Here is a 57,671-nt window from a genome sequence, read left to right as displayed (position 1 = left end):
GACCGGGTCTGCTCGGCCCAGCCGTTGACGTGCTGCTCGGCGGCGCGGCGCAGCTCGGTGAGCTCGTCCTCCAGCTGGCGGCGGCGCGCGGTGAGCTCGGCCTCCAGCCGGGCGGTGCGCTCGGCGGCCTCGGCCATGATCCGCTGGGTGGCGGCCTGGGAGTCGCGCAGCTGGCGCTCGGCGTCGAGGCGCATCTGCTGGGCCTGCATCTCGGCGGTCCGGAGCATCTGCTCGGCCTGGCCGGAGACGGCGTCGAAGGCGCGCGGCTGGGCGAGCATGCGCCGGGATTCGTGCAGCTTGGCCCGGAGCACCTCCACCTGGTAGGCGAGGTCCTCGGCATGCTCGACTGCCTTGTCCCGCTCCTTCCGAGTCCGACCCATCTCGGCCTCGAACTGGGAGAGGTGATCGTCAACCTCGTAGCGGTCGTTGCCCCGCACTCCGCGGTCCCATCCATCTCCTGGTCGCGTCCTCGACCGGGCCGGTCCAGGGCTCCCGTGTCCGGGGTACCGGTCCGACTGGTCCTTGCATCCGCGGCCACCGGACGATCCGCTGCCAAGCCGGAGCCGTCCGCCGCGGTCGTCGGAGTCCTGGTCGCGGGAGCGCGGACGTGCCGCGTTCCCTCGTCCGGGTGGACTCCTGGGCGAACTCTTGCCTGTGGAGAATGGTGACAGATCCGTCTTGCGACTGTTCAGCCGTGCCCGCGTACTGGACTCCCCTGCGACGGGCCGACCACCGGAGGGCGGACAGGCCTGTCATCGGCCGTGCCCGTCGCCTCCGTCCCCCGGAGTCGTCGCGCACCTGGGCATTGTAGTGGGCCCGCACCGCGGGGGAATGGCCGCGTGGGGGTTTTCCGGCCGTCGGACCAGGTTACTGACGGGTCGGTAGAGCCGAATTCCGGTGTGCCGCCCGGGAGCGGGCGGCACCGGGGGTGGTTCCGAGGTCGTTTCAGTGTTCTTCGTGCTCGCCGGGCTGGGCCGAGGTGACCAGCTCGGTCAGGACGCCGCCGCAGTCCTTGGGGTGCAGGAAGGTGATCCGCGAGCCCATCGAGCCGATCCGCGGCTCCTCGTACAGGACCCGGATGCCCTTGCCGCGGATGGACTCGGCGTCGGCGTCGACGTCGGCGGTGCCGAAGGCGATGTGGTGCACGCCCTCGCCGTTCTTCTCCAGCCACTTCGCGACGGTGGAGTCCGGGCGGGTGGGCTCCAGCAGCTGGAGGTACGAGGCGCCGCCGTCGTCCGTCCCGTTGATCCGGAGCATGGCCTCGCGGACCCCCTGCTCCTCGTTGACCTCGCTGTGGAACACCTCGAAGCCGTAGGTGGCGCGGTAGAACTCGACCGTCTTGTCGAGGTCTCGGCAGGCGATGCCGATGTGGTCGATACGGGTCAGCACGGCGACCTCCAGGGCGGTGGACGGAAAGTGGCACCCAGTGCAGCGTATGGCCCCGAGGCGGCGCCAGTGCCGGACGTGCGAGCCTGCTCACACGCCGGGAAGTGTCCCGACGTTCACCCGGACCGCGTTGACACGGTGTTGACTGGACGGTGCCAGTGCGCTCGATCACACCGTCGCTCCGGTGACGGGCGGAAAACGGGTCAGTACCCTGAGCGCATCCTCACCACCTGGCCACGACGTGCGAAGGGGCCCGTCCCATGACCAACACCACCTCTGTGATCGTTGCCGGTGCGCGGACCCCGATGGGTCGCCTGCTCGGTTCCCTCAAGGGCTTCTCCGGTGCCGACCTCGGCGGCTTCGCGATCAAGGGCGCGCTGGAGCGGGCCGGCATCACGGGTGAGCAGGTTCAGTACGTGATCATGGGCCAGGTGCTGCAGGCCGGCGCCGGCCAGATCCCGGCCCGCCAGGCGGCCGTCAAGGCCGGCATCCCGATGAACGTCCCGGCGCTGACCATCAACAAGGTCTGCCTCTCCGGCCTGGACGCGATCGCCCTGGCCGACCAGCTGATCCGGGCCGGCGAGTTCGACATCGTGGTGGCCGGCGGCCAGGAGTCCATGACCAACGCCCCCCACCTGCTGCCGAAGTCCCGCGAGGGCTACAAGTACGGCGCGGTCGAGGTGCTCGACGCGATGGCCCACGACGGTCTGACCGACGCCTACGAGAACATCCCGATGGGCGAGTCCACCGAGAAGCACAACACCCGCCTGGGGATCCCGCGCGAGGTGCAGGACGAGATCGCCGCAGCCTCCCACCAGCGGGCCGCCAAGGCGCAGGCCGACGGCGTCTTCGAGGCCGAGATCGTCCCGGTCGCCATCCCGCAGCGCAAGGGCGAGCCGGTGCTGTTCAGCCAGGACGAGGGCATCCGCGCCGACACCACCGTGGAGGGCCTGGCCAAGCTGCGCCCGGCCTTCACCAAGGACGGCACGATCACCGCCGGCACCTCCTCGCAGATCTCCGACGGCGCCGCCGCCGTGGTCGTGATGAGCAAGGCCAAGGCCGAGGAGCTGGGCCTGACCTGGATCGCCGAGATCGGCGCCCACGGCAACGTGGCCGGCCCGGACAACTCGCTGCAGTCGCAGCCGTCCAACGCGATCAAGCACGCGCTGGGCAAGGAGGGCCTGGAGGTCTCCGACCTCGACCTGATCGAGATCAACGAGGCCTTCGCGGCCGTCGCCCACCAGTCGATGAAGGACCTCGGGGTCTCCGCCGACATCGTCAACGTCAACGGTGGCGCGATCGCGCTCGGCCACCCGATCGGGATGTCCGGCGCCCGCGTGGTGCTGACCCTGGCGCTGGAGCTGCAGCGCCGCGGCGGTGGGGTCGGCGCGGCCGCGCTGTGCGGCGGCGGCGGCCAGGGCGACGCGCTGATCGTCCGCGTGCCCAAGGCCTGACCGACTCCGACGTGACCTCGGGGCTGCGGACCGCCACAAGTGGTCCGCAGCCCTTCGGCATCTGCATCTGCAAGGAGATCCCGATGATCGATGTCGCCACGCTGGTCGAGCAGGCCCGGGAGGGCCGGCCGCGGGCGGTCGCCCGGCTGATCACGCTGGTCGAGAACGCCGCCCCGCAGCTGCGGGAGGCGATGGCCGCGCTCGCGCCGTACACCGGGCAGGCCTACACGGTGGGCCTGACCGGCTCGCCCGGGGTCGGCAAGTCCACCTCCACCTCGGCGCTGGTCTCCGCCTACCGGCGGCTCGGCAAGCGGGTCGGGGTGCTCGCCGTCGACCCGTCCTCGCCGTTCTCCGGCGGGGCGCTGCTGGGCGACCGGGTCCGGATGCAGGACCACGCGACCGACCCCGAGGTGTTCATCCGCTCGATGGCCACCCGCGGGCACCTGGGCGGGCTGTCCTGGGCGGCGCCGCAGGCGCTGCGGGTGCTGGACGCGGCGGGCTGCGAGGTGATCCTGGTCGAGACCGTCGGCGTGGGCCAGTCCGAGGTGGAGGTCGCCGCCCAGGCCGACACCGCCGTGGTGCTGCTGGCGCCCGGGATGGGCGACGGGATCCAGGCGGCCAAGGCGGGCATCCTGGAGATCGGCGACGTCTTCGTGGTCAACAAGGCCGACCGGGACGGCGCCGACGCCACCGCCCGGGAGCTCAACCACATGCTGGGCCTCGGCGAGGCCCGCGGGGCGGGGGACTGGCGCCCGCCGATCGTCAAGACCGTCGCGGCCCGCGGCGAGGGCGTGGACGAGGTGGTCGAGGCGCTGGAGAAGCACCGCGCCTGGCTGGAGGAGACCGGCGAACTGGCGGCGCGCCGACGCCGTCGGGCCGCCCAGGAGATCGAGGCGATCGCGCTGGCCGAGCTGCGCGCCCGGATCGGCGACCTCTCCGGCGACCGCCACCTGGCCGGCCTGGCCGAGCGGGTGGCCACCGGCGGGCTGGACCCGTACGGCGCGGCCGACGAGCTGGTGGCGGGCCTGACCACGGGCTGAGCGTTGCGCGCGGGGCCCGGGCCGCTGGACGGTTTCCAGCGGTCCGGGCCCTTGCTGCTGCCCGCGGTGCGGCTACGAGCGGCCGCGCAGGCCGCGGAGGTGTTCGGCGACCGGGGCCAGGGCCTCGTAGATGGCGTCGAGCTGCTCCGGGGTGAAGCGGTCGATGAAGTGGGCCCGGACGCTGCGCACGTGGTCCGGGGCGACCCGCTGCATGGTCTCCCAGCCCTGCTCGGTGAGGTGGGCGTAGAGGCCGCGGCGGTCGCCGGGGCACTCCTGGCGCAGGACCAGGCCCGCGTTCTCCATCCGGGTGATCTGGTGGGAGAGCCGGCTCTTGGACTGCAGGGTGGCGGTCGCGAGGTCCGTCATCCGCATCCGGTGGTCCGGGGCCTCGGAGAGCACGACCAGGATCTCGTAGTCGTTGATCGCCAGGTTGTGGGGCTGGAGTTCGCGGCTGAGCTGGTAGTCCAGCAGTTTGGCGACCTCCAGATGGGCGCGCCACATCCGCTGCTCCCGGGCGGTCAGCCAGGGGGTCTCCTCCCCGGGCTGCGGCGGTGGGTTGTCCGCGGAGTCCAGCGTGTGCGTATCCATGGGATCCAGCATAGCCGTTTTAGTTCAATCTTGTACAAGTTTACAGGCCGAAACGCCGACCGAGCTCGCCCAGGTTACCGAGGCCGGGTGCGTCGGGGTGGTCGCCGCCGTGGCCCGGCTGGTTCGGCACCCCGCCGCCCGGGACCCCGGCCTCGGCGTCCACCCGGCCGACCGACCGCTCGGCCATCAGCGTCTCGCTGGACTGCACCAGCACCTGACCTGCGCCGATGAACTCGAACTGGTGCTCCTCGCCGGAGGCGCCGCCGATGCCGGTCAGCCGCCGTAGGCCGCCGACCACCCCGTGCAGGTAGTCGTGGTCGTAGTGGTGGCACGGCGCCGGGCAGTCCGCCCAGCCGACCAGGGCCTGCGGGTCCACCCGGACCGGCGGCTCCACGAAGTGCACCGGCCCGTTGGAGGCGGCGACGAACCGGCCGGTGCCGATGAGGGTCAGGAAGCCCGGGATGATCGACTGCTTGAGCCGCAGCGCCGGGTCGAAGGCGAGCAGGTTGCCGGAGCGGACGGTCAGATTGCCGTCGTCCAGGTCGTAGGAGTTCAGGTCGAAGGCGCGGTCGGCCAGCAGCAGCCGGCCGTGCCCCTGGGCCACCACCCAGTCCGACGCGTGCAGCGGCGAGTTGAAGTGCTGGCCGAGCACCCGGTCGACCATCCCGGCGCCGACGCCGCGGAAGGAGATGTCGCCGTAGTAGGCGACCATCTTTCCCTTCTGCAGGAAGTACGAGCCGTTCAGCTGGACGGCGAAGGCATACGGGTTGACGTTGTCGTCGACCGGCAGGGTGTAGGCGTCGTACACCACCGGGCCGGTGCCGCCGTGGGCGGTCGGCAGCGGGGCCTGCGGGCCGCCGAACTGCTCCTGGGCGTACGGCGGTCGGGGCTGCTGCGGAGAGGGCCGGGGCTGCGGCTGGTAGGACGGCGGCGGCGGGGGAGGCGGTGGCGGGTAGTCCGACGACCGGCCGTAGGACGGCGGCACCGTGAAGCCCGGCTGGGTCGGCTGGTCGTGCGGCGACTGCCCGTACGGCGGCTGCGGCGGGTGGGACATCAGAGCTTCTCCTCGCTCGCCTGGACGTACACCGCGCCCTGCCCGGACAGCTCCAGCTGGAACGCCTCGCCCGAGCCGCGGCCGATCATCTCGCGCCAACCGATCGCCGTGGAGAGCTTGTTGCGCACCTCGCCGCGGTGCGCCACGTACGCCTGCGGGTCGACGTGCACCGACTGGCCGGGGGTGATCGGCAGCTCGAAGACGCCGCCGTGGGCCATCACCGCGACCGAGCCGTGGCCCTCCAGCCGGGTGGTGAACAGGCCCTGGCCGCTGACCTGGCCGCGGACCATGCCCATCACCCCGCCCTGCGAGCCGAGGAACACGGTGGACTGGCGCAGGGTGCCCTCGAAGGCGAGCAGCCGGTCCGCCTCGACGAACAGGGTGTCGCCGGCCAGGTCGATCACGTGCACGTGGTGGCCGCCGTGGCCGAACATCACCCGGCCCTGGCCCTCGACCGTCATCAGCGGGGTGTCCTCGTTGGCGACCCGCCGGCCGATCATCGACATCACCCCGCCCTGGCCGCCGGTGATGTTCGGGGTGAAGCGGACGTCGCCGGTGTACCCGAGCATCGCCCCGCGCTGGCTGAACAGCGGCCGGCCGGGCACCACCTGGGCCTCGACCATCTTGCCGTTGATCCGGGTGAAGCCCATCAGACGTCACCCCCGACGGTGACCTTCTCCGAGGGCTGGACGTACACCAGGCCCTCGCCGGTGAACTCGACCTGCACGGCCTCGCCGCCGCCCTCGCCGATCACCGTGGTCCAGCCCGCGCCCGACTTGACGCTGCGGTGCAGGTTGCCGGTGTGCGCGACGTACGCGCCCGGGTCGACCCGCAGCGGCATGTCCTTGCCGACCCGCAGGACGACGGCCGGCCCGTTGGAGGTGACGGCCGCCCAGCCGTGCCCCTCCACCTTGGTGGTGAAGAAGCCGTTGCCCGAGGAGACGCCGTTCAGCCCGGTGAAGCTGGTGCCGGTGTGCAGGCCGGCCTCGGTGCAGAGCAGGTTGTCCGCCTCGACGTAGAGCGTCTCCCCGTCGAGGCGGACCAGGTTGATCTCGGTGGCCCGGTCGGCGAAGTAGCAGGTGCCCTGCCCCTTCACCTCCATGACCGTCATCCGCTCGCCGGTCAGCCTGCGGGCGACCACGCCCCGCAGCCCGTCCCCGCCGCCGGTCAGCTTCTTGAAGGTCATCTGGCCGGTGTACGCGACCATCGAGCCGTGCCGGGCCTTGACGGCGTCCCCGCCCAACTCGACGGCGAGTACGCGCGATCCCTGGAGTCTGAACTGTGCCACGGCCGCAATCTAGCCGCCGCGGCCGTGGCGGGGGAGAGGGCGTGGACGAACTGCTACCGGTTCGGGACAAACGGGTCAGTGCCGCGCGTGCGCCCCGTGGGCGGGGCGCGGGACGGTCCCGGCCGCCTCCTCGACCTCCAGCAGCGAGGCCGAGTGGCGCTCCGCCTCGAAGGCGACCACGCCGCCGCGCAGGCCGAACAGCCGCTTGGAGAGCATGATCCAGAGCACCGCGGCGATGTTCAGGGCCAGCGTGCAGATCTTCACCGCGCTGACGTGCTCGTGCAGCTCGTAGCCCTCCAGTGGGAGGAAGGCGGCGGTGGCGACCACCGTCAGGTACTCGGCCCAGCGCTTGTTCAGCCAGAGGCCGACCGCCTCGACGATCTCGATCAGCGCGTAGGCGATCAGTGCGCCCGCGACGATCAGCAGGGTCTTCTTCTGATAGCCGAAGGTCTTGCGGATCGTCTCGACGACCGGGGCGTTGTTGATGTCCCAGTGGAAGTGGTCGGCGACCGGCTTGAAGACCGTGAGGTCCTCGTCGAAGATCCGCTGCACGGCCTCCTGGCTGTTGGAGAACTTCCAGACGCCCCAGGCGATCAGGATGATGATCACGCCGCGCAGTACCCGTTCGACGGCCAGGAAGCGCAGGATGAAGAGGTCCCGCAGCGCCTTGCCGCGCGGCACCAGCGGGGCGTCCGCCGCCGGGCCGGAGCCGTGCGGGGCGCCGAGCGCGAAGTCGCCGCAGCGCAGGCAGCGCCAGGCGTCGCCGACGGCGGTGGCGGCGTGCAGCCGGGCGGCCAGTTCGGGCTCGGTCGGCGCGTAGGTGGTGTGGCCGCGCTTGGCGCAGGTCCTGCGGTCCCAGTCACGCTTGAACATGTGGTGGCTACCCCCGTGTGTGTTGCCCCGTGTGTGCTGCCGCGGCGCCCGGTTCGGTGGGCGCGCGGGCAGCAGGATAGGGGGTACGGGCGACGCCCTGCTGCGTCCGGCGGCGTTCCGGCACGCCGTTGTGACATCCGGCACGGTGGCCACCCCCGGCCCGGGACTCGGACATGTGCTCGGTGATAATGGCCGGAAGGCTTGTGAGTCGCTTCACAAGCGCGCCCACGCCTCCGACCCCCGTATTGAGGTATCCAACGTGAACAGCAGCGCCGTCCACCGCCTGCGCCTGATCTCCGCGCCCGAGGGGATCTCCTTCATCCTGCTGCTGATCTGCTCGGTGCTGAAGCGCACGACGTCCTTCGACGCGGTGCCGGTGATGGGCATGGTCCACGGGATCCTGTTCATCCTGTACGTGGTCTTCTGGATCCAGGCCTGGCAGGCGCAGAAGTGGGACGCCAAGCGCGGCGTGCTGCTGTTCGTGCTCTCGGTGCTGCCCTTCGGCGGCTTCGTCGCCGAGCGGATGCTCGGCCGGGAGGAGCGCGGCGAGCTGCAGCCCGCCACCGCCTGATCCCGCTCCGCGTGGACGGTCGACAGGCTGCCACGGCCTCCTCTCCCAAAGGGCCGCGGCAGCCTGTCGCCGTTTCTTACCGGGAGTGGTCCGGTCGGGGGCCGCCTAGTTGACGTTGACCCCGCTCCAGGCCGCCGCCACCGCCTTGTACTCGGCGCCGTTGGCGCCGTACAGGTCGGCCGCGGCCTTGAGGCTCGCGGTGCGGGCGGCCTTGTAGTTGGTGGTGGAGGTGAAGTAGACGGTCAGCGAGCGGTACCAGATCGCCGCCGCCTTGTCCCGCCCGATGCCGGTCACCTTCGCGCCGTTGGAGGTCGGGCTGTTGTAGTTGTAGCCGTTGATGCTCTTGGCGCCGCTGCCCTCGGAGAGCAGGTAGAAGAAGTGGTTGGCGACCCCGGACGAGTAGTGGACGTCCAGGTTGCCGACACCGGAGTACCAGGAGTCCGCGGACCTGCCGTCCAGCGAGGGCTTGTCCATGTAGCGCAGCGGCTTGCCGTTGCCGAAGATGTTGATCTTCTCGCCGATCCAGTAGTTCGGCGGGTTCGCCGGCAGGTTGGCGTACCACTCGACCATGGTGCCGAAGATGTCGGAGGTGGCCTCGTTGAGGCCGCCGGACTCGCCCGAGTAGTTGAGGCCCGCGGTGGCGGAGGTGACGCCGTGGGTCATCTCGTGGCCCGAGACGTCGATCGCGGTGAGCGGGTTGGTGTTGCCGTTGCCGTCGCCGTAGGTCATGCAGAAGCAGGTGTCGTCCCAGAACGCGTTGACGTAGTTCGAGCCGTAGTGCACCCGGCTGAGCGCGCCCACGCCGTTGTTCTTGATGCCGTTGCGGCCGAAGGTCTTCTTGTAGAAGTCCCAGGTGGCCGAGGCGCCGAACTGGGCGTCCACGGCGGCCGACTGGCGGTTGGAGGTGAGCCCGTTGCCCCAGGTGTTGCTGGTGCTGGTGAACAGCGAGCCGTTGCCCGAGGTGCCGCCCTTGAGGTCGGTGGTGGACTGGCCGCCGCGGGTGGCGTCCTTGAGCGAGTAGGTCGAGCCGCTCTGGGTGGTGGTCAGCGGGACGGTGCCGACGTGGACGCCCTTGCCGCTGCCGGCCGCGGTCTGGAACTCCTCGTGGGTGGAGAGCAGTTCGCCGGTGGCCGCGTCGGTGACCACCTGCTGGCTGCTCGGGGTGCCGTCGGCGCGCTCGCCGCGCACCACCGTGCGGTGGGCCAGCCGCGGGCTGCCGTCGGCGGCCCAGACCACCAGCTCGGTCCGGTCGGTGCCGTCCACCCGGCTGAGCGCGGCCTCGTCGTCGTCGGCGGCCAGGCCGACGGTCGCCCGTACCGCGTCGGTGGCCCGCTCGGCGGCCTCGTCGGCGGACAGCCCGGGGGCCAGGCCGTCCGGCAGGGCGAGCCGGCCGGTGAACGCCCGGTCCACCGAGGCCACCGAGCCGTCGGGGCGCTGGTGCACGACCAGGTCGCCGCCGAGGACGGGGAGTCCGGCGTAGGTGCGCTCGTAGCGCAGGTGCCGGGTGCCGTCGGCGTCCACCACGGCGTCCTTGGCGACGAGCCGCTCCTGCGCGCCCAGGGCCAGGGCCCCGGCGAGCGGGGCGCTCTGTCCGGCGGCCAGAGCGAGCGGCGCGGGCTGCGGCAGGTCGGCCGCCTGGGCGGCGGGCAGGGCGGCGATCTGGATGACGCCGGCCAGCAGAGCGGTGGCGGAGAGTACGGCCGGGAGGGTCAACTTTCGTTTCACGTAGGGCGGTTCCTTCCACGAAACCCGCGGGTGCCTGCGGGTGCGCCGCGTACCGGGGCGCCGGGGGTGGCGCCGTTGGGGCGGTAGGGCGCGGACGTGCGGCTCCCGTACGGCTGCTGACGCCCTGTCGGTCGGGTGGGGGAGAACAGGGGGTCGGACGAGAGCTTGGTCATAAGCATGACAATTCAGGGCAGGGAAGGACAGGGGCGCCTCCGGGATTGGCCAGGAGTCGCCAGCGGCGGTGCGGATGGTTCGGCTGCCGTCCACTGCCCGGAATCCGCGGTTCGTCCCGGCTGGCGGAACTCCGCCAGCCGAGCCGCTTGACAGCGGTACACCGCGGACGGACGCCCGGGGCCTGCCCTCCAACGGGGTCCCGGGCGTCCAGCTCACCTTCCGCCGCAGGTCAGTTGACGTTGACGGCGGTCCAGGTCGCGGCGACGGCGTCGTACTCGGCGCTGTTCGCGCCGTACAGGTCCGACGCCGCGCTGAGGGTGGCCGCGCGGGCGCCCGCGTAGTCGGTCGTCGAGGTGAAGTACACGGTCAGCGCGCGGTACCAGATCTGCGCGGCCTTGTCCCGGCCGATGCCGGCGAGCGAGGAGCCGTCGGCCGTCGGGCTGTTGTAGCTGAACCCGTTGATCGTCTTCGCGCCGCTGCCCTCGGAGAGCAGGTAGAAGAAGTGGTTCGCCACGCCGGAGGAGTAGTGCACGTCCAGGTCGCCGACGTTGGCGTCCCAGTAGTCGGCCGAGCGGCCGTCCTTGCTGGGCTGGTCCAGGTAGCGCAGCGGGCTGCCGTCGCCGCGCAGGTTGATCTTCTCGCCGATCCAGTAGTTCGGCGGGTTGGAGGGCAGGTTGGCGTACCACTCGACCATGGTGCCGAAGATGTCGGAGGTGGCCTCGTTGAGGCCGCCGGACTCGCCCGAGTAGTTGAGGCCCGCGGTGGCGGAGGTGACGCCGTGGGTCATCTCGTGGCCGGAGACGTCGATCGCGGTGAGCGGGTGGGTGTTGCTCGCGCCGTCGCCGTACGTCATGCAGAAGCAGGTGTCGCTCCAGAACGCGTTGACGTAGTTGGTGCCGTAGTGGACCCGGCTGGTGGCGCCGACGCCGTTGTTCTTGATGCCGTTGCGGCCGAAGGTGTTCTTGTAGAAGTCCCAGGTGGCGGCGGCGCCGTACTGGGCGTCGACGGCGGCGGACTCCGGGTTGGAGACCAGGCCGTTGCCGAAGCTGTTGGTCGTGTTGGCGAACAGCGTGCCGGAGCCGGAGGTCCTGTTCTTCAGGTTGTAGGTGGCCTGGCCGCCGCGGGTGGCGTCCTTGAGCTGGTACGAGCTGCCGCTCTGGGTGGTGGTCAGCGGGACGGAGCCGACGAAGACGCCCTTGCCGCTGCCGGAGGCGGTCTGCACCTGCTCGTGGGTGGAGAGCACCTGGCCGGTGGCCGCGTCGGTGACCAGCAGCTGGCTGCTCGGGGTGCCGTCGGAGCGCAGGCCCTCGACGGTGGTCCGGTACGCCAGGCGCGGGCTGCCGTCGGTGGCCCAGACGACCAGCTCGGCCTGGCCGGCCTGGTGCACCTCGGTGAGCGGGGCCTCGTCCTCGTCGACGGTGATGCCGACGGTGGACCGGACGGCACCGGTGGCCTGGGCGGCGGCCTTGTCCGCCGGGATCTGCGGGCTGAGGCTGGGCAGCGCGAGCTTCGCGCCGACGGCCTTGTCCACGGCGGTGGTCGAGCCGTCCGCCTTCTGGTGCACGACCAGGTCGCCGCCGAGGACGGGGAGCCCGGCGAAGGTGCGCTCGTAGCGGAGGTGGCGGGTGCCGTCGGTGTCCACCACGACGTCCTTGGCCACCAGTTGCTCCTGGCCGCCCAGGGCCAGGGCGTGCGCGACCTTGCCGGCCTGGCCGTTGGCCTGGGCGATCAGGTCGGCGTGCTGCGGGGCGTGCGGGGCCGGGCCGGCCTGGGCCGCGCCGGTCTGGACGACACCGGTGAGCAGTGCGGTGGCGGAGAGTACGGCGACTGCGGCGAGCTTTCGCTTCACGGGCGAGTCCTTCCGGGAAACCGCGTGTGGGCGCGGTCGCGCCGCGTCCCGGGGGCCGGGGTCGGCACCTTCGGGGCGGGACGGGCACTGACGTGCGAGGACCCCGAACGGTCGTGCGGCTGCCACCGGTTGGGTGGGGGTGGTGGCGGTCGAACGGGGTTGGCGGAAAGCATGACAATCGAGCAAATCAAATGACAGGTCTTCCTCATGAATTGGCCAAGTCCCGCCAGGGCGAAGCAATGTGAACAGAAGGACAAAAGGGGACCTTTTACCCCGACTTTCAGCGGGTTTCGATCCGAACCGAGGCCTGATACCGGGGCGTTCCGGCGTTCGACGCCAACCCCGTTGCGCCGGGCAGCTGTTGCCCTCCATTCACACCGACGCAATGTCCAGGTATGGACCTGGCCGTCCGATTGGCGGGATCCCGCCACGCGTCGCGCTTGTCCACCATCAGGACGGCTGGTAGCACACGTCCGGTCCGCCGGTACGGTAAGGAGGTGGCCAAGCCCCTCGCACTCGACTTCGACCCGATCGCCCGCGCCGACGAACTGTGGGCCCGCCGCTGGGGCACCGTGCCCTCGATGGCGGCGATCACCTCGATCATGCGCGCCCACCAGATCCTGCTCTCCCGGGTCGACGCGGTGCTCAAGCCGTACGGACTGACCTTCGCCCGGTACGAGGCGCTGGTGCTGCTGACCTTCAGCCGGACCGGCGAGCTCTCGCTCTCCAAGATCGGCGAGCGGCTGATGGTCCACCCGACCAGCGTCACCAACACCGTCGACCGCCTGGAGCGGGCCGGCCTGGTCGCCCGCCGCCCCAACCCGCTGGACGGCCGCGGGGTGCTCGCCGCGATCACCGGGCGCGGCCGCGAGGTGGTCGAGGCGGCGACCCGGGAGCTGATGGCGATGGAGTTCGGGCTGGAGGAGTACGGTCCCGACCAGTGCCGCCAGGTCTTCGAACTGCTCAAGCCGCTGCGGATCGCGGCGGGCGACTTCGCCGAGCCGGGCGAGGGGGCTGCGGAGGAGCGGCCGTGAGGACGGCTACCCTCGTGGGGGCGGTGCGCGGATCCGGGCGTACCCGCTGAAACTGCCGAGCGAGGCGAGGAAGAGAATGAAGGCGACCCCCCTGCTGGGCTGGTACCGCGGCCTGGCCATTGCGACCGGCGTGGCGCTCCTGGTGTTCTGCGGCTTCATGGTGGCGAAGTACGGCTTCAGCACCGCCGAGGACCTGACCACCTACGTCGCGATGCTGCACGGCTACCTGTACATCGGGTACTTCGTGGTGACCTTCATGCTCGGGCAGAAGCTGAAGTGGCCGCTCGGCCGCCTGGTGCTGACCCTGGCGGCGGGCTGCATCCCGTTCCTCTCCTTCGTCTTCGAGCGCCGGGTGGCCCGCGAGGCCGCCGAGCAGCTCCCGGCGGGCGGCGCCCGCCAGCCGGCCGGCGTCTGAGACACGCGGCTCCCGCGAGGGCGCCCCTTCCCCGACCGGGGGAGGGGCGCCCTCGGCGTTTCCGCGGGCGGGCTCCATCGACAAGTAGTAGGACGTCCGAGTAAATTAGTAGGACGTCCTAATAGCTGTGCCGCCCGGTGCCGTGGCGGCCGTACGGAGCGGAGTTCGGCCCATGGACGCCGAGGAGATCGAGCGCGGACGTCAGCGCTGGCAGCAGCGGTACGACAAGGCCCGCAAGCGCGACGCCGACTTCACCACCCTCTCCGGCGACGAGGTCGAGCCGGTCTACGGCCCCGCCCCCGGGCAGCCCGTCGAGGGCTTCGAGCGGATCGGCTGGCCGGGCGAGTACCCGTTCACCCGCGGCCTGCACCCCACCGGCTACCGCGGCCGCACCTGGACCATCCGCCAGTTCGCCGGCTTCGGCAACGCGCAGCAGACCAACGAGCGCTACCGGATGATCCTGGACGCGGGCGGCGGCGGCCTCTCGGTCGCCTTCGACATGCCCACCCTGATGGGGTACGACTCGGACGACCCCAAGTCGCTCGGCGAGGTCGGCCACTGCGGCGTCGCCATCGACTCGGCCGCCGACATGGAGGTGCTGTTCGCCGGCATCCCGCTCGGCGAGGTCACCACCTCGATGACGATCAGCGGCCCGGCCGTCCCGATCTTCTGCATGTACCTGGTCGCCGCCGAGCGCCAGGGCGTGGACCCGGCGGTGCTCAACGGCACCCTGCAGACCGACATCTTCAAGGAGTACATCGCCCAGAAGGAGTGGCTCTTCGCCCCCGAGCCGCACCTGCGCCTGATCGGCGACCTGATGGAGCACTGCGCCCAGGGCATCCCGGCGTACAAGCCGCTCTCCGTCTCCGGCTACCACATCCGCGAGGCCGGGGCGACGGCCGCGCAGGAACTGGCGTACACCCTCGCGGACGGCTTCGCCTACGTCGAGCTGGGCCTGTCCCGCGGCCTGGACGTGGACGTCTTCGCGCCCGGCCTGTCCTTCTTCTTCGACGCCCACCTGGACTTCTTCGAGGAGATCGCCAAGTTCCGCGCCGCGCGCCGGATCTGGGCCCGCTGGATGCGCGACCGCTTCGGCGCCAAGACCGACAAGGCGCAGTGGCTGCGCTTCCACACCCAGACCGCCGGCGTCTCGCTCACCGCCCAGCAGCCGTACAACAACGTGGTGCGCACCGCCGTCGAGGCGCTCTCCGCGGTGCTCGGCGGCACCAACTCGCTGCACACCAACGCGCTGGACGAGACCCTGGCGCTGCCCTCCGAGCAGGCCGCCGAGATCGCGCTGCGCACCCAGCAGGTGCTGATGGAGGAGACCGGCGTCACCAACGTGGCCGACCCGCTGGGCGGTTCCTGGTACGTCGAGGCGCTGACCGACCGGATCGAGCAGCAGGCCGAGGCGATCTTCCAGCAGATCTTGGACAGGGGCGGTCTCGACAAGGGCAGCGAGGGCCACCCGATCGGCCCGATCACCGCCGGCATCCTGCGCGGGATCGAGGAGGGCTGGTTCACCGGGGAGATCGCCGAGGCGGCCTTCCAGTACCAGCAGTCGGTGGAGAAGGGCGACAAGCGCGTGGTCGGCGTCAACTGCCACCCGCGCAGCGTCACTCCCGAGCTGGAGATCCTGCGGGTCAGCCACGAGGTCGAACGCGAGCAGGTGCGGGTGCTGGGCGAGCGCAAGGCCGCCCGGGACGAGGCGGCGGTGCGGGCCGGGCTGGACGCCATGCTGGCGGCGGCCCGCTCGGGCGCGTCGATGATCCCGCCGATGCTGGACGCGGTGCGCGCCGAGGCGACCCTGGGCGAGATCTGCAACGCGCTGCGGCAGGAGTGGGGGACGTACCAGGAGAACGCCCAGTTCTGAGCCCGTGGCCGGGTTCTGCCGCCCCGAGCCGAAGGGCGCCGCCGAGCGCCCGGAGGCGGGTGGGCGAGTAGCAGGAGCCGCCGTGCGGAGGTCCGTACGGCGGCTTCGCCATGCCGTCAGCCGACGATCAGCGGGCCGAGCAGCAGGTCGATGAACCGGCGGGTCCACGCGGGGGTGATCGGCTCACCGCTGACCAGGACCCGGTGCTCGACGGTGCCGGCGATGGTGTCGAAGATGATGTCGACCTCCTCGCAGGCCGATGCGGTGTCGGTGTCCGCCTCGAGTTCGCCGCGCGCCTGGGCGGCCGCCCGGCCCTGCCGGACCAGCCGCTTCTGCGGGTCGACGATGGCCTCCCGGATCCGGCGGCGCAGCTGCGGGTCCCGGGTGCCCTCGGCGAACAGGGCGAGCAGTGCGGCCTGGGTCTCGGGGCGGGCCAGCAGATCGGCGAACTGGCCGACCACGGCCTCGATGTCGGCCCGCAGGCTGCCGAGGTCGGGCATCACGAGTTCGTCGAAGATGCTGGCGACGGCATCCACCACCAGTTCGTTCTTGGAGGGCCAGCGGCGGTAGAGCGTGGTCTTGGCGACCCCGGCCCGGCTCGCGACGTGCCCCATCGTCAGTCCGCCCCAGCCGAGTTCGGCGAGGGTTTCGCGGGTGGCGTCGAGGATCGCGAGGTCGGCGGCGGCGCTGCGCGGGCGGCCCTTGGCCCGGGACGCGTTGGCGCCCTCCTGGACGCTGCCGGCCCGGAGTTGGACCGTGCCGTCCCGGAGGGTGCTGCTGTGGACGGCGTCGTCCGGGCTCGCGGAGGGCTGGGCGGCCGGCACCGGGCCTCCTTGCGATCTACTGGTAAGTAACCTGGGTGGGGCTGGTAACGGTAGCGACTGTTCGCCGATTCGGGCAGTCGGGCGGACCGGGAAAGTGGGGCAGCTCACGTCCCCGAACCGCCGGTGGGGCTTGCGGCCGGGGCACCGGCTCCAGTTACGCTACGACCTGTAGCGAAAGCAGTGGCAACCAGGCGCCGGACCCCGTGGGACGGGGGCGGCGCGGGTGCGGGTGGGGATCCGCGCCGAACGGTTCAGGCTACCGGGGGAAGGGTGCACCGGCCGGGAACCCGCACCGCGCAGCCCGCGCGGCGCGACTTTCCGGAGGTTGGTGCCCGCCAGCAGTGCGGACGGGGGAGGATGGTGCCATGCAGCCACGGAATTCGCGTCTCAACAGCTCGTCCCTGCGCGGTGCGGTCGACCTCGCCGCGGTGAAGGCGGCCGGCGAGGCCGCCCAGAAGGCCGAGCAGGCCCGGGCCGAGCGGGCCCGTCAGGCGGCCGCCGCCGAAGCGGACGGAGTCGCCGCCCCCCAGCCCGCCTACCCGCTCGTCATCGACGTCACCGAGGACACCTTCGAGACCGAGGTCGTCCAGCGCTCCGCCGAGGTGCCGGTCGTCATCGACTTCTGGGCCGAGTGGTGCGGGCCCTGCAAGCAGCTCAGCCCGATCCTGGAGGGCCTGGCCGAGGAGTACGCCGGCCAGTTCGTGCTCGCCAAGATCGACGTGGACGCCAACCAGCTGATCGCCCAGCAGTTCGGCATCCAGGGCATCCCGGCCGTGATGGCCGTGGTGGCCGGCCAGCTGGTGCCGCTGTTCCAGGGCGCGGAGAGCGCCGCCAACGTCCGCAAGGTGCTGGACCAGCTGATCCTGGTCGCCGAGCAGCGCTTCGGCATCTCCGGTGGCGCCGTCGTCGCGGGCGAGGCCGCCCCCGCCGCTCCGCAGCGGCCGGAGGACCCGGCGCTGTCCGCCGCGCACGACGCGCTGGACGCCGGCGACCTGAGCGGCGCCATCCAGGCGTACAAGAACGTCCTGGTCGACCAGCCGGGCAACACCGAGGCCAAGCTGGGCCTGGCCCAGGCCGAGCTGCTCCACCGGGTCGAGGGCCTGGACCTGCAGTCGGTCCGGGCGGCGGCCGCCGCGGACCCGAAGGACGTCGGCATCCAGCTGCAGGCCGCCGACCTGGACCTGGTGGGCGGTCACGTCGAGGACGCCTTCGGGCGCCTGGTGGACACCGTCGGCCGGACCTTCGGCGAGGACCGGGACACCGCCCGGCTGCGCCTGCTGGAGCTGTTCGAGGTGATCGGCCCGGAGGACCCGCGGGTGGTCGCGGCCCGTACGGCGCTGGCCCGCGTGCTGTTCTGAGCCGCCCTTCCGGCGGTCCGGACCCGTGCCTGGCACCGAGTGCCTGGCACAGCGGATGACCTGCGGTGTCGCCTGGTGATTTGGCGACAATCCGGTCAACCGGACAGAGGTTTACCAAATCTTGATTTCACCCGTGGGCGGTCACTTTCAGTGACCGCCCACGGGTGTTTCGCTGCTGTTTCCGGCAGATTTCCTCGTCACGATTCCTTCAACACGTCACGCACGGTGCAACTCGGGTCAATTCCATGATCAATGCCACCTGGTGTTGCATTACCCGTCAGTAAGGCACCCCTTGTGCTTCGCCCGGGATTCAAGCACGATCGGCCACGCCCGGTCCCAGACTCCACCCCGCCGACAGCCGGTCGGCCGAGCGGAGCACGGGATCCCCACCGGGTGATCCGTCGGCCCCTGGCCGGCGGTAGGGAGGGCAGGGGGGTATCCGCGGTCCCACGGCGGTTCCTGTCCTCGACCGGCCGCGCGGTCCTGCGCGGTCGCTGGTTGTCGCTCGGGGGTGATCGCCGATGTCGTCGATCCGACCCGTCGTCCCGCAAGGACGGCCGGTTTCGGGACGGGAGTGCCGCAGTACGCAGGCCGCTCCCGCGTCCGACGACGCCCAAGGCGCTCTCCGCTACCGAGGACGTAGCTCTCTCCCATCCCAGGCCCCCACCGGCGCGGGACGCGCCGCCGGGAGGCCGGAGATGTACGTCCTAGAAGGAGGACTCGCATGTCCAAGACCTACGGCAAGACCCGCTGGAAGCGCTTCGCCCTGGTGATGGTGCCGAGCGTCGCGGCCACCGCGATGGTCGGCGTCTCGATCGCCAACAGCGCGCTCGCCGCCTCGTTCAGCATTTCCGGCCAGCAGTTCAAGGTCAGCACCGACCAACTGCACGGCACCAACTTCGCCCAGTTCGGCTCGGTCGACATCGAGGCGAACGGCAAGCCGCACCCGGTCGCGGTCTCGGCCTTCGACCACGCCGACATCACCAACCTGTGCCAGTCGGTGGTGACGGACCTGTCCGCGTTCGGCCTGGGCAAGATCACCCTCCAGCTGCACGCCGGCACCGAGGCGGGCAAGCCGGTTCAGGCCGACAACCTGCTGATCGACCTTGAGCAGCTGAAGGCCGACGCGACCTTCACCCAGATGAACATCGGCCAGGACGCCTCCACCCTCTCGGGTACGGCCACCCAGGGCTGGGCCCCGCACGCGGGTGTCACCAAGGCGGGCGGCGGCGCCGGCCTGCCGTCCGGCGCGACCGGCTTCGCCCAGTCCGCCAAGACCGCCGACCTGAGCGGCGTTCAGCAGACCGCGCGGGCCACCTCGGCCGGCACCTTCAAGCTGAACGGCCTGAACCTCGCGCTGAAGAGCGGCGACGGCGCGGGCAACGAGTGCTTCTGAGCCCCGTCTGACGGCACGCCGACCGGCGTGCCCGGATGACGCGGTTCGACCCGGGGCCGGGGCGGCGGGCGACCGCCGTTCCCGGCACCCCCCTTTTCTGTTCTTCCCTCGTAGCGACGTCGAGGAGTTGCACCATGTCCAGCGCAACGGTCGAGACGCGGCCCCGCCAGCAGAACCCCATCGGGTGGCTCTGGCGGCACTTCCGTGAATTCCGCCGCTCCAGGCCCTTCTGGGGCGGCCTGCTGGCCATGATCGCCGGCGTCCCGATCCTCTACTTCCCCTATGCGCACCTGACGTTCGGTGGTCTGACCATCGCGATGTCCACCACGGCCGGCGCCGGGTCGCTGATCATCGGGGTGCTGATGATCATCCTCGGGCTGACCGCCTGGTTCCAGCCCGCCGTACGGGTCTTCGCCGGCATCGCGACCATCCTGCTGACGCTGGTCTCGATCCCGGTCTCCAACCTCGCGGGCTTCGGCCTGTCCCTGCTGCCCGGCCTGATCGGCGGCGGGCTGATGGTCTCCTGGGCGCCGCTGCCCGAACCGTCCACCGCGCCCGCCAAGGGGCGGCGCGCACGGCACGGCAAGCCGGCGGACAACGCCGTGGCGGAGAGCGTCGCCACCGGGCTCGCCGCCGCTGAGCCGACCGCCGCCGAGCCGACCGCCGCCGGGAGCGCCGTCGCCGAGGCTGCCGAGGCGCCCGCCACTGCCGAGCTGCCCGCCCAGGGCGCGCCCGCGGCGCCGGCCGCCGAGGCCCCCGCCGCCGAGGTCGTCGTCCCGAAGCAGGGCACCGCCGGGGAGCAGGAGGAGGCGCGGTGACCGGGCCGGCCGAGCAAGCAGAGGGCGCTGCCGTCCCCGCGCAGCGCTCCGGCCGGCACGCCGCGCCGCGCAAGCCGGTCCGGGTCCGGTTGAGAGGCCGCGCCCTGGCGATGGCCGCGGTGCCGACCGCGCTGCTGATGGCCGCCGCCTACACGCCCAACCCGGCGGTCGCCGAGTCAGCCGCGGGCAAGCCCTGCGGCAACGCGCCGGTGACCGTGCCGGACGTGGCGCCGATCGAGACGCCCGTCCCCAAGAGCGAGCTGCCCGAGCCGCCGCCCGCGCCGACCGGCACGCCCGGAAGCCCGACGACGACGCCCTCGACCGGCCCGGGCTCGGTGCCGACCACGGCTCCGACCACCGCGCCGACCCAGCTGCCGAGCACGGCCCCGACCACCGCGCCGGTGAAGCCGCCGGCCACGACGACCACCCGGTCCGCCGTCCGCTCCGACGCCACCGGCGGTTCGGGCCCGGTGAGCGCGGTCTACCGGGGCACCGGCGACGGGACGGCCACCGCGAGCCCGGCCGGGCTGATCGACGACATCGTCGGCGGCATCAACCACCTGCTGAACCCGGGCGGTTCGGCCACTCCGACGCCCAGCGCGACACCGAGTGCCACCCCCCGGGGGCCCGCCGCGCCCGCCCCGCGGGTCGGCACCCCGGCACAGCCCGCCCAGCCGCAGACCCCGGCGGCCGGCACCCAGCAGTCCGCACCGCCCGCTGCCCAGCCGTCCGGCGACCAGTCCTCCGCCGGCCAGTCCTCCGCAGGCCAGTCCTCCGCAGGCCAGCCCTCGGGCGGGCAGCCCTCGCCGGGCGCCACCGCCTCCGGCGGCAAACCGGCCGCCAAAGCGACCCCGTCAGCAGGCGCTTCGGCGAGCTCCTCGGCCACCCCGACCCCGTCCGGCTCGCCCACCGCGAACCCCAACTGCGCTGTGGACACCCGGAACCTGACCGCCGGCGCGCCCTCCTCGGAGCAGGTCGTCCCGGAGCAGAACTGGACGCTGCAGAGCAGCCGGCTCGGCCTGCACGGCGCGGCCTTCCACGGCGTCTACGACGTGAAGACCCCGACCGGCACCAAGCGGGTGCTGAAGTTCGTGGTCGACAGCGTGGACATCGAGAACCTCGACATGTCGACCCTGGAGGGCAACGGCGTCACCTTCCACGTCCAGGGCGCCCCGGGCTCGACCTCGACCATGCGCAACGGCCAGGTCACCATGTACGTGGAGCGGCTGTCCGGCCACCTGTCCAAGCTGCTCGGCCTGCCGATCCCGATCGACCTGGGCGAGATCACCCTCACCCCGGACACCCTGCCGCGCTGGCTGTACGACCTGATCGGCGCGGTCCCGATCCCGCTGGACATCGAGCTGACCGGGGTCACCGCCAAGCAGGCCGGCCAGTTCGGCGGCACCCTGCACATCCCGGGGATGCACCTGTTCAACGACAACGCGCCCTACAGCGACAAGTAGGCGGCAGCCGGCGGACGCGCCGCAACGCCGGTGGGGCGGCCCTCCCGTACAGGAGGACCGCCCCACCGGCGTTCGTACTACGGGTGTCTCACTCGCCGTGGCTGCCCAGGCGGTGCACCTGCACCATGTTGGTGGTGCCGGGGATGCCGACCGGCACACCGGCGGTGACGATCACGGTGTCGCCCTCGGTCAGCTCGCCCAGCTTCAGCAGCTCGCGGTCGACCTGCGCGACCATCGCGTCGGTGGTGGCCACCTGCTCGGTGACGTACGACTCGACGCCCCAGCTCAGCGAGAGCTGGTTGCGGGTGGCCGCGTCCGGGGTGAACGCGATCACCGGGATCGGCGAACGGTAGCGGGACAGCCGGCGCGCGGTGTCACCGGACTTGGTGAACGCGATCAGCGCCTTGCCGTTCAGGAAGTCGCCCAGCTCGCACGCGGCGCGGGCGACGGAGCCGCCCTGGGTGCGCGGCTTGCGGCCCGGGTTGAGCGGCTGCAGGCCCTGGGAGACCAGCTCCTCCTCGGCCTTCTCGCAGATCCGGCTCATGGTGCGGACGGTCTCGACCGGGTACTTGCCGACGCTGGACTCGGCGGAGAGCATCACCGCGTCGGTGCCGTCCAGGATGGCGTTGGCGACGTCGGAGACCTCGGCGCGGGTCGGCCGCGAGGCGTGGATCATCGACTCCATCATCTGGGTGGCGACGATGACCGGCTTGGCGTTGCGGCGGGCCAGGGTGATCAGCTGCTTCTGGACCAGCGGCACCCGCTCCAGCGGGTACTCGACGGCCAGGTCGCCGCGGGCGACCATGATGGCGTCGAAGGCGAGGACGATCTCCTCCATGGCCTCGACGGCCTGCGGCTTCTCGATCTTGGCGATGACCGGCACCCGGATGCCGACCTCGTCCATGACCTCGTGGACGTCCTTGATGTCGTCCGCGTTGCGGACGAAGGACAGGGCGACCATGTCGACGCCCAGGCGCAGCGCGAAGCGCAGGTCGTCCTTGTCCTTCTCGGACAGGGCGGGCACGTTCACGGCCGCGCCGGGCAGGTTGATGCCCTTGTTGTTCGAGAGCACGCCGCCCTCGACCACCACGGTCTTCACCCGCGGGCCGTCGACGCTGACGACCTCCAGGGCGATGACGCCGTCGTTGATCAGGATCGGGTCGCCGGGCTTCACGTCGCCGGGCAGGCCCTTGTAGGTGGTGCCGCAGATGTGCTGGTCACCGGGGACGTCCTCGGTGGTGATGGTGAACTCGTCGCCGTTGTCGACGGTCACCGGGCCGTTGGCGAAGGTCGCCAGACGGATCTTGGGACCCTGGAGGTCGGCCAGGACGCCGATGGCCTTGCCGGTGTCCTCCGAGACCTGGCGGACCTTCCGGTACCGCTCCTCGTGGTCCGCGTGGTTGCCGTGGCTCATGTTCAGTCGGGCGACGTTCATGCCCGCCTCGACGATGGCCTTCAGCTGTTCGTAGGAGTCCGTGGCCGGACCCAGGGTGCAGACAATTTTCGCTCGGCGCATATGGGTCAGTCTATCCGTTCGTGTTATCGGTGCATTCGGCACGAATCGTGGGAAATCGCCGACGAAGGATCCCGAGGAGCGAGACAATTCGGTGTCAGTCCTCGGACTGTTCACCCTCCTGGTGCACCAGGGCGAAGGCCTGGCGGGCGATCTCCAGTTCCTCGTCGGTCGGCACCACCGCGACCGCCACCCGGGAGAACCCGGGCGAGATGATCCGGGCCGCGCCCGAGCGCACCGAGTTCAGCTCCGGGTCCACGGCGATGCCCAGCTCCTCCAGTCCCGCGGTGGCCGCCGCGCGCACCGGCGCCGCGTTCTCCCCGACGCCCGCGGTGAACGCGATCGCGTCCACCCGGCCGAGCACCGCGTAGTAGCCGCCGATGTACTTGCGCAGCCGGTGGACGTACGCGTCGAAGGCGAGCCGCGCGTCCGCGTCCCCCTCGTCGGCGCGGCGCATGATCTCGCGCATGTCGTTCTCGCCGCACAGGCCGCGCAGCCCGCTGCGGCGGTTGAGCAGGTCGTCGATCTCGTCGACGGACAGGCCGCCGACCCGGTGCAGGTGGAACACCACGCCCGCGTCGATGTCACCCGAACGGGTGCCCATGACCAGGCCCTCCAGCGGGGTGAGGCCCATCGAGGTGTCCACGCAGCGGCCGCCGCTGACCGCCGAGGCGGAGGCGCCGTTGCCCAGGTGCAGCACGATCACGTTGACCTCGGCCGGGTCCTTGCCGAGCAGTCGGGCGGTGGCCCGCGAGACGTACTGGTGCGAGGTGCCGTGGAAGCCGTAGCGGCGCACCCGGTGCTCGTCGGCGACGGCCTTGTCGATCGCGTACCGGGCCGAGTACTCGGGCATCGAGGCGTGGAAGGCGGTGTCGAACACGGCCACCTGCGGCAGGTCCGGCCGTAGCGCGCGGGCCACCTCGATGCCGGTGATGTTCGCCGGGTTGTGCAGCGGCGCGACCGGGATCAGCCGGCGGATCTCCCGGAGCACCTCGTCGGTGATCACCGTCGGCTCGGTGAACCGCTTGCCGCCGTGCACCACCCGGTGGCCGATCGCGGCCAGCTCGGGGGAGTCCAGCCCGACGCCGTCGGCGGCCAGCTCCTCGGCGACGGCCTTCAGCGCGGACGAGTGGTCCGGAAAGGCCTGCAGCTGCTCGCGCCGCTCGCCGGTGCGCGGGGTGTGCACCAGCCGGCCGCCCGCCTCGCCGATCCGCTCGACCAGTCCCGAGGCCGGCCGGGCGCCGTCCAGCATGTCGATCAGCTGGTACTTCACCGACGAGGAGCCGGCGTTGAGAACGAGGACGCGCGTTCCGGCGGTCATGCCTGGGGCTCCCTGTGGTCCTGCGACTGGATGGCGGTGATCGCGACGGTGTTGACGATGTCCTCCACCAGCGCGCCGCGCGAGAGGTCGTTGACGGGCTTGCGCAGCCCCTGCAGCACCGGGCCGACCGCGACCGCGCCGGCCGAGCGCTGGACGGCCTTGTAGGTGTTGTTGCCGGTGTTGAGGTCCGGGAAGATCAGCACGGTGGCCCGCCCGGCCACCGGCGAGCCCGGCAGCTTGGTGGCCGCGACGTGCTCGTCCACCGCCGCGTCGTACTGGATCGGGCCCTCGACCAGGATGTCCGGCCGCAGCTCGCGGACCAGCTCGGTGGCCTTGCGGACCTTGTCGACGTCCGCGCCCGAGCCGGAGGTGCCGGTCGAGTACGAGAGCATCGCGACCCGCGGCTCCACCCCGAACTGGGCGGCGGTCGCGGCCGATTGGATCGCGATGTCGGCCAGCTGCTGGGCGTCCGGGTCGGGGTTGACCGCGCAGTCGCCGTACACCAGCACCTTGTCGGCCAGGCACATGAAGAAGACGCTCGACACGATGGACGCGCCCGGGGAGGTCTTGATCACCTCGAAGGCGGGCCGGATGGTCGCCGCGGTGGAGTGCACCGCGCCGGAGACCATGCCGTCGGCGATGCCCTCCTGGACCATCAGGGTGCCGAAGTAGGAGACGTCCGTGACCACGTCCAGGGCCAGCTCGACGGTCATCCCCTTGTGGGCGCGCAGCCGGGCGTACAGCTCGGCGAACTGGCGGCGCAGCGGGCTGGTGCTCGGGTCGACCACCCGGACCTGGGCGCGGTCGGCGCCCGTGTCGTCCTGCGGGAGGACGATGCCCAGGCTCGCGGCCTTGCGGCGCACCGCGTCGACCTCGCCGAGCAGGGTGAGGTCGCAGATGTTGCGGCGCAGCAGGATCTCGGCCGCCCGCAGCACCCGCTCCTCGGTGCCCTCGGGCAGCACCACGTGCCGGCGGCCGGCCCGGGCGCGCTCCAACAGCTCGTGCTCGAACATCATCGGGGTCACCCGCTCGGACCGGCCGACCTCGATCCGGTTGGTCAACTCGGCCGTGTCCACGTGCAGTTCGAACAGTCCGAGGGCGATCTCGGCCTTCCGGGGGCTGGCTGCGGTGAGCTTGCCCTCCAGGTGGGTCAGGGTGGCGGCGGTGGGCCAGCTGCCCTCGGGGACGACCGCGACCGGGGTGCCGGGGGCGAGCCGGGCGGCCAGCGCCATCACGTTCGGGCCGGGGTGCTGGCCGAGGGTCAGCAGCACGCCGGCGATCGGCGGGGCGCCGGCCGCGTGCGCGGCCAGCGAGCCGATCACCAGGTCGGCGCGGTCCCCGGGGGTGACCACCAGGGCACCCTCGGTCAGCGCGTCCAGGAAGGTGGGCAGCATGGCGCCGCCGAAGACGAAGCCGCGCACGTCCCGGGCCAGGCCGGCCGCGTCGCCGAGCAGCACCTCGGCGCCGGTCGCCTCCACCAGCTGGGCGACGGTCGGCGCGGCCAGGGCCGGCTCCTCCGGGATCACGTACGCCGGGATCGGCAGCTTCTCGGTGAGCGCGCGCTGGATCCGCTGCTTGGCGCCCGGGGCGGTCCGGTTGGCGATCATCGCCAGGGTCTCGCAGCCCAGGTCGGTGTACGCCCGGTGGGCGTTGCGCACCTCGGCGATCACGGCCTCCGGGTCCTTGCCCTGGCCGCCGACCACCGGCAGCACGGCGGCGCCGAACTCGTTGGCGAGCCGGGCGTTGAAGGCCAGCTCGTCCGGGATGTTGGTGTCGGCGAAGTCGGTGCCCAGTACCAGCACCGCCTGGCAGCGCCGCTCCAGCGCGCGGAACCGGTCGACCAGCACGGAGACCAGCTCGTCCTGCCCCTGGGCGGCCTGCAGCGCGGCCGCCTCCTCGTAGGTGAGCCCGTACAGCTCGGAGCCCGGCAGGTCGATCCGGTACCGCCCGCGCAGCAGCTCGACGACGTGGTCCGACCCCGGCTCGCCGGGCGCCGCCGCGTGCACCAGCGGACGGAACACCCCGACCCGGTCCACCTGGCGGGTGAGCAGTTCCATGACCCCGAGTTCGACGGCCTGCCGGCCGTCCCCCCGGTCGATCCCGGTCACGTACACGCTGCGCGCCACGCGGATGTCTCCGTCCCGTCGCCTCGGAAGGTGGTCACATCGACCATACCTTCGCACCACGAATGGCCGTTCGCGAGCAGAGCGGCCGGGCGGACGCAAGGGACCAAGGGCCCGGGTCGGGGATTTGCGTTCGCGCCTGCCCTTGATGTACCTACGTGATGTAGTTACATTGGCTGGTATGGAGACCATGGGACTGCGTGAGTTGAACCAGAACCCGTCGAAGGCGGTCGCGCGGGTCCGGGCCGGCGCGACGATCGTCGTGACCGACCGCGGGCGGCCCGTGATGAGACTGGTGCCGGAGAAGGCCCCGGAGTCGACCCTGGAACGCCTGGTCGCGGCCGGCGAGGTCACCCCGCCCGCCGAGCAGGGCATGCCCGAGCTCGCCCTCGACCTGCTGCCGGACGTCGCCGGCCTGTCGGACCTCCTGATCGAAGACCGGAACCGGGAGCGCGACCGTTGATCTACCTCGACTCGTGCGCACTGCTGAAGTTCATCAAGCCGGAGCCGGAGACGGCCGTGCTGCGAGCCTGGCGGGAGGCGCTTCCCGACGGCACCGAGCTGATCACCAGCGAACTGGCCCGGCTGGAGATCACCCGCACGCTGCTCCGCGCGGGCCTGGCGCACCAGATGGTCCCGTACCACGTCGACCAGGCGCTCCGGGGGGTCTACCAGGTCGATCTCAGCAGTGCGGTGCTCGCCAGGGCGCTCGCCTACCGCACTCCGCGACTGGGCTCGCTGGACGCGCTCCACCTGGCCAGCGCGGAGCCGTTCCGCGCCGAACTCACCGACTTCGTCACGTATGACCGCGAGCTCGGCCGGGCCGCCGAGGAGCTCGGGTTCCCGGTCACGGCCCCGAGGTGAGTGCCCGCCCGCCGGGGCGGGCGGGCACTCGGGGTCAGTGGGCCGGGCGGAGCCAGAGGGTGGCGAGCGGGGGGAGGACCAGTTCGGCGGAGCGGGGCTGGCCGTTCCACTCGACCGGGTCGGCCTTGATCGGGCGGGAGTTGCCGGTGCCGCTGCCGCCGTAGGTCTCGGCGTCGGTGTTCAGCAGCTCCTCCCAGAGCTGCTCGCGGCCGTCCAGGGCGGGCAGGCCGACCCGGTGGCCGTGGCGGACCACGGGGGAGAAGTTGCAGACGGCGACCAGCGGGGTGCCGTCGGCGGCGCGGCGGACGAAGGAGAGCAGGTTGTCCTCGGCGGAGCCGCCGTCGAGCCAGCGGAAGCCCTCCGGAGTGGTGTCCAGCTCCCAGAGCGCGGGGGTGTCCCGGTAGATCCGGTTGAGGTCGCGGACGAGGCGGCGCACGCCCTCGTGGTCCCGGTGGGCGGGCCACTGCTCGTCGAGCACCCACCACTGCGGGCCCTGCTCGTGGTCCCACTCCGCGCCCTGGGCGAACTCCTGCCCCATGAAGAGCAGTTGCTTGCCGGGGTGGGACCACATGAAGCCGAGGTAGGCGCGGTGGTTGGCGCGCTGCTGCCACCAGTCGCCGGGCATCTTGGACACCAGGGCCTGCTTGCCGTGGACGACCTCGTCGTGGGAGATCGGCAGGATGTAGTTCTCGGAGTAGGCGTACACCATCGAGAAGGTGATCTCGTTGTGGTGGTACTTGCGGTGCACCGGCTCCTTGGACATGTAGACCAGCGAGTCGTGCATCCAGCCCATGTTCCACTTCAGCCCGAAGCCGAGGCCGCCGGCGTCGGTGGGCCGGGTGACGCCCTCCCAGGCGGTGGACTCCTCGGCGATGGTGATCACGCCGGGGCAGCGCCGGTAGACGGTGGCGTTCATCTCCTGGAGGAAGGCGGCGGCGTCCAGGTTCTCCCGGCCGCCGTACTGGTTGGGTGTCCAGGCGCCGCCCTCGCGGGAGTAGTCGAGGTAGAGCATCGAGGCCACGGCGTCGACCCGCAGGCCGTCGATGTGGAACTCCTCGCACCAGTACACGGCGTTGGCGACCAGGAAGTTGCGCACCTCGGTGCGGCCGTAGTCGAACTCCAGCGTCCCCCAGTCGGGGTGCTCGGCGCGCAGCGGGTCGGCCGGCTCGTACAGCGGTTCGCCGTCGAAGCGGGCGAGGGCGAAGTCGTCCTTGGGGAAGTGCGCGGGCACCCAGTCGACGATCACGCCGATGCCGTGCCGGTGCAGGGTGTCGACCAGGTACCGGAAGTCGTCGGGGCCGCCGAGCCGGGCGGTGGGGGCGAAGTACCCGGAGACCTGGTAACCCCAGGAGCCGCCGAAGGGGTGCTCCATCACCGGCATGAACTCCACGTGGGTGAAGTTCAACTCCTTGAGGTAGCCCGGCAGTTCCTCGGCGATGGCGCGGTAGGTGGTGAGGTCGGGCCGCCAGGAGGCCAGGTGCAGCTCGTACACCGACATCGGCGCCCGGTGGTGCGCGGTGCGGGCCCGGCGGGCCATCCACTCCTCGTCCTGCCACCGGTGGGCGGAGGTGGTCACCACCGAGGCGGTGCCGGGCGGGCACTGGGCGGCCCGGGCGAGCGGGTCGGCCTTGTCGAGCACCCAGCCCTGCCGGGTGTGGATCTCGTACTTGTAGGTGGCGCCCTCGGCGAGGCCGGGGACGAACAGCTCCCAGATGCCGGAGGAGCCGAGCGAGCGCATCGGGTGGCCGGTGCCGTTCCAGTGGTTGAAGTCGCCGATCACGCGCACCCCGACGGCGTTGGGCGCCCAGACCGCGAAGGCGGTGCCGGCCACGCCGTCGACGGTGCGCACGTGCGAGCCGAGCGCCTGCCAGAGCTGCTCGTGCCGGCCCTCGGAGATCAGGTGCAGGTCGAGTTCGCCGAGGGTGGGCGGGGTGCGGTAGCCGTCGTGCTGGCGCTGTGGTTCGCCGTCCGGGTAGCCCACCAGCAGGGTGTAGTCGGGGAGTTCGCCGCCCGCCAGCAGGCCGGTGAACAACCCGCCCTGCTGGTGGGTGAGTTCGGCCGGGCCGTGGGCGGTCTCCACCACCACCCGGTCGGCGAACGGGCGCAGCACCCGGATCGCCGTGCCGCCGTGCACCGGGTGCGCGCCGAGCAGGGCGTGCGGGTCGTGGTGCTGCCCGCTCACCAGCCGGTCCACCTCGGCCGGCGGCAGCGGCGCCTCGGGCAGGCGCAGGGCGCCGACCGCCTGCCGCTCGGCGTCTTCGGAGCCGGCGCGCCCTCCGGTGCCGGCGTTCCGTTCGGCACCGGCGCGCCCTTCGGCTCGGGGCGGGCCGGCGGCCCCTGGTTCAGCTCCTCCGCGTTCGGCGGCTCCGGCCAGGAAGGTGGCCGGAACGGGGCGGGTGGGGCGGCCGGTCGGGTCGAGCGGCGTCACGGCGTGGTCCTCCAGCGGCGGGGTGGGCGAACTCGTGGCGGGCGGGCAGGCAGGCGGGACGGGGGCGCGGGGTCAGACGGACAGGGCGAGCCGGTTGATCGCGGCGAGCGGGATCGGCAGCCAGCTGGGCCGGTGCCTGGCCTCGTACACCACCTCGTACACCGCCTTGTCGATCTCCAGTGCCCGCATCAGCTCCGGCGAGGCGGCCGGGTCGGCGCCGCCTCCGGCGGTGTAGCCGGCGCAGAAGGCGGTGCGGTTGCGCTGGGCCCAGGCGGCGGCGAGGTGGGCCAGCTCGGGGTCGACCGGGCCGCCGGCCAGCAGGTGGGCGGCCGCGTAGTCGAAGGAGCGCAGCATCGCGGCGACGTCGCGCAGCGCCGGCTGGGGTTCGCGGCGCTCGTTGACGGACTTGGCCGGCTCGCCCTCGAAGTCCAGCAGCACCCAGCCGTGCGGGGTGCGCATGGCCTGGCCGAGGTGGAGGTCGCCGTGGATGCGCTGGACCGGCAGGCCGTCCGGGTGGGCGTCGGCGAGCTGCTGGAAGGCGGTGCGCAGGGCGGCGCGGAAGCGCAGCAGCCCGGGGACGGCGGCGACGGCGCTGTCCAGCCGGTCGGCCATCGCGGTGGCGAGCCGACCGGTCTGGGTGCGGTCGAGCCGGGCGACGGGCATGGAGCGGGCGAGCACCCGGTGCACCTCGGCGGTGGCCCGGCCGAGCCGGTGCGCCTCGATGGCGAAGTTGCCGGGGGAGCGGTCGCCCTTGAGCCGGCCGACCTGGTCGAGGGCGAGTTCCCAGCCGTCCTCGGCGTCCGGCAGGTAGCGCTGGAGGAGTCCGAGGGTGGCGGGCTCGGCGCGTTCCATCCGGCTCTCGAACCAGGCGGCGACCCGGGGGATGCGGGTGGAGCCGGCCCGGGAGAGGGCGAGCGAGAGCTCCAGGTCGGGGTTGGTGCCGGGGTGGATGCGTCGGAAGAGTTTCAGGATGTACGAGGTGCCGTAGATGACCGAGCTGTTGGACTGTTCGGCGGTGGAGGCGCGGCCGGGGAGGTTGACGGGGAGTCCGGAGCCGGGGGTGCGGCGGAAGGACAGCGAGCCGAACCGGTCGCCGGTGGCCAGGTGTTCCAGCAGGCGTCCGGTGAGTTCGGGGTCGTGCACGGCGTCGTAGAGGGCGGCGCCGTCGTACGGGCCCTGGTTGAGCCGGCCGAGCACGGCACCGGGTTCGATGTCCGCGGGGCCCTGGGAGCGGATGCCGAGCAGGAGTTGGTAGGTGTCGCCGTGCGGGAGGCCGGCCGTGGTGGCGTGTTCGACCCGCAGCAGCAGGTGCAGCAGGGCGGGGTCGCCGACCTGCAGCGGGGTGCCGACCACCGGCACGAGCCCGGTGATGGGGCGTCCCTTCCCGGCGTACCAGCGCTGGGTGGGGAGCCACTCGGCGATCAGCGGCAGGGCCGCCTGGACGAGCTCGCTGACCCCCAGGGCGGTTCTCCGGGCCCCGGTGCCCCGCGCGCCCGGGTGCGCGGCGGAGCCGGCCGGGGCGTCGTGCTGCACATGGGCTTGAGAACGGGAGGTTTCGGACATGACTCCCTTTCCCCGGAAGCACGCGGACGGCCCGACGGGTCGTGGCCGGGGTCCGTCAGTCTTCCGGATTTCGGCGGCGCGGCGGTCGCGGCACGCGAGCACGGCTCGGGTGTCACGCCTTCGTGTGGGTAGCCGTTGGGCTGTTCTCCGTACGCGGTGGTGCAGAGAACTCCGGGGGCGCGGGGGTCAACTCGCGCCCCCGGAGGGTCTGGTGGTGCTGTGCGGGCCGCGGGTGGCAGGGCCCGGCGGATCGTTACTTCGATCGCCTGGTTCCGCTCGGGCGCGGGGGCTGCCGGAGTTGGAACCAGTAGAAGCCGTGCCCGGCCAGCGTGAGCAGGTAGGGCCACTCGCCGATCGACGGGAAGCGCACTCCGCCGATCAGCTCGACCGGGTACCGCCCGCCGTACTGCCGCAGGTCCAGCTCGGTCGGCTGCGCGAACCGCGAGAAGTTGTTCACGCACATGACCAGGTCGCCCTCGTGCTCGCGCACGAAGGCCAGCACGGCGGGGTTGCTGGACGGCAGTTCGGTGTAGGTGCCCAGGCCGAACGCCGGGTTGAGCTTGCGGATCTCGATCATGCGACGCGTCCAGTGCAGCAGTGAACTCGAACTGCTCTGCTGCGCTTCGACGTTGGTCACCTGATAGCCGTACACCGGGTCCATGATGGGCGGCAGACTGAGCCTGCCCGGGTCGGCGGAGGAGAAACCCGCGTTGCGGTCCGGGGTCCACTGCATCGGCGTGCGCACGCCGTCCCGGTCGCCCAGCCAGATGTTGTCGCCCATGCCGATCTCGTCCCCGTAGTAGAGCACCGGCGAGCCGGGCAGGGAGAGCAGCAGGGCGGTGAACAGCTCGATCTGGTTGCGGTCGTTCTCCAGCAGTGGGGCGAGCCGGCGGCGGATGCCCACGTTGGCGCGCATCCGCGGGTCCTTGGCGTACTCCGCGTACATGTAGTCGCGCTCCTCGTCGGTGACCATCTCCAGGGTCAGCTCGTCGTGGTTGCGCAGGAAGATGCCCCACTGGCAGCCGCCCGGGATCGCCGGGGTCTTGGCCAGGATCTCCGACACCGGGTAGCGGGACTCCCGGCGCACGGCCATGAAGATCCGCGGCATCACCGGGAAGTGGAACGCCATGTGGCACTCGTCGCCGCCCGCGGAGAAGTCGCCGAAGTAGTCGACGACATCCTCCGGCCACTGGTTGGCCTCGGCGAGCAGCACGGTGTCCGGGTAGTCGGCGTCGATCTCCTTGCGGACCCGCCGGAGGAACTCGTGGGTCTCCGGCAGGTTCTCGCAGTTGGTGCCCTCACGGGCGAACAGGTACGGCACCGCGTCCAGCCGGAAGCCGTCGATGCCGAGGTCGAGCCAGAACCGCAGCCCGGCGATCATCTCGTCCTGGACGCGGGGGTTGTCGTAGTTGAGGTCCGGCTGGTGCGAGAAGAACCGGTGCCAGTAGTACTGCTTGCGCACCGGGTCGTAGGTCCAGTTGGAGGTCTCGGTGTCGACGAAGATGATCCGGGCGTCCGGGTACTGCTTGTCGTCGTCGGCCCACATGTAGAAGTCGCCGTACGGCCCGTCCGGGTCCGCCCGGGAGGCCTGGAACCACGGGTGCTGGTCGCTGGTGTGGTTCATGACGAAGTCGATGATCACGCGCATGCCGCGGGCGTGCGCGGCGTCGGTGAACTCCATGAAGTCGGCGAGGTCGCCGAACTCCGGCAGCACCGACTTGTAGTCGGCGACGTCGTACCCGCCGTCGCGCAGCGGCGAGGCGAAGAAGGGCGGGAGCCAGAGGCAGTCCACGCCGAGCCACTGCAGGTAGTCGAGCTTGGCCGTGAGCCCCTTGAGGTCCCCGATCCCGTCGCCGTTGCTGTCCTGGAAGGACCGCACCAGCACCTCGTAGAAGACCGCACGTTTGAACCACTCCGGGTCCAGGTTCTTCTTCGAGGTCTCCGGGAAGGTGTCGGGGACGGGCTCGTTCACTGTCACGCTGGGTTCCTCCGAACCGTGAGGAGGTGAGCCGGCTCGGCTGAGGGATCGAGCCGGACGTAGTTGTGCCGGCCCCAGGTGTAGACGGCGCCGGTGAGCTCGTCGTGCACCGCGTGGGGCCCGTCGCCGTCGAGCGTGACGGTGGCCTCCTGGACGTGGTGCGGGTCGAGGTTGACCACCGTGATCACCCGGTCGGTCAGGCCCTCGGGGGTGGTCGCGGTCTTGGAGTAGGCGAGCACCTGCTCGTTGTCGGTCGGGTGGAAGCGCAGGTCGCGCAGCTGCTGGAGGGCGGGGTGGCGCCGGCGCAGCCGGTTCAGCACGGTGAGCAGCGGGGCGAGGGTGTCGGTGCGGTTCCAGTCGCGGGGGCGCAGCTCGTACTTCTCCGAGTGGAGGTACTCCTCGGAGCCGGGGTGGGCCGGCTCGTTCTCGAACAGCTCGTAGCCGGCGTAGACGCCGTAGCTGGGGGAGAGGGTGGCGGCGAGCACGGCGCGGATCGCGAAGGCGGCGCGGCCGCCGTGCTGGAGGTAGGCGTGCAGGATGTCCGGGGTGTTGGCGAAGAAGTTGGGGCGCATGTAGGCGGCCGCGTCACCGGTGAGTTCGGTGAGGTATTCGGTGAGTTCGTTCTTGCTGGTGCGCCAGGTGAAGTACGTGTACGACTGGTGGAAGCCGATCTTCGCGAGGGTGTGCATCATCGCGGGGCGGGTGAACGCCTCCGCCAGGAACACGACATCGGGGTCGGTGCGGGCGATGTCGCCGAGCACCTTCTCCCAGAACACCACCGGCTTGGTGTGGGGGTTGTCGACCCGGAAGATCCGGATGCCGTGGGCCATCCAGAACCGGAGGATCCGGACGGTTTCCTTGACGATTCCGTCCATGTCCTGGTCGAAGTTGATCGGATAGATGTCCTGGTACTTCTTCGGTGGGTTCTCGGCGTACGCGATGGTGCCGTCGGCGCGGTGGCTGAACCATTCCGGGTGCTTGTTCACCCACGGGTGGTCGGGGGAGCACTGGAGGGCGAAGTCCAGCGCCACCTCCAGGTGCAGCGCCTTGGCCTCGGCGACGAAGTGGTCGAAGTCCTCGATGGTGCCGAGGTCCGGGTGGACGGCGTCGTGGCCGCCCTCCGGCGAGCCGATCGCCCAGGGCGAGCCGACGTCGTGCGGACCGGCCGTCAGGGTGTTGTCCGGGCCCTTGCGGTAGGCGCGCCCGATCGGGTGCACCGGCGGCAGGTAGACCACGTCGAAGTCCATCGCGGCGATCGCCGGCAGCCGCTCGGCGGCGGTGCGCAGGGTGCCCGAACGCGGCGGCTCGACCCCGTTCGGGTCCACCACCGCGCCCTCCGAGCGCGGGAAGAACTCGTACCAGGAGCCGAACAGCGCGCGCTCGCGGTCCACCTGCAGCGGCAGCGGGCGGGAGGCGCTGAGCAGTTCCCGCAGCGGGTACCGGGCCAGCAGCTCCAGCACCTCGGGGGCGAGCGCGGCGGCCAGCCGGGACAGCGGGGGCAGGCCCGGGTCGCGCAGCGCGTCCGCGGCGGCCAGTACGTGGGCCCGGCCCTCCTTCTTCGGCACCCCGGCGGCGGCCTGCTCCAGCAGCCGGGCGCCCTCCTCCAGGACCAGCGCGGTGTCGATCCCGGCGGGCAGTTTCACCGCGGCGGTCTTGCGCCAGGTGGCGATCGGGTCGCTCCACGCCTCCACCAGGTACGACCAGCGGCCGGGCGCGGTCGGGGTGACGTGCGCCCCCCAGCGGTCGGTGCCCTCGGCGAGCTCGCGCATCGGCGTCCACGGGCCGCTGCGGCCGCGCGGGTCGCGCAGCACCACGTTGGCGTTGACGGCGTCGTGCCCCTCGCGGAAGACGGTCGCGGTGACCGGGAAGGTCTCGCCGACGACGGCCTTGGCCGGGCGGCGGCCGGCGTCGATCTGTGGGCTGACGTCCAGGACGGGGATGCGGCCGATCACGGTGTCGCTCTCTGTCGTCTTGCGGGCGGAGGGCTTGGCGGCGGTCTTGGCGGCGGTCTTGCGGGCGGGGGCCTTGCGCGCGGGTGCCTTCGGGGCGGTTGCCGACGGCTCCGCGGGGGTGGTCCCGGAGCCGGCCTTCGCGGTGGCGGTGCTGCGGCGCGTGGTGGTGGTGCGCCTGCGCGGTGCCGCCGTCGGGCCCTCCTCGTCCCCGGGTTGTGGGGACGCTGCGGAGGGCTGTGCTGCGGAGGATTCGGTACGGACGCCGCCGGACAGTCGGGGCGACGGCATCGCCGGGTCTGTCCGAGTGTCAGAATCCATCCGTCCGGCGGATTCCGCGACCGCTGCGTCGACGGTGTCCGCCACCGGTGTGGACTGGTCCCGCGTGTCGCCGTGCATGCCAAACTCCTGCCCGAGATCAGCGGCAGCTCCCGCGGGCCGGGGGCGGGCCGGGGGGAGTACCGGGAGGACTGCTGGGTGGGGTGGACGTGCGACCGGAGCCTGCCCGCGCCGCTGTCCCCGGCAACCTGCCCGGCGCCCGCCGAACCGGTGGCGGGGCGCCCCGGAACCGGTGTGCGTTCCGGCGCACGCCTCCGGGGGCGCGCCCCCGGACGGGTCGGTCGACCCGTGAACGAGCCGACCGTGCGCGAGGACACGCGCCGGTGCGCGGTGAGCGCCGAACGGGCTAAGGGAGAAGGGGAACGATCAACGCGAAAAGGATTCGGACGTGCTGCTCCACGGGGGACGGCCACCCGTCGTCGTTGTCCCCGCAGCATCAACGACCTTCGGCCATCCTCGCACCGGGGACAAGGTTTTCGCAGCGGTACGACAGTACTTTCGGGTTTTGTCCGGAGTCGGAGATCGGCCGGAAATGGATCTGTTCCGCAGAGTTCACGCATTGGTAGCGCGGCGCCCGGAAATGTGCGCCTCGCGCGCCCCCCGTGCAGACCAATGCGCCGAATGCGATCTCATCAATAGGCCGAACGGATGCCCAATAGTCCACTTGACCCGTAGTCAGACCGAGCGACGAGGCTACGCTTCACCGCTGTGAAGGCAATCCGCAGATTCACCGTCCGCACCGTCCTGCCCGAACAACTCCAGCCGTTGCACGAGCTGGCCCTCAACCTGCGCTGGTCCTGGCACCCCGAGACCAGGGACCTCTTCCGGTCCGTGGACCCGGAGGTCTGGGCCGCGACCGGCGAGGACCCGGTGCGGCTGCTCGGGGAGGTCCCGGCCGCCCGGCTCGCCGCGCTCGCCGCCGACCGGCGGTTCCTGCGCAGACTCGGCGACCTCGCCGACGACCTGCGCGAGTACCTCACCGGCCCGCGCTGGTACCAGGGCCGGCCGGACGGCGGGGCCACCCCGCCGCCCGCCGCCGTCGCCTACTTCTCGCCCGAGTACGGCATCGCCGCCGCGCTGCCCCAGTACTCCGGCGGCCTCGGCATCCTGGCCGGCGACCACCTCAAGGCCGCCAGCGACCTCGGCGTCCCGATCATCGGCGTGGGGCTGTTCTACCGGCACGGCTACTTCCGGCAGTCCCTCGACCGGGACGGCTGGCAGCAGGAGCGCTACCCCCTGCTGGACCCGGACGAACTGGCCGTCAGCCTGCTCCGGGAGGCCGACGGCGCCCCCACCCGGGTCGACCTCGCCCTGCCCGGCGGCCGCACCCTCGCCGCGCACATCTGGAAGGCCCAGGTCGGGCGGGTACCGCTGCTGCTGCTCGACTCCGACATCGAGGCCAACTCGCCCGCCGAGCGCGACGTCACCGACCGGCTCTACGGCGGCGGCAGCGAGCACCGGCTGCTCCAGGAGATGCTGCTCGGCATCGGCGGCGTCCGGGCCGTGCGCGCCTACTGCCGGCTCACCGGGCACCCCGCCCCCGAGGTCTTCCACACCAACGAGGGCCACGCCGGCTTCCTCGGCGTCGAGCGGATCCGCGAACTGGTCACCGAAGGGGCCGCCGAGGGCGCCGCCGGGCTGGACTTCGCCGCCGCCCTGGAGTCCGTCCGGGCCGGCACCCTGTTCACCACCCACACGCCCGTCCCGGCCGGCATCGACCGCTTCGACCGCGAGCTGGTCGCCCGCCACTTCAGCGGCGACGCCGCCCTGCCCGGCGTCCCGGTCGAGCCGGTGCTCGCGCTCGGCGCCGAGACCTGGCCCGGCGGGGACCCGAAGCTCTTCAACATGGCCGCCATGGGCCTGCGGCTCGCCCAGCGGGCCAACGGGGTCTCCACCCTGCACGGCGAGGTCAGCCGCTCCATGTTCAACGGCCTCTGGCCCGGCTTCGACCCCGCCGAGGTGCCGATCACCTCGATCACCAACGGGGTGCACGCCGCCACCTGGATCGACCCGGCCGTGGTGCGCCTGGGCGCCGCCGAGATCGGCGCCGAACGCGCCGAGGAGGCGATGACCACCGGCGAGACCCAGCGCTGGACCGGCCTGGAGCGGATCGGCAACACCGAGATCTGGGACCTGCGCCGCAGCCTGCGCGCCCAACTGGTGGACGAGGCCCGCCGTCGGCTGCGCGCCTCCTGGCGCCAGCGCGGGGCCGGCGAGGCCGAGCTCGGCTGGGTCTCCTCGGTGCTCGACCCCGACGTGCTCACCATCGGCTTCGCCCGCCGGGTGCCCTCGTACAAGCGGCTCACCCTGATGCTGCGCGACCCGGCGCGGCTGCGCGCCCTGCTGCTGCACCCCACCCGGCCGGTGCAGATCGTGGTCGCCGGCAAGGCCCACCCGGCCGACGACGGCGGCAAGCGGCTGATCCAGCAGATGGTCGCCTTCGCCGACGACCCGACGGTGCGCCACCGGATCGTCTTCCTGCCGGACTACGACATGGCGATGGCCCGGCACCTCTACCCGGGCTGCGACGTCTGGCTGAACAACCCGCTGCGCCCGCTGGAGGCCTGCGGCACCTCCGGGATGAAGGCCGCGCTCAACGGCTGCCTCAACCTGTCCGTCCTGGACGGCTGGTGGGACGAGTGGTACGACGGCCAGAACGGCTGGGCGATCCCCACCGCCGACGAGAGCGCCGGCGTGCTCGACCCGGAGAGCGGCGAGGCCGAGCGGCGCGACGACATCGAGGCCGCCGCGCTGTACGACCTGATCGAGGAACAGGTCGCCGGCCGGTTCTACGACCGGGGCGACGACGGGCTGCCGCACCGCTGGATCGCCATGGTCCGGCACACCCTGGTCACCCTCGGGCCCAAGGTGCTGGCCGGGCGGATGGTCCGCGAGTACGTGGAGCGGCTGTACGCCCCGGCGGCACTGGCCCAGCGGGAGCTGGCGGCCGGTGACCACGCGGCCGCCCGGGAGCTGGCCGGCTGGAAGGCCAAGGTCCGGGACGGCTGGCCGGGGGTGCGGGTCGAGCACGTCGAGGCGGACTGCCCGGCCGAGGCGCAGGAGCTGGGCAGCTCGCTGGCGCTGCGGGTCCAGGTCGCGCTCGGCGTGCTGGAGCCGGGCGACGTCGAGGTGCAGGTGGTCTCCGGCCGGGTCGACGAGACGGACGGCATCTCGGACGCCGCGGTGCTCGCCCTCAAGCCGGTCGGCGGACCGGACCTGGACGGCCGCACCCGCTACGAGGGCGCGCTGGAGCTCGACCGCACCGGCCCGTTCGGCTACACCGTGCGGGCGCTGCCCGCGCACTCCCGGCTGGCCTCGCCGGCCGAACCGGGGCTGGTCGCCCTGCCGGCCGAGTCGACCGGGATGGACGCCGGGCTGCTGCGCTGAGCCCGGAACGGGTGGCTGCCGTCCGCCGTTGCTACGGACGGCAGTCATCCGCTTGCCCCGGGTGGTGGGCGGGGGGAGCGTGAAGGTCATGATGCGAACCCTGCGCGCCGCCGCCCTGGCCGCGCTCTCCGTCCTCCTCGTGGCCTGGCCGGCCCAGGCCGCCAGCGCCCCCCTCGCGGCGCCGCCGGCGACCGCGCGGCTGTCGCTGGAGGTCTGCCCGCCGCAGGACCCGGTGGTCCCGGGCGAGACCGGGACCCTGGAGGTGAAGGTCACCAACCGGGGCCCGGCCACCACCACCGACGACACCCTGGTGGTGGTGCACTTCCCCTCGCCGGGCGTGGTGCAGTCGGCCGATCCGGCCGTCGCCCTGACCTACTTCGGCACCGGCAGCTCCTACAGGATCCCGGCCGGGCTGGCGCCCGGGGCGAGCGCGGTCGAGCGGCTGGCGCTGTACGTCGCGCCGATCACCGAGTCCTTCCTCACCGTCAGCGGCGACGTCCAGGCCTTCTACCCGGGCGACCCGGACCAGTCCGGCCACACCACCCCGTACAGCCTCACCACCGCGGACACCAGGGCCCACTTCATGGTCGGCGCCTCCTCGGCCTGGCAGGCCGGGCACCCCGTCCCGCAGCCCGGCGACCTCACCGGCGCCCCCGGGGCGACCATCGACCTGCCGCTGTGGGTGTACAACGCGGGGCCCTCGTACTCGCGCCACCCGGTCGACCTGGCGATCACCGTGCCCGAGCACACCACGCTGACCGGCACGCCCCCGTACAACTGCACCGCCACCGGGCCGCGCACCCTGACCTGCCACTACCCGAGCGGGCCGCGGTACCACGACGCGGTCTTCATCGATCCGGCCGTGGTGATCGACTCCTCGGCCGTCGCCGGGCAGGTGTTGCCGGGCGGCACGCTCGACGTGGTGGCCGCGGTGGAGGACTGCCCCTCGCCGGACTGGCACACCGACTACGCGGTGACCGTGAACTGACCCCGGCCCGGAGGGCGGAAGGGGCCCGGAAAACGGGAGAGGCCCGCCCGGGTGCGTGACGGCGCACCCGGACGGGCACAACTGTGCGGCCCTTCGGCCAGGCCCTTTCTTACACCAGGCTGTCCCGCCAGGCACGATGCAGGGTGGCGAAACGGCCCGCACCGTCGATCAGATCCCGCGGGGAGCCGTCCTCGACGATCCGGCCCTGGTCCATCACCAGCACCCGGTCGGCGATCTCCACGGTGGACAGCCGGTGCGCGATGATCACCGCCGTGCGGCCGGCCAGCACCGTCCGCATGGCCCGCTGCACGGCCTGCTCGCCGGGCACGTCCAGGGAGCTGGTCGCCTCGTCCAGGATCAGCACGGCCGGGTCGGCCAGCAGGGCGCGGGCGAAGGCGACCAACTGGCGCTGTCCGGCGGAGATCCGGCCGCCGCGCTTGCGCACGTCGGTGTCGAAGCCGTCCGGGAGCGCGGCGATGAACTCGTACGCGCCGATGTCCCGGGCGGCCCGCTCGACCTCGGCGCGGGTGGCGCCGGGGCGGCCGATCGCGATGTTCTCGGCGACGGTGCCGGAGAACAGGAAGGCCTCCTGGGTCACCATCACCACCCCGCGCCGCAGCTCCGGGGTGGCGAGGTCGCGCAGGTCCACGCCGTCCAGCCGGATCCGGCCCTCGGTCGGGTCGTAGAAGCGGGCCAGCAGCTTGGCGACCGTCGACTTGCCGGCGCCGGTCGCACCGACCACCGCGACCGTCTGCCCGGCCGGGATCAGCAGGTCGAAGGGCGGCAGCACCTCCTTGCCGGTGCGGTAGGCGAAGCGGGTCCGTTCGAACGAGACCTCACGGCCCTCGGAGGCGGCCCGGGGCAGCTCCACCGGCTCGGCCGGCTCGGCGACGGTCGGCTCGTGGGCGAGCAGGCCGGCGATCTTCTCCAGGGCCGCGGCGGCGGCCTGGTAGCTGTTCAGGAACATCGCCAGCTGGTCGATCGGGTCGAACAGGCGGCGCAGGTAGAGCGCGAAGGCGGTCAGCACGCCCAGCTCCAGCGCGTCGTCGGCGACCAGGTAGGCGCCCAGCAGCACGATGCCGGTGAACCAGACGTTGGCGGTGGCGCGGGAGAGGCCGACGTACCGGGCGAGCTCCAGGAAGCCCTCCGCGTTGGCCGTCGAGGCCTGCCGGTTGACCACCGAGAAGGCGGCGTCGTTGGCCTTCTCGCGGCGGAAGGCCTGCACCGGGCGGATGCCGTTCATGGTCTCGGTGAAGCGCACGATCATCGAGGCGGCGGCCGTCCGCGAGCGGCGGTAGACCCGGCGCGAGCGGGTGCGGAAGGAGTGGGCGATCAGGGCCAGCGGCAGGAAGGCCGTCAGCGAGGCCAGGCCCAGCCGCCAGTCCAGCACCAGCAGCAGCACCGAGATGTAGCAGACCGACAGGAAGACCGTCAGCAGCTCCTGGAGGCCCTCGGAGAGCAGTTCGCGCAGCGCGTCGATGTCGCTGGTGGCCCGGGAGATGATCCGGCCCGAGGTGTAGCGCTCGTGGAAGTCCAGGCTGAGCCGCTGGGCGTGCCGGAAGATCCGGCCGCGCAGGTCCAGCAGGACGTCCTGGTTCACCCGGGCGCTGATCTTGATGAACGCCCACTGCAGCACCGGGCTGAGCAGGGCGCAGCAGAGGTAGCCGGCGACCACCGCGACCAGCGGCCCGGAGTCGTGGGCGCGCAGCGCCGGGATGCCGCGGTCCATCGCCACCGCGACCAGCAGCGGGCCGGACTGCAGGGCGGCCTGCTGGACCAGGATCACCACCATAGCGACGGCGATCCGGGCCCGGTGCGGGCCGAGCAGCGAGCGCAGCAGCGCCCGCGGCGCGCCGGGCGGGACGGGGATGTCCTCCTCGTCCGCCGGGGGCGGGGGCAGCTCCTCCTCGCCGGAGGCGCCGGAGGCGGCGGGGTCGGCCGCGGCGGGCTCGACGGTGGTGGTCATCGGGCGGGCCCCTCCTCGAGGACGAAGCGGCCGTCGGGCACCGGGGCGGCCTCGCCCGACATCAGTTCGCGGTAGCGGGGGCAGTCCCGGAGCAGCTCCTGGTGGGTGCCGACGGCCTCGATCCGGCCGTCCGCGAGCACCGCGACCCGGTCGGCGAGCAGCACCGTGCTGGGGCGGTGGGCGACCACCAGGGCGGTGGTGGTGCCGAGCACCTCGCGCAGCGCCCGCTCGACCAGTGCCTCGGTGTGCACGTCGAGGGCGGAGAGCGGGTCGTCCAGGACCAGGAAGGGCGGGTCGCCGACCACGGCGCGGGCCAGGGCGAGGCGCTGGCGCTGGCCGCCGGACAGGCTCAGGCCCTGCTCGCCGACCTCGGTCTCCACCCCGGCCGGGAGCTTCTCGACGAAGCCGGCCTGGGCGGTGGCGAGGGCGGAGGCCAGCTGCCGGTCGTCCGCGCCGGGGGCGCCCATCAGGACGTTCTCCCGGACGGTGGCGGAGAACAGGGTGGGCTCCTCGAAGGCGACCGCGACGAGGGCGCGCAGCTCCTCCCGGGGCAGTTCGGCGATGTCCCGGCCGTCCAGGGTGATCCGGCCGCCGGTGGCCTCGTACAGCCGGGGGAGCAGTGCGGTGAGCGTGGTCTTGCCGCTGCCGGTGGCGCCGACCAGGGCCATCGTCTCGCCGCTGCGGACGTGCAGGTCGATGCCGGCCAGCAGGTCGGGGGTGCCGTCGGGGGCGTCGGGGTAGCGGAAGCGGACGCCGGTGAAGCGGATGCCGTCCGGGCCGGCGGACGCTTCTCGGGGCGCCCCGGCGGGGGCCGGGTCGGCGGGTTCGGGCTCGTCGATGACCTCGAAGAACCGGTCGGTGGCGGTGGCGGCCTCGTTGGCGTAGGCGAGCAGCCAGCCGAGCGACTCGACCGGCCAGCGCAGGGCGAGCGCGGTGGAGAGGAAGGCGACCAGGGTGCCGGCGCTCAGCTCGTCGTGGGCGACCAGGTAGGCGCCGACGGCCAGGGCGCAGCCCAGGGCGATCTCCGGCAGGCCGACGATCACCGCCCACAGGTTGGCGAGCTGGTGGGCCTTGCGCAGTTCGGTGCGGCGCAGCCGGTGGGACTGTTCGCGGAAGTGCTCGGCCATCGAGCGGTGCCGGCCGAAGGCCTTGAGGATGCGGATGCCGAGCACCGACTCCTCGACCACGGTGGCGAGGTCGCCGTTCTGGTCCTGGGCGAGCCGGGCGGTGACCGAGTAACCGGACTCGAAGCGCCGGGTGAGCACCAGCAGCGGCGCGGCGGGCAGCAGGACGATCAGGGCGAGCCGCCAGTCCTGGGCGAACATCAGCACCGTGCCGGCCAGGAACGTCACCGAGTTGACGACCAGGAACACCAGCGGGAAGGCCAGGAAGAGCCGCATGGCGTTCATGTCGGTGGTGGCCCGGGAGAGCATCTGGCCGGAGCCCCAGCGGTCGTGGAAGGAGACCGGCAGCCGCTGGAGCTTGGCGTAGAGGTCGGCGCGCATGGCCGCCTCAAGTCGGCCCAGCGGGCGGGACAGGACCACCCGGCGGGTGTAGAACAGTGCGGACTCGACCAGTCCGAGGAGCAGCAGCAGGCCGACCGGCGGCCACAGGGCGTGGAGGTCGTGGTCGGCGAGCGGGCCGTCGACGATCCGGCCGAGCACCACCGGGACGGCCAGGGTGCTCATCATGGCGAGCGTGGCGGCCGTCACCGAGAGCACGAGCCGGCCGCGGACGGCCCGGGCGTAGGGCCACAGGCGCAGCAGCGAGCGGACCGTGGAGCGGCGGCGCCCGGTCGTGCGGTCGGAGTCTTGTCTGTTCTCGGCCATCGCGGTGAGGGTAGGCGGAGAGCCCGTCATTTCTCATCCGGTTTTTCGCCCCTGTCGGCGACGGCCGCCGAGAACCGGCCACCCGCAAGGGCGGGGTGCGGGTTCGCCGCGGGGCGCGCAATGCCGTTCGTGCAGGGAGGAGTGCGCCGCGCGCCTCTTGCGGGCGCCTGCCGAACGGCCGATTACATCTCCTGACGGATGCTCATTGACAAGCGAGTGACAGGAGTGTGGACATGACGGTCGACACCGAGCCCACCCCCGGCCCCGGCCCCGGCTCCGCAACCGTGCGGGTGAGGGCCCAGCTCAGCCTCAGCACCACCGCCGCCCGCAACCTGGCGACGACCACCAAGTCGAAGCCGCAGATGCAGGAGATCACCTCCCGCTGGCTGCTCAAGATGCTGCCCTGGGTGCAGGTCAGCGCGGGTACGTACCGGGTCAACCGTCGCCTCAGCTACGCCACCGGGCGGGGCCGGGTGGCGTTCGCCAAGACCGGTTCCACGGTGACGGTGATCGCGCCCTCGCTGACCGAGGTGCCGGCGCTGCGCGGATTCGAGGACGAGGCGGTGCTGGCCGAGCTGGCCCGCCGCTTCGTGCAGCGGGACTTCGGGCCGGGTGACGTCCTGGTGCAGGAGGGGACGCCGATCGCCGAGGTGTTCCTGATCGCCCACGGCAAGGTCGACCGGATCGGTACCGGCAAGTACGGCGAGGAGACCGTGCTCGGCACCCTCGCGGACGGCGACCACGTCGGCGACGAGGTGATCACCGAGCCCGGCGGCAACTGGCCGTACACCGTGCGGGCCGCCACCGCCGGCGTCGCCATGGCGCTGGACGCGGCCGGGCTCCAGGACCTGATCGACCGTTCCGCGCCGCTGCGCGAGCAGCTGCTGGGCTTCGCCGCCGACGCCGCCCAGGCGCAGAACGCCCACGGCGAGGCGCAGATCGACCTCTCGGCCGGCCACCAGGGCGAGTACGACCTGCCCGGCGCCTTCGTGGACTACGAGCTGGAGCCGCGCGAGTTCGAGCTGAGCGTCGCGCAGACCGTCCTCAAGGTCCACACCCGGGTCGCCGACCTCTACAACCAGCCGATGAACCAGACCGAGGAGCAGTTGCGGCTGACCATCGAGGCGCTGCGTGAGCGGCAGGAGCACGAGCTCATCAACAACCCGGAGTTCGGCCTGCTCAGCAACGCCGACTTCGACCAGCGGATCCAGACCCGCTCCGGCGCGCCCACCCCGGACGACCTGGACGAGCTGCTCGCCATGCGCCGCGACACCGACTACCTGTTCGCCCACCCGCGGGCCATCGCCGCCTTCGAGCGGGAGTGCAACAAGCGCGGCGTCTACCCGGGCACGGTCGACGTCCTCGGCAAGCAGCGGCCGGTCTGGCGCGGGGTGCCGATCTTCAGCTGCGGAAAGATCCCGGTGGCGGACGACCAGACCACCTCCTTCATCGCGATGCGGGTCGGCGAGGACAACCAGGGCGTGGTCGGCCTCACCCAGGTCGGCATCCCGGACGAGGTCGAGCCGGGCCTGAACGTCCGCTTCATGGGGATCAACGAGCAGGCGGTCTCGTCCTACCTGGTCAGCGCCTACTACTCGGCGGCGGTGCTGGTGCCGGACGCGCTCGGCGTCCTGGAGAACGTCGAGGTCGGGCGCGCCCGTGGCTGACCCTCGCGGTTGATTCAGGGGGCGGGGGCGGGGGCGGGCGCGCGCAGCAGTTGCAGCGAGCGTCCGCCCAGCACCACCGTGCCGCGCGGGTACGGCTCGCCCGCGGCCTCGGCGGCCGTGTCCAGCACCGTCGCGTACGCGGCCTCCGGCTCGGCCCAGGGCTCGCCCGGCAGGGTGAACAGCACGGGCTCGTGGCCCGAGTTGAGCAGCAGCAGGAAGCTGTCGTCGGCCAACGGGAGCCCGGCGTCGTCGCGTTCGGACATCGCGGTGCCGGACAGCAGCATGCCGAGGCAGGCCGTGGGGCCGAACCAGTCCGCCTCGGTCATCTCCTTGCCGAGCGGGGTGAACCAGGCGAGGTCCGGCTGACCGCCGGGGACGACGGCCCGGCCGGAGAAGAACGCCCGTCGGCGCAGCACCGGATGGGCCCGGCGCAGCCGGACCAGCCGGGCGGTCAGTTCGCACAGCCCCCGCCAGCGCGGGTCGTCCAGCAGCGACCAGTCCAGCCAACTGACCTCGCTGTCCTGGCAGTAGGCGTTGTTGTTGCCGCCCTGCGTGCGGCCCAGCTCGTCCCCGGCGGTGATCATCGGGACGCCCGCGGAGAGCAGCAAGGTGGCCGTCAGGTTGCGGAGTTGGCGCAGCCGTAGGGCGTTCACCTCCGGGTCGGTGGTCTCGCCCTCGGTGCCGTGGTTCCAGGAGCGGTTGTCGTCCGTGCCGTCCCGGTTCGCCTCGCCGTTGGCCTCGTTGTGCTTGCGGTCGTAGGACACCAGGTCGCGCAGGGTGAAACCGTCGTGCGCCGTCACGTAGTTGACCGAGGCGTACGGGCGGCGGCCGCCGCGCTGGTAGAGGTCCGAGGAACCGGTCAGCCGGTAGCCGAGCTCGCGCACGTCCGGGCGGGCGCCGCGCCAGAAGTCCCGTACGGTGTCGCGGTACTTGTCGTTCCACTCGGCCCACAGCGGGGGGAAGCCGCCGACCTGGTAGCCGCCCGGGCCGACGTCCCACGGCTCGGCGATCAGTTTCACCCGGCTGAGCAGGGGGTCCTGGGAGACCGCGGCGAGGAACGGGTGGTCCATGTCTACGGCGTCCGTGCCGTTGGATCCGCCGCGGGCCAGGGCGGCCGCGAGGTCGAAGCGGAAGCCGTCCACGCCCATCTCGGAGACCCAGTAGCGCAGCGAGTCGGTGATCAGCCGGATCACCTGCGGGTGGCGGGTGTCCAGGGTGTTGCCGCAGCCGGTGTAGTCGGCGTAGCCGCGCGGGCGGTGCGGGGCCAGGCGGTAGTAGGCGGCGTTGTCGATGCCGCGCAGGGAGAGTGCCGGGCCGAGCTCGGCGCCCTCGGCGGTGTGGTTGAACACCACGTCCAGGATCACCTCGATGCCGGCGGCGTGCAGGGCGCGGACCATCCGCTTGAACTCGCCGACCTGGCCGCCGCGGGAGCCCGAGGCCGAGTAGCCGGCGTGCGGGGCGAAGTAGCCGACCGTGTTGTAGCCCCAGTAGTTGACCAGGCCGCGGGCCTGGAGGTGGTCCTCGCTGGCGTACTGGTGCACCGGCAGCAGCTCGACGGCCGTCACCCCGAGGCGGGTGAGGTGGGCGATCGCGGCGGGGTGGGCCAGGCCCGCGTAGGTGCCGCGCAGGTGCGGGGGGACGTCGGGGTGGCGCATGGTGAAGCCGCGGACGTGGAGTTCGTAGAGGACCGTCTCGGCCCAGGGGGTCTTCGGGCGGTGGTCGTCGTACCAGTCGTCGTCATCGTGGACGACCACGGATCTGGGCACGTACGGGGCGGAGTCGCGGTTGTCGCGGACGGTGTCGGCGACGTCGGCCTCCGGCCAGTTGCGGACGGCGGAGCAGGCCGCGTCGTGGGAGGTGTAACAGCCGTCGACGGCGCGGGCGTACGGGTCCAGCAGCAGCTTCGCGGGGTTCCAGCGGGCGCCCGTCCACGGGTCCCAGCGGCCGTGCACCCGGAAGCCGTAGCGGGCGCCGGGGCGGACGCCGGGGAGGAAGCCGTGCCAGACCTGGAGGTCCTGTTCGGTGAGGCGGTGGCGGTGCTCGCTTCCGTCCTCGTCGAACAGGCACAGGTCGACGGCTTCGGCGCCGGGGGCCCAGAGGGCGAAGTTTGTTCCTGTGCCGTTCCTGCTGCCTCGGGGGTCCGTCCGGAAGCGGGCGCCCAGGGGCTGCCAGCTGCCCGGTCGTGCCTCGGCTTCCGGCTCCTGACGTGAGGCCATGGTCGTACCCTCCCTGAACGGGGGGTCCCGGGCCCCGTTCACCTTTTCTTTCCCGGAATGTGGGACGGGGAAGCAGGCCGCTGCGCGGGGCTGGGGTGTGGGGGTGGGCTTTCGGGAGGGTGGGTGGCTCCGGGGGCGGTTCCGGGGGTGGCCGCTCCGGGGGCTGGATGATTTTCCGACCGCCGACCCTGTGGGGTGGGGGTACTCGCCGTTGGCGGTCTGAAAATCACCCGTCACGCCCCTCTCCGCAGCCACCCCCTCCACCGCCCCCTCCCGCAGCGCGTCCCTCTCGCCTGGGGCGGGTGAGGGGTGGGGTGGGGGTTGGTGAGGGTGGGTGGGTGGGTGCGGGTGGGTGCTGGGTGCGGGGTGGTGTGCGTTGGTTGGGGCGGGTGGGGGGATTCCGAGGTGTTCGGCGTGTCTCGGGTGGGAGGGGGCTCGTTGGTTCCGGCGTCGGACGTGAACAGTGGGAGGCCCCGGGATGCGGCGCCGAGTTGGGGTGTGGGCGCGGCGGGTGGCGGCGGGGGTGTGCTGTCTGGCCGTGGTCAGTGGGTGTGGGGGGTCGGCGGGGGCGCCGGCGGGGGACGCGGTGGGGGGTGGGGTGCGTACGCCGCCTCCGCCGCCGTCGCGGGCGGTGCTGGCGGCGTTGCCGGCGGACGGGGCGCAGGACGTGCCGCCGGAGGGGCCGGTGCGGGTGAGTGTCGGTCAGGGGCGCTTGGTTTCGGTCCGGTTGGCGGATGCGAAGGGGGTGGAGCTGCCGGGGGCGATCGGGGCGGACGGTGTTTCGTGGTCGCCGGACGGGCCGTTGCCGTTGGGGACGGCTTTCACGCTGGACTCGGTCGCGGAGGACGACCAGGGGCAGCGGGCGGCCCAGCACTCGGAGTTCTCCACGGTGGCCAGGGCGCACACCTTCGTGGCGTTCTTCACCCCGGAGGACGGGGCCACGGTGGGGGTGGGGATGCCGGTCTCGTTGCGGTTCAGCCGTCCGATCGGTGACCGGGCGGCGGTGGAGCGGGCCGTGCGGGTGACCGCGGATCCGCCGGTGCCGGTGGCCGCGCACTGGTTCGGCAACCAGCGGCTGGACGTCCGCCCCCAGCAGTACTGGGCGGCCGGCACCAAGGTGACGGTGGCGCTGCGGCTCAAGGACGTGCAGGGCGCGCCGGGGGAGTTCGGGAGCCAGAACCGGGACCTGCACTTCACCGTGGGCCGGGCGCAGGTGTCCACCGTGGACCTGGACGCGCACACCCTGACGGTCCGCTCCGGGCCGGGCGGCAAGGTGGTGCGGGTGCTCAAGGTCTCCGGGGGCAGTCCCGACCACTCCACCTACCGGGGGGTGATGGTGGTGTCGGAGAAGTACAAGCTGACCCGGATGAACTCGCAGACCGTCGGGATGGGCGACGAGTACGACATCAAGGACGTCCCGCACGCGATGCGGCTGACCACCTCGGGCACCTTCCTGCACGGCAACTACTGGGCCGACCCGGGGGTGTTCGGCACCGCCAACACCAGCCACGGCTGCATCGGCCTGGCCGATACCAAGGGCGGCGCGGGCAAGGACACCCCGGCGGGGTGGCTGTTCGAGCACACCGTCCCGGGGGACGTGCTGGAGGTGCGGGCCTCGGCCGGGGACTTCGTGCCGCCGTCGAACGGGCTGAACGGCTGGAACGTGCCGTGGGAGCAGTGGGTGGCCGGGAGCGCGCTGCGGTAGGCACCTCCCCCGCGGACCGCCTCCCCCCGGGGCTGCACCCGAACGGCCCGGCTATCCTGCTCCGGCGCATCGGGGCCGCCCCCGAAAGGTCGGGACCCGGTGCAACTCTTGGGGACGCCCGTCGCGTCAAGTGAGTGAGTACCGCGAGGGGAGATTTCGTGAAGACGGGGAAGACGGTCGGCGCCGCGATACGCACCGGCGGGCGCAGGGGTGCGATGGCGCTGGTCATGGGTGGGGTGCTGATGCTCACCGCGGCGTGCAACGACGACAAGGGCGGCAGCTCGGCTGACGCGGCGGCGTCGACGACGGCGCCGGCGTCGGCGGACGTGAACGGGACGGCCGCCCCGGGCGGTGGCGACACCGCGCCGAAGGCCTCGGTGGCCGTGCTGGCGGTCGAGCCGAAGGACGGCGCCCAGGACGTCGCGCCGAACGCGTTGCAGGTGTCCGTCTCCAAGGGCAAGCTGACCGCGGTCGAGGTGACCGACAAGAACGGCAAGCCGGTCCAGGGCACGATCACCCCGGACGGCGCGGGCTGGAAGCCCGCTGCGGCGCTCGCCGTCGGCATGACGTACAAGGTGAACGCGCAGGCGAAGGACGACGCCGGGCTGGTGGCCGCGTCGACCACCTCGTTCACCACGCTGACGCCGGAGAAGAAGGTCTCCACCAACGACAACATCGCCGACGGTGCCACCTACGGCGTCGGCATGATCGTTTCGGTGGACTTCAGCAAGGACGTGAAGAACAAGGACGCGGTGCTGAAGGGCATCACCGTCGAGGCCAGTGACGGCACCGTGGTCAAGGGCCACTGGTTCGACAGCCGCCGGGTCGACTTCCGCCCGGAGCAGTACTGGAAGCCCGGCACCAAGGTGACCGTCAAGTACCGGCTGAAGAGCGTCGAGGTCGCACCGGGCGTCTACGGCGACGTGGACAAGGACGAGCCGTTCACCATCGGCCGGTCGATGATCTCGACCGCCGACGCCAAGACCCACAAGATGACGGTCGAGCGGGACGGCAAGAGCACCGTCCTGCCGGTCACCATGGGCGCGGACGCGACGCCGTCCTGGAACGGGACCATGGTGGTGATGTCCAAGGAGAAGGTCACCCACATGGACTCGCGCACTGTCGGTCTGGGCGGCGAGTACAACATCCCGGACGTGCCGCACGCGATGCGGCTGACCACCACGGGCACCTTCGTGCACGGCAACTACTGGTACAAGGGCATGCCCTTCGGCAACCTCAACGGCAGCCACGGCTGCATCTCGATGGCGGACCTGCAGGGCGGCAGCGACTCCTCGGTGGCCGGCAAGTTCTACAACGACTCGATGGTCGGCGACGTGGTGAAGGTCGTGAACAGCAAGGAGAAGACCGTCTCGCCCTCCAACGGGCTGGGCGGCTGGAACATCACCTGGGCCAACTGGTAGGCCCGGAGTTCTGTACGAGCGGCCCGGACTCACCCGTTGGGGTGGTCGGGCCGCTCGGTTTTCGGGGCAGAAAGCCCCTCGAATGGCGCAACCTTTTCGATGGCTCGGCACATCTATGGGTCGGGTCCGTCGTGACCGCGGGGAGCAAGGGAGGGAATCGGCGTTGAGGTCGATACGCAGGGTGGTGGCCGTCGGTCTGATCGGCGGGGCGATGACGTTGACCGCCGCGTGCAGCGGTGGCAGCGGGGGTGGCAGCGGGAGCGGTGCCGCCAAGGCCGATCTGGGGGCCGGTGCGGGCGCTTCCGTGTCCGCGGCGCCCAGCGGCAGTTCGGCGCCGAAGGTGTCCACGGCCGCGGTGAGCATCGAGCCGAAGAACGGCTCGGTGGACGTCGCCCCGGGCGCGCTCAAGATCGGTGCGACGGGCGGCAAGCTGACCACCGTCAAGGTGAGTGACAAGACCGGCAAGGAGGTCCCCGGCACGATCGCCGCGGACGGCTCCAGCTGGACCCCGTCCGCGGGGCTCTCGGTGGGCACCGCCTACCAGGTCAGCGCGATGGCGGCGGACGCCAACGGCGCGGTCGCCGAGGCGGACAGCAGCTTCACCACGCTGACCCCGGAGGCGCTCGCCAAGGCCTCGGACAACGTGGACAACGACGCCACCTACGGCGTCGGCATGATCGTCTCGGTGGACTTCAGCAAGGACGTGAAGAACAAGGACGCGGTCACCAAGGGCATCAGCTTCGAGGCCAGCGACGGCACCGTGGTCAAGGGCCACTGGTTCGACGACCGCCGGCTGGACTTCCGTCCGGAGCAGTACTGGAAGCCGGGCACCAAGGTGACGGTGCACTACCGCCTCAAGAGCGTGGAGATCGCCCCCGGGGTGTACGGCACGGACCGGGACGAGCCCTTCACGATCGGGCGATCGCAGGTTTCGACGGTTGACGCCGCCGCGCACAAGATGACGGTGGCCACCAGCGGCCAGAACACCGACATCGACATCACCTCCGGCTCGGACGAACACCCCACCTGGAACGGCACGATGGTGGTCATGTCCAAGGAGGGCACGGTGCGGATGCAGTCCAGCACCATGCCCGGCATGACCGGCGCGCCCTACGACCTCCAGGTGCCGCACTCGATGCGGCTGACCACCTCGGGCACCTACGTGCACGGCAACTGGTGGAGCAACAGCTTCGGCGAGGACAACGTCAGCCACGGCTGCGTCGGCCTCAAGGACGTCAAGGGCGGCGGGGACTCCACCACGATGGGCAAGTTCTACGCGGGCACGCTGGTCGGCGACGTCGTGATCGTGAAGAACTCCATCAAGAAGGAGACGCTCGACCCGGCGAACGGGCTGAGCGGCTGGAACCTGCCGTGGAGCCAGTGGTAACCGCCTGGTAGGGGCGGTTCGCTGTCAACCCGGGCTTGACTTCGGTCGGCCCGGGTTGACGCTTTCCGGGCGCAGGCTTGCTCCGGGCATATGCCGACTCGGGGGAGATCGTTTGTTCATTGTCCGTACGCGGCCGCTTGCGTTCCGCAATGATGGACCGCATGGCGGGTTGGGGCGAAGCAGATCAGTCATCGGTTCCCGCGGCCGGCAGGGTCGCGGAGGCGTCGTGGATCGACGTCCAGGGTGCGCTGTCGGCGCTGGAGCGGCTCAGCTCCCAGGAGTTGCAGGAGATGTACTCCGGCAGACTGTGCGACCAGTCCGCGCCCAACGAGGTGCGGCTGCCGTCCCGGCCGGAGTCGGGCCCGGTGGCCCGTCGGCTGGTCCTGAACGTCCTGGAGTCCTGGGAGCTCCACCAGCACCTGGAGGCGGGCGAACTGCTGACCAGTGAGCTGGTCTCCAACGCCGTCCGGCACGCCGCCGGGCGCACCATCGGACTGCACGTCAGCCGCAAGCCCGGGTGGCTGCGGATCGAGGTCCGGGATTCGTCGAGGGCGCTGCCCTGCATGATCCTGGCCGAGCCCCGGCCGGTGAACGAGCGAGGCCGGGGGTTGAAGATCGTCGACGACCTGGCCGACCGGTGGGGTGCGGACCTGCTGCCGCGGGGCAAGGGCGTCTGGTTCGAGCTGAGGGTCCGCGAGCGGGGCTGAGGCGGCGGGCTCCCGGGCCCGGGAAACGCGCAGGGCCCCCGGATTCGCCGTGGTCGGCGGTGGGGGCCCGTGCAGGTCATCGCGCGGCCAAGGGGGTGCGTGTCGCGCGATGGGCGTCGGCAGTGCCAGGTCGGGCCCGCCGAAGTCTTGATGTCTTGACTATTGCACGGATCTCAGCATGTGGGCAAACCGGCCGTCTTGGATTGCAAGGTTTGTAACCTAGTTCACCTTTGGATTTTGCATAGGTTCACGGCATGGCCTGTGAATATTCACGATCTCGGCGATGTGATCATCGCTTGGCGGGCTCGTGCGGCGTGCGCCCGGACGATGGCCGGGGAGAGGCGCCGGAGGGGCGGTGCGGCCTGGGGAGTCCCACGGCAGGCACGGCAGAGGCCGCCGAGGAGGGCGGGCGTGCGGCAGGGCGTGCGGCAGTCGGTGCACTCGACGATGCGGGCGGTGGGAGGCCCCGGGAGGGGCCGTTCCGGGGGCATCTTGTCGAGCAGGCGGCGGCGGGTGAAGGCCGCCGGGCTGTGGACGCCGTCCGGCGGCAGGCCTGCGGTGAGCGCGGCGGTGAAGAGGGCCGGGGTGGCGCCCCGGGCCAGCCACTCGGCCGCGAGCGGCTCCAGGGCGGTGCAGTCGGCGGCGGAGAGCGCGAGGCGGGCGTCGGCGAGGCCGAGGCCGGAGAGGGCCGCGTAGGCGGCCGAAGCGGGGGGCGTGCGGTTGAGCGTTCGCTCCCTCGGGGGATCGGGTGCTCCGGACGTTGACGCCTCGCCGGTCATGAGGAAACGGTTCCACCAGGCGTCGGAGCGGGGCGTCCGGGAGAAGTAGGTGCGGAACACCCAGCGGCAGTTCCTGGATTCGAGGCGCTCGCGGACACGACGCAGGTGACCTGCGGTGGAGAGGTTGTTGAGCACCGTGCGGCAGGCCATCTGCCCGTAGTGGGGCTGGTACGCGGCGAGGGTCTTGACGTCCATGGCGGCGCCGTCGGGGAGGTGGTCGATGAGCGAGGCGAGGTACGCCTCGCGCGCCGGGAGGTGGGAGAAGTCGGCAGCGGAGCGGGGGAGTTGCTCCGGAGCGGACTGCTTGCCGTATCCGGGCGCGGCCATGGCGGTAGAGTCGTGGGTAGCCACAGGATCGAGTCACTTTCGATCGGGGTGGTCAGACCCCCGCTCGGTGTTCCTAGCACCGGTCGGGGGTTGTTTCGTTGCTGCGCACGCTACACGGGGGGACCGGCTGTGGCGAAGTCGTGACGATAAGTCATATCTGCTGCGTGCAGGGGTGGTTGGAAGGTGGTTACCCACCCGTTCGACTAGAAGGTCACTCGGCCGGTGCCGCTTGAGCTTCGGAGGCGAACGAGACGAACGCGGACCAGGCGGAGGGGGAGAAGGTGAGGCTCGGGCCGGCCTTGTCCTTGGAGTCCCGGACGTGGATCGCGGACGGGCAGGAGGCGACCTCGACGCAGTTGCCACCCTCGGTCCCGCTGTAACTGGACTTCACCCAGATCACGTTGGTGCTCATAGCTCCTCCGTCAACTTGTCGATGAAACGAGCCGACTCCTCGGGGCTGAGGGCCTGCCGGAGGATCATCGCATGGCGCTGCCACAGCAGATTTACCTTCTCCGGTTCGGCGTACAGGAAGCCCATGGACTGTCCCTCCTCATAGGCAAAGCGCTCGTGATCGCCAGTCTCCAGCAGAACGAATGCGCCGTTGACGCCTGGATGAAGACATGTGGCCGGCACTACCTGGATGTCGATGTGTCTCGGCTTGCTGGCGTCAAGAAGATGCTCCAACTGCTCCTTGTGTTCCGAAGCGGTGCCGAACCGGCGTAGGAGGGCGAACTCGTCGATGAGGAAGCTGAACGACTTGGTCTGCTTGCCGAGGATCAGCTGCCGAGCCAAGCGGGCTGAGACACGCTCCTCCACGGTGTCGTCGTCCAGTGGTGGCCAGTGCGCGTTCAGCAGAGCGCGGGCGGTGGCCTCGGTCTGAAGCAGGCCAGGGATGAGTTGGTTCTCGTATGAGCTCAAGACGGTCGCGTCGGGCTCGTACTTCATGAAGTCCTGCGAGAAGGACGGAAACTTCTCGGGCGCCAGGAAGTCAGCCGCGCCCACGATCATGCCCTTCGCGCCGCACAGCTCATCCGCCACGTGCAGCAACTTGAGCGACGGCTTCCGCCTGCCCGCCTCCATCGACCGCACGCTCTCGATGTCGTAGTTCGCCGCCTGGCTCAACTGCTCCCGGGTCACGCCCGCCTTTTCACGCCACCGCTTGAGCTGATCGCCGCAGTACTTCCACGACATCGGGTTCTGCTTCGGCGTGCTCACGGCCCCGTGCCCCTCCCTGCCCTGGTCACAGGGCGGTCAAGCTCTCGCTGTACCAGCGGCGTTACTCCTGAGGCTATGCCCGCCTGCCGACCCTTGAAGAGTGAAATGGCCGAACTCGTTCTTGTGAGTGAAGCCCTCCTTGCCTCCCCCTCAAGGATTTTGATGAACACTCAGCCCGTCGACGTCGTCGAGTGGATGCTCCCCCGCCACCCCCGAAGTGCGAGCCGCGCCCGGATCCGGCTTCTCCGGCAGGCCTTCGAGTGGCAGATCGACGTCGAGTCCGCAGAGATCGCCCTACTTCTCCTCAGCGAGCTCGTCACCAACGCCTGCCATCACGCCCGGGGCCCGCGCGACCGTCTGATCGGCGTCCGCCTGCTCCTCTCCACCCCCACCCTCCTCCGCGTCGAGGTTTCCGACGCGAGCCCCGCCCTGCCCGTCCCCCGCCACGCCGCTCCCGACGAGGAGTCCGGCCGGGGTCTCGAACTCGTCGCCGCCCTCGCCGCCTCCTGGGGCGCCCACCCGCGCGGTGAGGGCTGGATCGGCAAATCCGTGTGGTTTGAATTGGCCCTCCCCTCGCCCGCCTGGCCCGCTGCAGTAGATATCAATTCGTGATAACCGTCCGATACTTCAGGGGTGGTGCGTAAAAAAGCGCCGGGCCTTTTCGTTCGGGACGTATGGATATCGTCAACGGTGGCGCTGCAGCGGTATTTCCGGCCCTACCATCCAGCTTTACCGAGAAGAAGGATGGTTTTGACGTGGAACCCCTGTCCCGCCTGAAACGCGCCCTGGCCTGCGGGGTCGCCGCAGTCGCCGTGGTCGGCGGCCTGGCCGTTCAGGCCCCGACGGCGTCGGCGGCGCCCCCCGTGGACACGACCTGTGGTACCCCGGCCTCCGTGGGTGGCGGCAACTGCATGACGGCGCTGATCAATTCGGCCTTCGACATGATCCGGGGCATGCGTGACGCCGCGAACAACAACAAGCTGGACAATGCGGAGTTCACCCAGAGCACCGCGACGAAGTTGAGCCAGACGTTCCCGGGGTTCAACGTGATGGTGTACAAGACGGTGGGCACCGACCTGTACGACACCGAGTGGTTCAAGGGCGAGTACAAGGCCGACATGCACGGGGTGCTGCTCGACACCACGTACAAGCTCAATCACTTCATGGACAAGGACAAGAAGGAGCCCTCCGGCTACGACGTGTTCCGGATCTGGGTCTTCCAGGGCGATTCGACCTTCCGTAACCGAACCGACGGCGGGTTCATGAACTGGGCGTTCATGGGCAACGACGGCGACAGCGTCAAGAAGGAGTCGTGGACGTGCCGGTCGGGCACCGCGCGGCCCTACAAGTGCGACGGTGACGTGCGCAGCATCCACTTCCCCGGGCGGTCCGGCTACGGCACCAGGACCGGCAGCCTGACCCCCGACTCCAGCCGCCCCGGCTACCACGCCTGCCTGGACGTCAGCGGCAACGGCACCGCGAACGGCACCCCCGTGCAGATGTGGGAGTGCAACGGCGGCGACGCGCAGAAGTGGACCTACAACGGGTACCGGCTCCAGGCGGCCAACGGCAAGTGCCTGGACCTGCCGGGCAACAACACCACGCCTGGGAACAAGCTCCAGGTCTGGGACTGCCTGGACAACCCCGGGCAGCGCTGGAACATGTCGGCCAGCGGCGGCTTCCGGCACCTGGTGGACCAGGAGGACCGCTCCAAGGACGTCTGCATCGACGACTACAGCGGCCAGACCGGCAACGGCAGCCCGGTGGTGGCCTGGGGCTGCGGCTCCGAGGACCGGCGGGACGCGCCCAACCAGAACTGGGCCTGGGGCGGCACCCCGCCGACCACCACGCCGACCCCGCCCGCCAACGGCGCTGACGTGACCCTCAAGCTCGACAACGGGCTGGGCGCCGTTCCGGTCAGCGGTTCGGCCGGCGCGTCGGTCGTCCCCGGCATCCGGGGTGGCACCGAGTCCAAGTGGAAGATCACCTCGGTGGGCGACGGCCGCTACCGGATCACCAGCTCGTACGGGCTGGAACTCACCGAGAACAGCAACTACATGGCCGAGCTCCAGCCGTGGAGCAACTCCTCCCAGCAGAAGTGGCAGCTCGTCCCGGTCGGCAACGGCAAGTACCAGATCCGGATCTCCGGGGACGACTGCCTCGCCCACGACGCCGACTTCAAGCAGCTCGGCGTGTGGACCTGCAAGTCGGGCTGGCAGCAGGAGTGGGTGCTGGAGGGCTACTCCGGCGGCGGGACCAAGCCCGATCCCGGCACCGGTGGTGGCGGTGGCGGTGGCGGTGGCACCGGTGGTGGTGGTGGTGGTGGTGGTGGTGGCGCCGGCGTCCCGACCGAGCGGCCGCTGTTCCTGAAGCTCGCCAACGGGCTGGGCGCGTCGGCCCCCACCGAGACCGCCAGCTGGGGTTCGCCGATCGTGGCCGGGGTCCTGGGGTACAAGGGGTCCCGCTGGACGATCAAGCCGCTGGGCGGGGACCGCTACCGGATCGTCAACGACCTCGGGTACAACCTCACCGAGAACCCCGATACCTATGTCGCCGAGCAGCAGGCCTGGGGTGACACCCCCAACCAGAAGTGGCAGTTCGTGAGCCTCGGCGGCGGGAAGTACCGGGTCCAGATCGACGACGACAACTGTCTCGCCCACGACGCCGACTTCAAGCAGCTCGGCGTGTGGACCTGCAAGTCGGGCTGGCAGCAGGAGTGGACCTTCCAGCTCCTCTGATCGCTCGCTGCCGCGGCGGGGGGGGGGGGGGGGGGGCGCGCCCCCGCCCGCCCCGCGCGGGGGCGGGCGCGCGTCGGG

At 71.7% G+C, this 57,671-nt stretch carries 44 protein-coding genes (1 of these 44 running past the window's edge); 21 read left to right on the top strand and 23 right to left on the bottom strand.

Annotated features, from left to right (window positions below; genetic code table 11):
• Together ABTY61_RS09390 and mce are read right to left on the bottom strand one after the other, a co-directional pair.
• Window positions 1-437 carry part of the coding region annotated (locus tag ABTY61_RS09390) for a polarized growth protein Scy-related protein (protein WP_502895253.1) on the bottom strand (this coding region is incomplete at its 3' end). Its footprint begins 2,076 nt before the window's first position, so 437 of the 2,513 annotated nt are shown.
• Between the two features lie 508 nt (window positions 438-945).
• Window positions 946-1,389 carry a methylmalonyl-CoA epimerase gene (gene mce, locus ABTY61_RS09385; protein WP_350504355.1) on the bottom strand — a complete coding sequence of 148 codons (444 nt, stop codon included), beginning with the start codon at window positions 1,387-1,389 and terminating at the stop codon, window positions 946-948.
• Window positions 1,390-1,646: 257 nt separating this feature from the next.
• Between mce and ABTY61_RS09380 the strand changes: the two genes are divergently transcribed.
• Together ABTY61_RS09380 and meaB are read left to right on the top strand one after the other, a co-directional pair.
• Window positions 1,647-2,840: an acetyl-CoA C-acetyltransferase gene (locus ABTY61_RS09380; protein ID WP_350504354.1), complete on the top strand. Its 1,194-nt coding sequence runs from the start codon at window positions 1,647-1,649 to the stop codon at window positions 2,838-2,840.
• 83 nt (window positions 2,841-2,923) lie between these two features.
• Complete coding sequence (meaB, locus tag ABTY61_RS09375) at window positions 2,924-3,880, top strand: methylmalonyl Co-A mutase-associated GTPase MeaB (RefSeq protein WP_350504353.1); 957 nt, start codon at window positions 2,924-2,926, stop codon at window positions 3,878-3,880.
• A gap of 72 nt (window positions 3,881-3,952) precedes the next feature.
• On the opposite strand, the gene ABTY61_RS09370 is transcribed toward meaB, so the two are convergent.
• From ABTY61_RS09370 to ABTY61_RS09350, 5 genes are all read right to left on the bottom strand, one after another.
• Window positions 3,953-4,468, bottom strand: coding sequence for a MarR family winged helix-turn-helix transcriptional regulator (locus ABTY61_RS09370; protein ID WP_350504352.1), 516 nt, complete (start codon window positions 4,466-4,468; stop codon window positions 3,953-3,955).
• A 40-nt stretch (window positions 4,469-4,508) separates the two neighbouring features.
• Complete coding sequence (locus tag ABTY61_RS09365) at window positions 4,509-5,309, bottom strand: AIM24 family protein (RefSeq protein ID WP_350504493.1); 801 nt, start codon at window positions 5,307-5,309, stop codon at window positions 4,509-4,511.
• A gap of 212 nt (window positions 5,310-5,521) precedes the next feature.
• Entirely contained in the window at window positions 5,522-6,172 is a 651-nt protein-coding gene (locus tag ABTY61_RS09360; protein WP_350504351.1) for an AIM24 family protein, read from the bottom strand.
• Window positions 6,172-6,810: an AIM24 family protein gene (locus ABTY61_RS09355; RefSeq protein ID WP_350504350.1), complete on the bottom strand. Its 639-nt coding sequence runs from the start codon at window positions 6,808-6,810 to the stop codon at window positions 6,172-6,174. Before ABTY61_RS09355 ends, ABTY61_RS09360 begins: the two co-directional genes overlap by 1 nt.
• Window positions 6,811-6,885: 75 nt before the next feature.
• On the bottom strand, window positions 6,886-7,683 hold the full coding sequence (locus ABTY61_RS09350) for a DUF2127 domain-containing protein (RefSeq protein WP_350504349.1): 798 nt from the start codon (window positions 7,681-7,683) through the stop codon (window positions 6,886-6,888).
• Between the two features lie 259 nt (window positions 7,684-7,942).
• Between ABTY61_RS09350 and ABTY61_RS09345 the strand changes: the two genes are divergently transcribed.
• Complete coding sequence (locus ABTY61_RS09345; protein ID WP_350504348.1) at window positions 7,943-8,254, top strand: DUF3817 domain-containing protein; 312 nt, start codon at window positions 7,943-7,945, stop codon at window positions 8,252-8,254.
• A gap of 105 nt (window positions 8,255-8,359) precedes the next feature.
• Here the strand turns inward: ABTY61_RS09345 and ABTY61_RS09340 are convergent, their stop codons facing one another.
• Entirely contained in the window at window positions 8,360-9,979 is a 1,620-nt protein-coding gene (locus tag ABTY61_RS09340) for a M4 family metallopeptidase (protein WP_350504347.1), read from the bottom strand.
• A 403-nt stretch (window positions 9,980-10,382) separates the two neighbouring features.
• On the bottom strand, window positions 10,383-12,002 hold the full coding sequence (locus tag ABTY61_RS09335; RefSeq protein WP_350504346.1) for a M4 family metallopeptidase: 1,620 nt from the start codon (window positions 12,000-12,002) through the stop codon (window positions 10,383-10,385).
• Window positions 12,003-12,499: 497 nt separating this feature from the next.
• Between ABTY61_RS09335 and ABTY61_RS09330 the strand changes: the two genes are divergently transcribed.
• From ABTY61_RS09330 to icmA, 3 genes are all read left to right on the top strand, one after another.
• Window positions 12,500-13,036, top strand: a complete 537-nt coding sequence (locus tag ABTY61_RS09330) for a MarR family winged helix-turn-helix transcriptional regulator (RefSeq protein WP_350504345.1) — start codon at window positions 12,500-12,502, stop codon at window positions 13,034-13,036.
• A gap of 76 nt (window positions 13,037-13,112) precedes the next feature.
• The gene (locus ABTY61_RS09325) at window positions 13,113-13,451 is read left to right on the top strand and encodes a DUF3817 domain-containing protein (protein WP_350504344.1); all 339 of its coding nucleotides are present in this window, start codon (window positions 13,113-13,115) and stop codon (window positions 13,449-13,451) included.
• A 172-nt stretch (window positions 13,452-13,623) separates the two neighbouring features.
• Window positions 13,624-15,324: a coenzyme B12-dependent isobutyryl-CoA mutase large subunit gene (gene icmA, locus ABTY61_RS09320; protein ID WP_350504343.1), complete on the top strand. Its 1,701-nt coding sequence runs from the start codon at window positions 13,624-13,626 to the stop codon at window positions 15,322-15,324.
• Window positions 15,325-15,440: 116 nt separating this feature from the next.
• Here the strand turns inward: icmA and ABTY61_RS09315 are convergent, their stop codons facing one another.
• Window positions 15,441-15,992, bottom strand: a complete 552-nt coding sequence (locus tag ABTY61_RS09315) for a TetR/AcrR family transcriptional regulator (protein ID WP_350504492.1) — start codon at window positions 15,990-15,992, stop codon at window positions 15,441-15,443.
• 521 nt (window positions 15,993-16,513) lie between these two features.
• Here ABTY61_RS09315 and ABTY61_RS09310 point away from each other — a divergent pair.
• The 4 genes from ABTY61_RS09310 (at window position 16,514) to ABTY61_RS09295 (ending at window position 21,183) form a co-directional block, all read left to right on the top strand.
• The gene (locus ABTY61_RS09310; protein ID WP_350504342.1) at window positions 16,514-17,506 is read left to right on the top strand and encodes a tetratricopeptide repeat protein; all 993 of its coding nucleotides are present in this window, start codon (window positions 16,514-16,516) and stop codon (window positions 17,504-17,506) included.
• Window positions 17,507-18,230: 724 nt separating this feature from the next.
• A complete protein-coding gene (locus tag ABTY61_RS09305; protein ID WP_350504341.1) occupies window positions 18,231-18,902 on the top strand; it encodes a DUF6230 family protein in 672 nt (223 codons plus the stop codon).
• Between the two features lie 134 nt (window positions 18,903-19,036).
• Window positions 19,037-19,720, top strand: a complete 684-nt coding sequence (locus tag ABTY61_RS09300) for a DUF6114 domain-containing protein (RefSeq protein WP_350504340.1) — start codon at window positions 19,037-19,039, stop codon at window positions 19,718-19,720.
• Window positions 19,717-21,183 carry a hypothetical protein gene (locus tag ABTY61_RS09295; RefSeq protein WP_350504339.1) on the top strand — a complete coding sequence of 489 codons (1,467 nt, stop codon included), beginning with the start codon at window positions 19,717-19,719 and terminating at the stop codon, window positions 21,181-21,183. Before ABTY61_RS09300 ends, ABTY61_RS09295 begins: the two co-directional genes overlap by 4 nt.
• 88 nt (window positions 21,184-21,271) lie before the next feature.
• Here the strand turns inward: ABTY61_RS09295 and pyk are convergent, their stop codons facing one another.
• From pyk to pta, 3 genes are all read right to left on the bottom strand, one after another.
• Window positions 21,272-22,699 carry a pyruvate kinase gene (pyk, locus tag ABTY61_RS09290; RefSeq protein ID WP_350504338.1) on the bottom strand — a complete coding sequence of 476 codons (1,428 nt, stop codon included), beginning with the start codon at window positions 22,697-22,699 and terminating at the stop codon, window positions 21,272-21,274.
• A 94-nt stretch (window positions 22,700-22,793) separates the two neighbouring features.
• Window positions 22,794-24,017: an acetate kinase gene (locus ABTY61_RS09285; RefSeq protein WP_350504337.1), complete on the bottom strand. Its 1,224-nt coding sequence runs from the start codon at window positions 24,015-24,017 to the stop codon at window positions 22,794-22,796.
• Window positions 24,014-26,143, bottom strand: coding sequence for a phosphate acetyltransferase (gene pta, locus ABTY61_RS09280; RefSeq protein WP_350504336.1), 2,130 nt, complete (start codon window positions 26,141-26,143; stop codon window positions 24,014-24,016). Before pta ends, ABTY61_RS09285 begins: the two co-directional genes overlap by 4 nt.
• A 178-nt stretch (window positions 26,144-26,321) precedes the next feature.
• On the opposite strand from pta, the gene ABTY61_RS09275 reads away from it, so the two are divergent.
• Both ABTY61_RS09275 and ABTY61_RS09270 read left to right on the top strand, forming a co-directional pair.
• Window positions 26,322-26,603 (top strand): type II toxin-antitoxin system Phd/YefM family antitoxin, encoded by a 282-nt coding sequence (locus ABTY61_RS09275; RefSeq protein WP_350504335.1) that lies wholly within the window; start codon window positions 26,322-26,324, stop codon window positions 26,601-26,603.
• Window positions 26,600-27,004, top strand: coding sequence for a type II toxin-antitoxin system VapC family toxin (locus ABTY61_RS09270; RefSeq protein ID WP_350504334.1), 405 nt, complete (start codon window positions 26,600-26,602; stop codon window positions 27,002-27,004). The genes ABTY61_RS09275 and ABTY61_RS09270 overlap by 4 nt, the downstream gene beginning before the upstream one ends.
• Before the next feature lie 34 nt (window positions 27,005-27,038).
• Here ABTY61_RS09270 and glgB read toward each other — a convergent pair whose 3' ends face one another.
• The 4 genes from glgB to ABTY61_RS09250 all read right to left on the bottom strand — a co-directional run bounded on the left by glgB (window position 27,039) and on the right by ABTY61_RS09250 (window position 34,925).
• Window positions 27,039-29,432 (bottom strand): 1,4-alpha-glucan branching protein GlgB, encoded by a 2,394-nt coding sequence (gene glgB, locus ABTY61_RS09265; protein ID WP_350504333.1) that lies wholly within the window; start codon window positions 29,430-29,432, stop codon window positions 27,039-27,041.
• A gap of 72 nt (window positions 29,433-29,504) precedes the next feature.
• Window positions 29,505-30,995: a maltokinase N-terminal cap-like domain-containing protein gene (locus tag ABTY61_RS09260; RefSeq protein WP_350504332.1), complete on the bottom strand. Its 1,491-nt coding sequence runs from the start codon at window positions 30,993-30,995 to the stop codon at window positions 29,505-29,507.
• Window positions 30,996-31,248: 253 nt separating this feature from the next.
• Entirely contained in the window at window positions 31,249-32,973 is a 1,725-nt protein-coding gene (treS, locus tag ABTY61_RS09255) for a maltose alpha-D-glucosyltransferase (protein ID WP_350504331.1), read from the bottom strand.
• Window positions 32,970-34,925: an alpha-1,4-glucan--maltose-1-phosphate maltosyltransferase gene (locus ABTY61_RS09250; RefSeq protein WP_350504491.1), complete on the bottom strand. Its 1,956-nt coding sequence runs from the start codon at window positions 34,923-34,925 to the stop codon at window positions 32,970-32,972. The genes treS and ABTY61_RS09250 overlap by 4 nt, the downstream gene beginning before the upstream one ends.
• A 1,044-nt stretch (window positions 34,926-35,969) precedes the next feature.
• Here ABTY61_RS09250 and glgP point away from each other — a divergent pair.
• Both glgP and ABTY61_RS09240 read left to right on the top strand, forming a co-directional pair.
• Window positions 35,970-38,648 (top strand): alpha-glucan family phosphorylase, encoded by a 2,679-nt coding sequence (glgP, locus tag ABTY61_RS09245; protein ID WP_350504330.1) that lies wholly within the window; start codon window positions 35,970-35,972, stop codon window positions 38,646-38,648.
• 88 nt (window positions 38,649-38,736) lie between these two features.
• Entirely contained in the window at window positions 38,737-39,636 is a 900-nt protein-coding gene (locus ABTY61_RS09240) for a hypothetical protein (protein ID WP_350504329.1), read from the top strand.
• Window positions 39,637-39,745: 109 nt separating this feature from the next.
• On the opposite strand, the gene ABTY61_RS09235 is transcribed toward ABTY61_RS09240, so the two are convergent.
• Window positions 39,746-41,602 (bottom strand): ABC transporter ATP-binding protein, encoded by a 1,857-nt coding sequence (locus ABTY61_RS09235; protein WP_350504328.1) that lies wholly within the window; start codon window positions 41,600-41,602, stop codon window positions 39,746-39,748.
• Window positions 41,599-43,431 (bottom strand): ABC transporter ATP-binding protein, encoded by a 1,833-nt coding sequence (locus ABTY61_RS09230; protein ID WP_350504327.1) that lies wholly within the window; start codon window positions 43,429-43,431, stop codon window positions 41,599-41,601. The genes ABTY61_RS09235 and ABTY61_RS09230 overlap by 4 nt, the downstream gene beginning before the upstream one ends.
• A gap of 233 nt (window positions 43,432-43,664) precedes the next feature.
• Between ABTY61_RS09230 and ABTY61_RS09225 the strand changes: the two genes are divergently transcribed.
• Complete coding sequence (locus ABTY61_RS09225; protein ID WP_350504326.1) at window positions 43,665-45,098, top strand: family 2B encapsulin nanocompartment shell protein; 1,434 nt, start codon at window positions 43,665-43,667, stop codon at window positions 45,096-45,098.
• Between the two features lie 14 nt (window positions 45,099-45,112).
• Here the strand turns inward: ABTY61_RS09225 and glgX are convergent, their stop codons facing one another.
• A complete protein-coding gene (glgX, locus tag ABTY61_RS09220; RefSeq protein ID WP_350504325.1) occupies window positions 45,113-47,314 on the bottom strand; it encodes a glycogen debranching protein GlgX in 2,202 nt (733 codons plus the stop codon).
• Between the two features lie 478 nt (window positions 47,315-47,792).
• Here glgX and ABTY61_RS09215 point away from each other — a divergent pair, with 478 nt between their 5' ends.
• From ABTY61_RS09215 to ABTY61_RS09200, 4 genes are all read left to right on the top strand, one after another.
• Window positions 47,793-49,019, top strand: a complete 1,227-nt coding sequence (locus ABTY61_RS09215) for a L,D-transpeptidase (protein ID WP_350504324.1) — start codon at window positions 47,793-47,795, stop codon at window positions 49,017-49,019.
• A gap of 158 nt (window positions 49,020-49,177) precedes the next feature.
• Entirely contained in the window at window positions 49,178-50,440 is a 1,263-nt protein-coding gene (locus ABTY61_RS09210; RefSeq protein ID WP_350504323.1) for a L,D-transpeptidase, read from the top strand.
• A gap of 163 nt (window positions 50,441-50,603) precedes the next feature.
• On the top strand, window positions 50,604-51,827 hold the full coding sequence (locus ABTY61_RS09205) for a L,D-transpeptidase (RefSeq protein WP_350504322.1): 1,224 nt from the start codon (window positions 50,604-50,606) through the stop codon (window positions 51,825-51,827).
• 149 nt (window positions 51,828-51,976) lie between these two features.
• Window positions 51,977-52,534 (top strand): ATP-binding protein, encoded by a 558-nt coding sequence (locus ABTY61_RS09200; protein ID WP_350504321.1) that lies wholly within the window; start codon window positions 51,977-51,979, stop codon window positions 52,532-52,534.
• Window positions 52,535-52,803: 269 nt separating this feature from the next.
• Here ABTY61_RS09200 and ABTY61_RS09195 read toward each other — a convergent pair whose 3' ends face one another.
• The 3 genes from ABTY61_RS09195 to ABTY61_RS09185 all read right to left on the bottom strand — a co-directional run bounded on the left by ABTY61_RS09195 (window position 52,804) and on the right by ABTY61_RS09185 (window position 54,855).
• Window positions 52,804-53,640: a hypothetical protein gene (locus ABTY61_RS09195; RefSeq protein ID WP_350504320.1), complete on the bottom strand. Its 837-nt coding sequence runs from the start codon at window positions 53,638-53,640 to the stop codon at window positions 52,804-52,806.
• 211 nt (window positions 53,641-53,851) lie between these two features.
• Window positions 53,852-54,052: a DUF397 domain-containing protein gene (locus ABTY61_RS09190; RefSeq protein ID WP_350504319.1), complete on the bottom strand. Its 201-nt coding sequence runs from the start codon at window positions 54,050-54,052 to the stop codon at window positions 53,852-53,854.
• Window positions 54,049-54,855 (bottom strand): helix-turn-helix domain-containing protein, encoded by an 807-nt coding sequence (locus ABTY61_RS09185; RefSeq protein WP_350504318.1) that lies wholly within the window; start codon window positions 54,853-54,855, stop codon window positions 54,049-54,051. Before ABTY61_RS09185 ends, ABTY61_RS09190 begins: the two co-directional genes overlap by 4 nt.
• A 162-nt stretch (window positions 54,856-55,017) precedes the next feature.
• Here ABTY61_RS09185 and ABTY61_RS09180 point away from each other — a divergent pair, with 162 nt between their 5' ends.
• Together ABTY61_RS09180 and ABTY61_RS09175 are read left to right on the top strand one after the other, a co-directional pair.
• Window positions 55,018-55,467, top strand: coding sequence for an ATP-binding protein (locus ABTY61_RS09180; protein WP_350504317.1), 450 nt, complete (start codon window positions 55,018-55,020; stop codon window positions 55,465-55,467).
• Window positions 55,468-55,610: 143 nt separating this feature from the next.
• The gene (locus ABTY61_RS09175; RefSeq protein WP_350504316.1) at window positions 55,611-57,593 is read left to right on the top strand and encodes an RICIN domain-containing protein; all 1,983 of its coding nucleotides are present in this window, start codon (window positions 55,611-55,613) and stop codon (window positions 57,591-57,593) included.
• Window positions 57,594-57,671: the final 78 nt, after the last annotated feature.

Source organism: Kitasatospora sp. NPDC096128, assembly GCF_040303105.1.
GTDB lineage: Bacteria > Actinomycetota > Actinomycetes > Streptomycetales > Streptomycetaceae > Kitasatospora.
This window is presented reverse-complemented; position numbering and strand designations above follow the sequence as displayed.

Coding starts and splice junctions, on each gene's coding strand:
- ABTY61_RS09260 (WP_350504332.1), bottom strand. CDS start 30,995: ATGTCCGAAACCTCCCGTTCTCAAGCCCATGTGCAGCACGACGCCCCG.
- ABTY61_RS09225 (WP_350504326.1), top strand. CDS start 43,665: ATGACGGTCGACACCGAGCCCACCCCCGGCCCCGGCCCCGGCTCCGCA.
- ABTY61_RS09230 (WP_350504327.1), bottom strand. CDS start 43,431: ATGGCCGAGAACAGACAAGACTCCGACCGCACGACCGGGCGCCGCCGC.
- ABTY61_RS09310 (WP_350504342.1), top strand. CDS start 16,514: ATGCAGCCACGGAATTCGCGTCTCAACAGCTCGTCCCTGCGCGGTGCG.
- meaB (WP_350504353.1), top strand. CDS start 2,924: ATGATCGATGTCGCCACGCTGGTCGAGCAGGCCCGGGAGGGCCGGCCG.
- ABTY61_RS09350 (WP_350504349.1), bottom strand. CDS start 7,683: ATGTTCAAGCGTGACTGGGACCGCAGGACCTGCGCCAAGCGCGGCCAC.
- ABTY61_RS09215 (WP_350504324.1), top strand. CDS start 47,793: ATGCGGCGCCGAGTTGGGGTGTGGGCGCGGCGGGTGGCGGCGGGGGTG.
- ABTY61_RS09285 (WP_350504337.1), bottom strand. CDS start 24,017: ATGACCGCCGGAACGCGCGTCCTCGTTCTCAACGCCGGCTCCTCGTCG.
- ABTY61_RS09190 (WP_350504319.1), bottom strand. CDS start 54,052: ATGAGCACCAACGTGATCTGGGTGAAGTCCAGTTACAGCGGGACCGAG.
- ABTY61_RS09200 (WP_350504321.1), top strand. CDS start 51,977: ATGATGGACCGCATGGCGGGTTGGGGCGAAGCAGATCAGTCATCGGTT.
- ABTY61_RS09300 (WP_350504340.1), top strand. CDS start 19,037: ATGTCCAGCGCAACGGTCGAGACGCGGCCCCGCCAGCAGAACCCCATC.
- ABTY61_RS09325 (WP_350504344.1), top strand. CDS start 13,113: ATGAAGGCGACCCCCCTGCTGGGCTGGTACCGCGGCCTGGCCATTGCG.
- ABTY61_RS09195 (WP_350504320.1), bottom strand. CDS start 53,640: ATGGCCGCGCCCGGATACGGCAAGCAGTCCGCTCCGGAGCAACTCCCC.
- ABTY61_RS09360 (WP_350504351.1), bottom strand. CDS start 6,172: ATGGGCTTCACCCGGATCAACGGCAAGATGGTCGAGGCCCAGGTGGTG.
- ABTY61_RS09235 (WP_350504328.1), bottom strand. CDS start 41,602: ATGACCACCACCGTCGAGCCCGCCGCGGCCGACCCCGCCGCCTCCGGC.
- ABTY61_RS09180 (WP_350504317.1), top strand. CDS start 55,018: ATGAACACTCAGCCCGTCGACGTCGTCGAGTGGATGCTCCCCCGCCAC.
- ABTY61_RS09240 (WP_350504329.1), top strand. CDS start 38,737: ATGATGCGAACCCTGCGCGCCGCCGCCCTGGCCGCGCTCTCCGTCCTC.
- ABTY61_RS09380 (WP_350504354.1), top strand. CDS start 1,647: ATGACCAACACCACCTCTGTGATCGTTGCCGGTGCGCGGACCCCGATG.
- ABTY61_RS09370 (WP_350504352.1), bottom strand. CDS start 4,468: ATGGATACGCACACGCTGGACTCCGCGGACAACCCACCGCCGCAGCCC.
- ABTY61_RS09275 (WP_350504335.1), top strand. CDS start 26,322: ATGGAGACCATGGGACTGCGTGAGTTGAACCAGAACCCGTCGAAGGCG.
- pyk (WP_350504338.1), bottom strand. CDS start 22,699: ATGCGCCGAGCGAAAATTGTCTGCACCCTGGGTCCGGCCACGGACTCC.
- ABTY61_RS09305 (WP_350504341.1), top strand. CDS start 18,231: ATGTCCAAGACCTACGGCAAGACCCGCTGGAAGCGCTTCGCCCTGGTG.
- icmA (WP_350504343.1), top strand. CDS start 13,624: ATGGACGCCGAGGAGATCGAGCGCGGACGTCAGCGCTGGCAGCAGCGG.
- glgX (WP_350504325.1), bottom strand. CDS start 47,314: ATGGCCTCACGTCAGGAGCCGGAAGCCGAGGCACGACCGGGCAGCTGG.